Source organism: Neptunicella sp. (genome assembly GCF_048268085.1).
In the GTDB taxonomy this organism is placed as follows: Bacteria; Pseudomonadota; Gammaproteobacteria; order Enterobacterales; family Alteromonadaceae; genus Neptunicella.
Genome location: NZ_JBLWWF010000014.1, coordinates 1 through 57671, shown reverse-complemented (window position 1 = coordinate 57671; position 57671 = coordinate 1). Strand labels below are relative to the sequence as shown.

The following is a 57671-nucleotide window of genomic DNA, read 5'->3' as shown; positions in this document are numbered from 1 at the left end:
GGGAAATAAAACTCATATCATCGGTATATAAATCATAGGCGGAGGGATTATCCGCATGTTCGCCATCGGTTTTATCCAACTTGAGAATATAGCCGCCGGTTACATCTTCACCATCGTTTTCATCGTCCTTAAGTTTATTGATATCGACTCTGGCCGCATCCCGTTTAATTTTCTCCAGTAGAACGTACACACCGTTATACTGTTGATTGATATACAGTTCGACAAACTTGTAACGGGATGAATAGCGACCAAAAGCCTGAGCCATATCAAACATGAGCGCATTGCGGATTAGCGTCTTGTCACCATAGGGACCATTTAAAACCCAATCTTCTTCTTCCGGTAGACCTAAAATAGACGCATTCAAATCATTATTGTCACTGTCACGCAGTTCGATGCCATAACTTTTCTTATCGTAATAATATTGTGAGCTGGAACCTCGATATTCGACGCCAATCTGGCCGTCATAATCAACAATAGGTAATTCCCCGATTTGGTAATCAGTGATCTTCATACTGGCAATGATTTTAGGTTCGTTCTGAATTTCGCCTTGCAGATCGAAAAAATCAATGCGTGGTAGTGTTTGTTCGGTGACAGGGGTTGGTTCTGAGGGTTCTTGTTCAGCTGGAGTTGATGGAGATCCAGAGGTATCAGGTGCTTGTTGTGATGAACCACCGCAACCGAATAAAATTAACAGTAACCCAGCTAATAATACTTGCCTGAAATATTGTTTATTCATGATTATTCCTTCAATACTCACTATCGTTATGTCCTTCCACGTAGTTATGTTGCATTAAGGGCAAATAAAAAACACCAGTAACGCGCTTATCAGCGGGAATAGCAAAAACCACTTGGGACGGATTAGTATGCCAGCCAAACTGCTGATGTAAAAGACGCACCATAATGCCCATTGTCCAGTGCCAAACAAGGATAAATAAGCCAGTAATAGTAGGGCCGGAATGGCTTTACTCATCACATAGACAAGACTATAAACCTGCTGTTTATGTTTAGACTGTGGCAAGCTGGTTAAATATAACTGGTAACGTTGCCGCAAAGCCTGCACATCAAACAGACTGCTGGCAATCAAGATAGCACTCAAAAAACTCAGCAAGTTAGCAATATAGGGACGGACAGGCTCGTTGACCCCGTCAACGCAAATACCGGCCAGAATGACCAGTAATAACAACGCCACCCAGCGCAATCCTTCGTTTCTGGGATTATCCACATCGGCCTGTACCAACAATAGGTAAAATCCGCGTGGCCAGTTTGCTAATGGTAGCGGCACCGCAGGCAGTTGACGTTCAAGCACGATAGCCACCAACCAGATAACCAGCCATTGCCCTTTGACTAATTCATCTGCCCAGGGAACGACGATTAAAGGCAATAATAACAAGCTTAGCCACGGACGTTGCCCCTGAACCGCACTGACACTGTAATAACCGCTAAGAAAGAGTAATCCGCTAATCGGAATCAACGGGTGTAGTAATGCTCTTATCGGTGCACCGGCAAAATGATTAAGCTGATGAATAAACATCACCACCACCAGTATTAGTGGTCCCAAAACAAATACATTGGCTCCATACAATATGATTCCCAGCTCACACCAACTACGCTTGGCAGCACTGATGGGCAAACTATTGATATACAGCTGATATTGTCTGGCTTGTATCCCGTCCCGTTGCAGCGCTACCCAACTGTATAGCAATAACAGATAGCCCCACAGGGTATTCAGATAGAGGGAATTATCACTGGCAGAATCTGCCAAAACCCCTAACGCTAACAACGGAATCAACAATAATGCCGGTAACGCTAAAGGAAACAACGCCACCAATCCCAGGCTAATTTGGCGCAGGCTATCCAGCCACTGTTGTAATGATTGGTGATAAATACGGATACGGAATTGCCAGTAGCCGATCACTTAAGCGCCTAATTGTCGCTGCAATTGAATATGGCGAACCTGCTGGTCGTCGGCTGCCAGCGCTTCATGACTGGCAATGATCACTTGTCCGGGGTACTCGCTAATCAATAAATTCAAACTCAGGCGAGCCTGTTCATCCAGCCCATTGGTAGGCTCATCGAGCAACAATAACTCGGGCTGGTGCATAATGGCGGTCATCAGACTAAGTTTTTTCACATTACCCAAGGATAAATCCGCCACTTTGGTGGTTAAGTATTGGTTAAGACCAAATTGTTCAAGCCATTTATCCGCGGGATCACAGCTAAATTGTTGGCGGTGGAATGTCAGTATTTCGGTCACCGTCATAAAGGCCGGTAATACTACTTTGCTGGCACTAATGCCGATTTTCGGCTTGGTTGTGGCAAGCAGTACGTCCTGATCCTGAAAGGTCACGTTACCGCTTTGCGGTTTGATTAATCCTGCGGCCATCAGTAACAAGGTCGTTTTGCCACTGCCATTGGCGCCACTAATCAATACACGGGGTTCATCAATTGATAATGAGAAATCATCAAACAGGCAACGCTGCTGGTAATACTGGGAAATGTGCTTGAACACTAACAACGGAAGCGATCCCTGACAGTAAGATAAGAGGAGTAGAGTTGGTCATTATCTTTACTGATAAGGTGAGCTAAATCAAGTTGCGGTATTGTTTGTTAATTGAGCTTATCGCGACAGTATTAGCATCACCACGATCAAAAAAGGCGCCACAGCGCCTTTATCGACATTTGACTCAACCGTTTATTGAGCTATTACCTGATAAATCGTCACCGTACCGCTGACTTCATTACCAATAATCAGTAACGGATTACCATTGGGGCTATCGGCGGCAGAAACAAATTTAATGCTTTCAGGCCCTAAATCTCCGGATTGAGCAACTTCGCTGCAATCCATCCCTTCGGCTTCATCACAAGGATTGGCTAAATCATCATCCAGTTCAAAATCAGTATCAAAATCACGGTTATTGTAGTGATTGATAAAGCTGACATTAAACGGGCTGGTCACATCGTAGACAAATAAATCACCGGAACGCTCCAGACCAATAAAGGCATAGTGACGGCCGTCGATTTCACCTACGGCAATGGCCTCCGGCTCCCCGCCTTTATCATCAGAGCGGTTATCGCCTTTATTCTCGGTATGCGCACTGTTGAAATCATTGCCTAGAACGGCAGCCGAGATTTTCTCGAAATCATCGCCCGAGTCATACACCCGATTAACGTTTTGATCCCAGATCGAGAATGAACGCCCACCAAAGGCATACAGCGCCTCATAAACACCATCATTATCTGCATCACCCAAGGCCGTGGTGACTTTTAAACGACCCAGGCCATCTTTGCCACCACTGGCATCGTATTGCATCATTAACTCGTCGGATAACAACTTGTTCAATTCGTCAGGGTCGATAATATCTTCCACACGCACTTCTTCTGAATAGGCATCCCAGTCACGTGAATCGCCTTCATTGGCTGACAATATAAAGGTGGCGCCATTCCATTGATAAGATGCAATAGTATCTGGCTGATACATACCGTATAAACCTTTTACACTGCGAAACAATGGCACTTCATCTTTATTGGTAAAATCCAGTTCGTACTGGCTCCAGTCTTTAAAGCCCAGCGCTTTGACTTCAATAGTCATTTTGCTCAGGTCGATAATCCCGATAGCATTACTTTCCTGTAAGGACACATAGGCTTTTTGGCTATCGGCAGTCACGGCGATATATTCCGGCTCCAGCTCTTGCGCCACTGTGGTACCCGCTGGACTGGCAAATTTGACCCCAGCCTGTTTAAGTAGCGCCATTCGTTTAGCATCGGTGTCATAATCTTGATCATCCAGCAAGTCGCTACTGAAAGTCATATCGGTCGTGAAGTTAATCGTTTCTGCCATATCAGCCGGCATATTGTCATTGATCGCAATAACCGAAATACTGCCTTGCGGATCAACGATATAATCAGTATCCGGTTCACCTTCGTTAGCCACTAGCACTTTGCTACCGTCAGGGCTAAAGGTCAGCATATCCGGCAGCGCACCGGCAGCAACGGCTTTAACAAAAGTGCCTTGCCCCATTGCATCAAGACGGTAAAACAACACGGCACCCATATCGGTTTTCACTGCCGCTTCAACTGCAATAGCTAACATATCGTCATGAATCGCAATAGAATTGGCCACACCTAATGCCACTTGCTGATCCAGGCCATTGCTATCTTTTACTGTGACGGTGTCAGGAAAGGTGAAGGATTCTGAACTCAAACTGGTATCGGTAACCGGATTAGCCACTTCGGTCGTCGGTAAATTTGCCAAATTAATCACTTCGATATGATTAACCGCAGCGTTAACCGCAAACGCAGAGCCAGATGTTTTATGGAACTGCACAATTTCAGCGGCGCTCTTACCATAAATCTCAATACCACCAGCGGCAAAACGCCCAACAACCTGTAACGCAAGATCACGAGTGGCATTTTGACCATCCGTACCATCTTGCCCATTAGTACCCGGAGCTCCTTGCTGTCCCGCAGCACCAGGTTGGCCATCTTTGCCATCATCGCCTTCCAGCACACAACCGGATAGGCCGGCTATCAAGGCCAGTGTAAGTAAACTTAATTTTAAGGTTTGTTGCAGGTTCGTCATCCATTATTCCTAAATTTTTATAATAAAAACAACAATCTAGGCTAAGGATTAAAAATGAATTTTTTACTACATTGAGATGAATAAACAATGACAATTAAATGACAATATTCGATCGTGTGAACTTATTCAGTTCTGCATTGTTCCAATTCAGGATTTAACCGGTTAAATATATCCGGATGCTTTTGCACGTAACCAGGGGATAAAAAAAGACGCAACTTAACCGACTCCAACGGCTGCTTATGCCAATCAAATTGATAGTTACCATTTTTAGCTGCCAGTTCAAAGCCTTTATCATTGGCGATAACCGCATCAGCACGTTTTTTGATTAATAACTCAATTGCCTGATTAAAACTGGAGGTTTTAACAACAGGCAGTTGATGACGTTCGATAAACTTTTCCGGCCCCATAGCCAACCTCACAGCAGCAACCAAGGGAGCAGGTCGTGAATAAACATCTACCGGTTTTAGGGAAAATATTGCAATCTCACTTTCCAGTAACACGATGCTAGTCTGTTCGGGTGAAGTGTCATCTTCATAGGGGCTAGCAGGAAAATAACCATCAGCCTGATCATTTTCCACCGCCCATACATGGCGCCCAATGGGAGCAGATATGAAACGGGTAACAATACCTAGTGCCGCAAAAGCACAGCGTATCTGTTCCGGCATTGTGCCCATCACTTGATCATTTTCAACATATAGAACCGGAGCAAAATTACCCACTCCAGCGCCTAAGGTTGCCAATCGAATCTCGTTACTATTAGACTGACCTTCAGCGAATACGCCAAAACTGACGTATGTAAATAACCCACAAAATAAACCAATCCGCAACACCGACTTTTTCAACTACACTACACTCCCATCGAATTTAAACGACATCTATCCCTGTTGTTCCTTGCTATCGGTTAACAAGGTACTCAAACTATAGAACATAAATTAAGCAGTTAATATATTTAACTTTATTGGTCCGTGCACTAATCCATACAAGCCTAATCACAAACTAATTTGCCGATGTCCTGTCACAATAAGGTAAGATAGGAACCGATGATTAAACCCTCGCAGAAGGAATCCTAATGTTAAATAAATTTACCGGGTTGGTTATAGTTGGCCTTACCCTGCTAAGTGGCTGTAGCGACAATAATGTTAAGCCCACCACCACAAAACCTGTTACAGAAACCACTAGCCAAACCAACCAGATTCAGGTTGGCAAAGATTATCACTCACAGTCCAATCCCGAACAGGTCAAAGTGACACACATTGATCTGGATCTGACGGTTGATTTTGATCACAAGGTGATGAGCGGCTATGCCGAACTGACCTTCGACAAAAAAGATCCAAAAGCCACCAGCTTGATCGTGGATACCCGTGATTTAACCATTAATAGCGTCACCGCTAATGGTCAGAAAATTGATTTTGATTTACATGATGCTGATGACTTTCTCGGTGCCGCTCTGGAAATCCCGCTGCCTGACTCCGGCAACAAAGTTAAAATCAATTATGCGACCTCACCGCAGGCCAGTGGCGTGCAGTGGTTAACACCGGCACAAACCGCCGGTAAAAAGTACCCCTTCCTGTTTACTCAAGCACAAGCCATTCACGCTCGCAGCTTTATCCCCTTGCAGGATTCCCCGCAAGTTCGGGTGACTTATAAAGCCACAATCCGCACGCCTAAAGAATTACTGGCGGTAATGAGTGCCTCTAACGATCCGAATACTGAACGCGATGGAGTATATGAATTCAATATGCCTCAGCCTATTCCATCCTATTTGATTGCCCTAGGTGTCGGTGATTTGCATTTTAAAGCCATGGGTGAGCGCACTGGCGTGTATGCCGAACCATCCATATTAGATGCCGCAGCAGCGGAGTTTGAAGATACCGAATCCATGCTGATTGCCACCGAAAAGCTCTACGGCCCTTATCGCTGGGATCGTTACGACTTATTGATTTTGCCTCCGTCTTTCCCCTTTGGCGGCATGGAAAATCCACGTTTATCTTTTATCACTCCTACGGTGATCGCTGGCGATAAAAGTCTGGTCTCACTCATTGCTCACGAACTGGCACATTCCTGGTCAGGTAATACTGTGACTAACGCGACTTGGCGAGATCTGTGGTTAAACGAAGGTTTTACCACTTATTTAACCTATCGCATCATGGAAAATGTTTACGGCAAAGATCGTTACAAGCAGGAAGCCGTGCTGGGCTATCAAAGTCTGGAAGCGGATGTCACCAATTTGACCGACAAAGACCAAATACTGGCTATCGATCTGCGTGGCCGCGATCCTGATGACGTGTTCTCTGACATCCCTTATGAAAAAGGCGCACTGTTTTTACGTGAAGTAGAACAAAAAATTGGCCGTGACAATATGGATGCCTTCCTGATGGAATATTTCCAGCATTTCAAATTTCAGAGCATTACCACGGACGAATTTCTGGCTTACTTCAAAAAACATGTGGTAGCTAATTATCCTGATAAACTGGATATGGATCGCATCAATCAGTGGATCTTCGAACCTGGCGTGCCACAAGGTGCTCCGATGCCCGAATCGAATGCATTCAGTATTGTCGATAATGCTCGCAATAACTGGCTTAATGGCGAAGTGAATGCCAACCAGATTGATACCCAAAACTGGACCGTCCATCAGTGGTTATATTTCTTAAATAATATGCCGGACGAACTAAGTCTGGAGCAATTACATGATCTGGATCGGGCATTTAATCTGACCGAATCACATAACAATGAAATTGCCCATAGTTGGTTATTGATTGCAGTGAAAAACTGGTATCAACCGGCCTTCCCACGTTTACATGACTATCTGGTACATATTGGTCGCAATAAACTAGTGAAACCTTTATACAAAGCGTTATCTAAGACGGTTGAAGGCAAGGCTATCGCCAAGAAAGCCTTTGATGAAGCCAAAGCGGGCTACCATCCTCTGACGGTTAAAGCCAATCAAGGTTTTGTTGAATAAGCAACTTGCTAACTGCGCTTTAAATAAAAAACGGGAAGGGTGATTAGCCTTTCCCGTTTTTTTATGGATCAATATCCTAAACTCTGAATAAAACAGCAGAAAGTGGGAAACCTTATGCACGATCACCACCATCATCATGATCACAGCCATGCTTCATCCGAGCGCATTGGCTGGGCATTTTTACTTAATGTCACCTTTACCATTATCGAATTTATTGGTGGCTGGCTAACCAACAGTACTGCCATTATGGCCGATGCCGTACATGACTTGGGGGATAGTCTATCCATCGGCACAGCTTGGTTCCTTAATAAAATTAGTCATAAACAGGCCAATCAACACTTTAGTTATGGCTACAAACGTTTTTCATTATTAGGGGCGTTAGTGAATGGCGTGGTGTTAACTATCGGTTCCATTTGGGTTCTGTATGAAGCTATTCCCAGACTCTTTAATCCCGAAATGCCGGTCACTGAAGGTATGTTTGTACTGGCTATTTTCGGTATCGCGGTGAATGGTTTTGCGGCTTACAAGCTTAGTTCAGGAAAAACCATGAATGAGCGAATACTTAACTGGCATTTAATCGAAGATGTTCTGGGCTGGGTTGCAGTGTTAATCGTGTCTATTGTGCTGATGTTTGTGGATTTGCCCATTCTTGATCCGATTTTATCCATTGCTTTTACCCTGTTTATATTGTTTAACGTGATAAAAAATTTACGCTCTACGTTGCGCTTATTTATGCAGGGCGCGCCCAGTGAATCGTTACGTACAGAAATACGCGAAGTACTCTTAAGGCACGAGTTAGTCAACGACTTGCATCACTTACATTTCTGGTCACTGGATGGTGAGCAACACGTACTCACCGCCCATCTGGTGCTGGCATCGGATGTATCAGTGCCGCAAATGGCCGAGATTAAAGCCACCATTGCAGATAATCTGGCAAGTTATGAATTAGCCCATACCACTATCGAACTGGAATTTGACGACGAAGCCTGTCGCGATGCAGTTTTGACAGGCGATTAACCAGAAGGTGTATTGAGTAAACTATCCAGTGCTTGGGTTAATTCAGCCTGTTTAAAGCTAAATCCGTTGTCTAGCAATTTTTGCGGATAAACCTGCTGACTGCCCAGCAATAGGCTGGATGATTCGCCCATCAATAATTTTAATACTGATGCTGGAACGGGCAAAAAGGCGGGCTTGTTTAAGCACGTTGCCAAGCTGCGTGTAAACTCGATATTACTAACCGCATTGGGCGAAGTCATATTAATCGCCCCACTTATCTCATTGTGAGTTAATAAAAAATCAATTGCCTTTACCATATCGTCAATATGTATCCATGACATATATTGTTTGCCATTACCTATACGTCCCCCTAAACCTAATTTAAACGGTAATAACATTTTTTTCAGCGCACCACCTTGTGTACTTAATACGACACCGGTCCGCATCGTGACGGTACGGGTGAGCTCTGCAACGCTATTGGCAATATTTTCCCACTCGCTACACAGATCTGAGGCAAAATCCGGTTGGGACGCAGAATCCTTTTCTGTTACCACCTTGCCATCTGTATCACCATAGAATCCAATGGCTGAACCTGACAAAAATATTTTCGGTGGAGCATCACTGGCTCTAATTAATGTCACCAACTGACGAGTGATCTGCCAACGACTTTCGCAGATCCTTTGTTTTTGCTGCTCGGTCCAGCGTTTGTCAGCAATAGGTTCACCAGCCAAATTAATGACTGCATCAATATCATTTAATTGCCCAACAGAATTCAAATCATCAATATAGTGCGTTTTTCCATCGGAAGATGCTTGCCACTTAGATGCTTGGCGAGTAAGCACGGTGTATTGGTAATGAGGATAAGCACGGATAAATTGACGGCCAATCAATCCTGTACCACCGGTTATTAATATATGCATACCCAACCTCATGACGTAATCTGTGCGATATAAATGAGTGTAATAACATACGCTCAAAACCTCGAATCAGATCACTTCCAATAACACTGCATGAGACTTATTTTACAATGGTAATAGTGACCATTACCCCACTGTTATCATGTAAATTATTGATACTGATTTTACCCTGATGATATTCGGCAATCATTTTGGCGATATATAAACCCAGTCCCAAATGAGGTTGTTGACTCTCCCCCTGAGGCCGGACCGACACCATTGAATCAAGTAATTGAGTTTGCATTTTTTCTGGTAGCAGGCCGCCCTGATTGCTGATACTCAGCTGCAATTTTCCTGCTTTTTCGGTGCATTCAAAACGGATAACCGATTGCTCAGCGCTAAACTCCACCGCATTGGTAACAATTTTATCCAACATCTGGGCAAACAATTCCGGTGACCCCATCATACTGGTGTCAGTAATACTCATATCTAACTTGAACTGGCGAAGGGGATAAGCCATTCGATACCCTTCAATACAACCACTGAGCAATTCGGTCAGGTTAAACTTTTCCTGTTCGCTGACCATCATCGCCTGTTCCAGGCGAGTCGCTTCACTCATATTATTCAATATTTTACTTAAGCGTTTGATACCCTGCTGAGCACGATCAATATATTGCTTGCTATCGTCAGTTTGATCTTCCAATGCCATATTTTCCAGAGAAGAATTAACTACCGCTACTGGCGTGCGTAGTTCATGGGATAAGCGCGAGGCCATGTTTTCCAGATACAAGTTATATTGACTGAGTTTGCCCAACACACTGTGAAAAGTACGGGATAGATCACCAATTTCATCACCGGTATGTGAGGCGGGAATGGTGCCGATGATTTTTCCGTGTTGATCGATCGCCGATTCGGTTTGATCGCGTAACTTGCGGATCCGGGATGAAATCCGTGAGGCAAATAAAAACAGCGCCAACGTGCCCAAGGTCATGACCGCCAAGATGACATGAAACAATCCTTCCAACGCTTTGTTGCGCAATGTACGAATACCATGGGTTGTTTGCTCGACCACCACGGCCCCCATCACCTTGTCATCCAGAAAAATGGGATGGGCGGCAGATAAAATAACCGCTTTGTTATCAGAACTCAGTCGCCACAATGAATCTGGTTTACCGGCTAAAGCGTGAGCGATATCCTGACCTTGCAAGGCATAGGCATCCTGTAATTCATCGACAAAGTCAGCTGGAGGTTTGGTTAATATTTGATAATACAAAGGTAATAACCAGCGTTGTTCAAAACGTTGCCACCACGATTTATTTTTTGCATAAGCATCATCGGTGTTGACCCCGGTAGAACTATGAATACTGCCAGAGCGAGCTAATACTCGCATATGGTTGTCTACCACCCATACGCGGGCATTGGAATATTTCAGTCCTTTTAGAATTTTTTCAATCTCGGGAGACGGCACTAATACGGTACCTAATGAGTCAGACTGGGACGGATTGGCAGTACCAACTGAATAGCGTTTAAGTCGGGTTTTCTGATCGTCTACATCGGCAATGGCGAACGCAATCTTGCTAGACATCATCTCCAGTGGGAAACGCAACTCAATATTGTAGCCCTTGGGTGTTATACGCCAATCACCCTGAATACGAGTTTCCAGTCTTAATGGTTTGACAGAATTGATGTCAGGGTCCAGTTGGTAGGCATTCACCCACCCCGGTTTAAACGGGGCGACAATATAACGTTGAAATTCACCTTGTGGATCGATCAAGGCGATTTGCAAATAATCGTTACGATCAATACGTAAACTGTTTTGGGGTCTCAGCAGTACCTTGTCATCGGTAACATCAAACATGGCATACAAATAGGGGCCAAACTGACCCACCATATGGGTGAAATGCAAACTGTCCGGATGGTAGTCCACTACCGGTTCAATTAAATTCTGTTCACCATATTCCAGTGCCAAATGGCGGTATTCCTGCCAGTCACTTAAATCACCATCCAGTTGAATGGGCTGCATAATTTTATGAGCGTATAGATCCGTTCCCGGTTTGACATCTTTTAGATAAGCCGCCTGATTATCGAATAGTGTCGGGCGTTCATGTAACGCCGTGGCAACGGCCCGGGCGGTGCCCACCATGGTTTGCTCTTGGCCTAGCCGCAAATAACTTTCCAACTCCCATACATATTGGTAACCCAGCCAGGGGATCGCAAATAAAAACAGTGACAGTAATAACAGCTTCAGGCGAATGCCGATACGTAAACGACTCATGCACTATTTTTCCAGCGGTAGCCCATGCCATATACGGTTTCTATCCGGTCAAAGCCGTCATCAAGCTGCACAAACTTTTTGCGAATCCGTTTGATGTGCGAAGTAATGGTGGTGTCATCAACGACCATGCGAGATTCATCCATTAACTGTTGACGACTTTTGACATGACCGGCAAATTTGGCAATGGCATGTAACATCCAAAATTCGGTCACGGTTAACTCAATGGGCTGATTTTGCCAACTCACTGTCATGCGATTACTGTCCATTAACAAATCACCGCACTGGATTAAATCAGATTGTAATTGGGGCTGATTAAGTAATTCAGTGCGCCGAAATAAAGCCGCAATCCGCGCCAGTAAATGGGGCAAACTAATATCTTTGGTCAAATAATCATCGGCGCCCATGCGTAATCCGCAAATGGTGTCGTAATCATTATCTCGCGCGGTAAAAAAGATGATAGGCAGGGTTTTGGACAACGAGCGTAATTGCTGACACAAAGCAAAACCACCATCGATTTCATCCTGTAAACCTATATCAATAATCGCCAAATCCGGTAAACGCTGATTAAAACCGGCCTCTGCCGAGGCCCGATTGGCATAGGTAATCACGTCATAGCCTTGCTTTTTTAATGCCGCCGCATAATTTTCGCGAATATCCGGCTCATCTTCTACTAGCGCAATGCGTTTACTCATGGTGTTAATTAACTCTTAATAAATTGTCAGTTCTGCTGTTATGCACTATATCGCAAAAAATGCCGCAATTTACCGGTTGACGGCAAATTCCATTTTTTCGCCACAATTGCTCGTCACATTGCCATGATTCATCCCCGGATTGGTCACTAAGTCGTTGTTTACTATATGGGAACTCAGCACAACGCTGACAAAATTTGATTTAACCCAATCCCAGGAGAAACAAGATGAAACGTTCACTTAATATTATTGCTATCAGCCTCGCTTTGACGTCCACAACCTTTGCCGCCACCAATAAACAGGAGCAGCAAAAAAATGAGCTAATTGGTTTTGGTTCTGGTGCTGTCGCTGGCACCCTAATCGCTGGCCCATTAGGCGGTATGGTTGCCGGCATCTTTGGCATTATGATTGCCGATGACGTCAACGATGAAGCCAAACTCAAAGATGCCACCGCACAATTACACGACAAAGATCAGCAACTCGCCGCATTACAACACAATTATGAGCAGGCCCAACATCAGGCTCAGGTTGAACTGGTATCACTCAATCGCGAAATAGAAGTGGTTAATCAGGAAGTGGAGTCGAGCATTCAGTTCCGCACCGCCTCCTATGTGATTGAAGATCACTACAAACCGCAATTGAATTTAATCGCTAAAAGTTTACGTGATAATCCCAAACTGCAAGTCAACCTGTCCGGTTACGCTGACCGTCGCGGCGATGACAGCTATAACCAGTCGCTATCCGAACAGCGCGTTAAAAGTATTCGTAGTTACTTAATCGACAATGGCGCCCATGACAATCAGATCAACAGTAATGCCTTTGGTGAGTCAGCACCGGTCACTGCTGGTACCAGTAATGAAGATAACTTTTTTGACCGTCGCGTCATTCTCAAATTGTCTGATGCCCATTCGGTGATGACTGCCGCTAACTAAGAGGAAATACCAATGACGACAGTCATTCACAGGATTGCTGTCTGGTGTGTTTCTATCTGGTTTATCTCTGGAGTGGCGTTGCTTGTTGCAGCGCCCGTTTCAGCCAATGACGATAGCATGCCAATTGTAAATGACATTCAGCAACTACAGCAGGGCAGCTTGGTGCTGCGAAGTGCCGCTAACCAACAACAACCATTACTGAGTCCATTACTGCATACCGATGTACACATTAACGTGACCGGATTGGTAGCTCGTACCACGGTAACCCAAACCTTTCGTAATCCGGATCCGCAGTGGATGAACGGAATTTATGTTTTTCCGTTACCGGAAAATGCCGCTGTTGATCATCTATCCATGCAAGTGGGTCAACGACATATTGTGGGTGAAATTCAGCCTAAAAAACAGGCTCGTAAAACCTATGAGCACGCCAAAAAACAAGGTAAAAAAGCCAGCTTAATTGAACAACAACGACCAAACTTATTTACTAATTCTATCGCTAATATCGGCCCCGGTGAGGCAGTTAAAGTCACTATTGAATATCAACAGTCACTTGATTATCGAGATGGCAAATTCAGTTTGCGCTTTCCCATGACAATAACCCCTCGCTACATGCCCGGGCAACCAATTGACGTCAATTTTAGTGCAACCGGCTGGGCACTTAATACCGATCAAGTGCCCGATGCGAGCCGAATAAGTCCGCCCATCAAAGCGAAAGAGGAAACGGAGAATAAGCTGGATTTGCAGGTTAATATCAACAGTGGTTTTGCCCTTGTCAATATCACCAGTGAATTTCATCCCATCAGGATTGTTAAACAAGATGATCAACAGGTACAACTCACCTTACAAAAAAGCGTCATCGCCAATCGGGATTTTGTCTTACACTGGCAACCTGAACTGACTGATTCACCACAGGCAGCCCTGTTTACTCAACAACATAATGGTGAAGAATACAGTTTACTGATGTTAATGCCGCCTCAGGCAGAGCACGCCGCACCACCTCCCCGGGAAGTCATTTTTATTCTGGACACCTCAGGTTCAATGGCCGGCGAGTCAATCAGGCAAGCGAAAATGGCCTTACAAATCGCCATTGAACAACTCAATCCACAAGACAGTTTTAATCTGATCGAATTTAACTCGCAAGCCAGAGCATTGTGGTGGGATCCCATGAACGCCAGTGCGGCTAACAAACTCAGCGCTATGAGTTTTATTAGTGAGTTAACAGCCGATGGTGGCACCGAAATGGCCAAGGCCTTGAATCTGGCTCTGGATAAACAATATCCCTCTCATGAATTGCGGCAGGTCATTTTTATCACCGATGGCAGCGTGGGCAACGAAGTGGCGTTAATGCAATTGATTGAACAAAAACTTGGTCACAGCCGCTTATTTACTGTCGGTATCGGTTCGGCCCCTAACAGTTACTTTATGACCGGTGCCGCTAAAGCAGGACGAGGAACCTTTAGTTATATCGGCGATGTCAGTCAGGTACGCAATAAAATGCAGTTGCTATTGGATAAACTGCGCTTTCCTGCGCTCACCGATATCACACTGGATTTTTCGGCCGATAGCGAGTTTTACCCTAACCCGATTAGCGACTTGTATTTAGGCGAACCGGTGATTGTCAGCTTTCGTCATCCAATCGGACTAAATCAACTAACGATTGCGGGCAACCGACAGACAACCCCCTGGTCTATTACCTTACCGGTTAACCAAGGTGCAAACGCAGCCGGTCTGGATGTGGTATGGGCGCGGAATAAAATAGGTCAGTTAACTCGGGATCGACGGCACAGTGAAAACCGCGAGGCGCTCAATCAACAGATTGAACAAACCGCCATGCAACATCATTTGGTTAGTGAATTTACCAGTCTGGTGGCAGTAGATAAAACACCCAGTGCAATCGGCCAAAATGATGCTCAGGATAAAGCGGTGCCCAATCACCTGCCACAGGGCTTGGATGCCGCTAAGATGATGGGACAATTACCCCAAACTGCCACACCGGCATTACTCCAAATAATCACAGGACTGTTATTAATAATATTGATTGGTAGTTGGCATTTACTGACACGGCGAAAAACGTGGTAATGGGTCGGCAATATCAGTACAAGCTAATTCTTTTTTTGCTATTAGGATTCGCTTTTTATTTAGTCAGCCATGGGGGGTACATCTATGCCAAAGCTACCGTTGCCCAATGGCTTATCAAAGATGCATGGCAGCAAACGCTCACCACAGGAAACTGGCATCCCCCCTGGTCATGGGCCGATACCTGGCCAGTCGCTAAACTCAGCATTAAGAGTAACGATTTATATGTACTGGAAGGCGCATCGGGACGGGTATTAGCCTTTGGTCCGGGTCATCTTAGTCAAACTGCGTTGCCGGGCGAATCCGGCAATATCGTCATTGCGGGTCATCGGGATACTCACTTTAGGCTATTAGCTGACATTCACACTGGAGAAATATTGGAGTTACATACGCCAAAAGGCAACTATCGATACCGTGTGAGTCAAATACAGATTGTGGATCAAAACCGTATGGATTTGCTCCAGTCGAATAATGTAGCAATGCTGACATTAATTACCTGCTATCCATTTAATGCCATTCAGGCCGGCACATCGTTACGTTATGTGGTGCAAGCCAACCAAATTAGCCGTTAGTTATCTTCGGCCAGATGAGTAACAGCGGCCATCATCTCATGTGTGCTGGAATCGATTTCATCAATTGCCACGCCGGTTTCTTTCACCAGCTCCATGCTACTTTCAGATAATTTAAGCATTTCACGCATAGCCTTTACCGCTTCGGTGGCAAAGGTGTTGTTTTTTCTTACCACATCATCAATTTCAGCCGTGGAACTGCTGGTACGTGCGGCTAACTGGCGAACTTCATCGGCCACAACGGCAAAACCACGGCCTTGATCTCCGGCTCTTGCTGCCTCGATTGCAGCATTTAATGCTAACAGGTTGGTTTGATCGGCAATGGCAGTAATGGTACTGACAATATTGGTAATTTTTTCCGATTGCTCGCTTAACGCATCAATACTATTGGAGGTCGTTTTCAGCTCATCTGACATTCTATTCATAGCTGCAATGGCCTGATTAACCACTTCATTACCTTTGCTGGAAATATCTTCAGTTTTACGGGTCGCCTCAGTGACCATTTGGGTTGTCTGTCTGGCACTTTCTACCGTAGCAGTAATATCAGTAGCGAACTTCATCACTTTGTAGAGCTTACCCTTTGAGTTAAATATTGGATTGTAAGTGGCTTCGAGCCAAATCACATTACCCTGCTTATCTACCCGTTGGAACTTACCTCCGGTAAATTCGCCCTGATTCAGTTTCTCCCAAAATTGGCGATATTCATTACTGGCCGCATATTGTTTATCGCAAAAAAGACTATGATGCTTACCCAAAATTTCATCCAGTTGATATCCCGTCGTGCGTAAAAAATTATCATTCGCCTTTAAAACATTGCCATCCAAATCAAATTCGATCACCGCCATGGAACGATTAACCGCACAATCTTGACTTTTAAGTTCATGAGACTGCAGGACCGAATCAGTAATATCCGAGGCGATTTTGACAACTTTACTAACTTGCCCATCCGCATTAATCACCGGGCAATAACTGGCTTCTAGCCAGATTTCCTTACCCGATTGGGTCACCCGTAAAAACTGCCCTTTAGCTCCTTCGCCGGCGGCCAGTTTTTTCCAGAATGCTTTATAGTCCGGGCTATTTATGGTTTCTGCATTACAAAAAATCTTATGATGCTGACCGACTATTTGTTCCAGACTGTATCCCATCACCGCCAAAAAATTATCATTAGCCGTTAAAATTTTACCGTCAGGAGTAAACTCGATATTGGCGACAGATTTAGACAATGCTGTTAATACATTATTTAACCCGTTACACTCCTGCTGACAGGCTTTCAACTGCATCTCCATTTGAGTCTCTTTACCGAAAAGGTTCACTTCTCACTCCTTTAATAGTCATTAACCTCAACTAACTGTAGTCAAAACGCTGTACTAGTTAAAATTTTGAGCCCGGTTGTTTAAGAAATTCGATTTCTTCCTCGGTCGATTGCCGACCCAATATGCTATTGCGGTGGGGGTAACGCCCAAAGCGATCGATGATGGCTTTATGACGCAATTCAAAATCAAGATTATTTTCAATCCCATTCTGTCTATATAAGGTTTCGGCAATATGGTGCATGACTTTAGATTCGCTATGCATAAACGGCATAAAAAGAAAGCTATTTTGCACCGCACTTAGTTCATTATCGGCACCACAAGCAATGGCCTCCTGTGCCAAAATTAAGGCTGCCGCATCTTGACTAAAGGCCTGTGCCTGATCACGAAACATGTTACGAGAAAATTGATCCAGAATGATAATTTCTGCCAGTCGCCCTTCGGCTTGAGTTCGCCACTGAAATAGTTCACCTTTAATGGCCTGGTTATACACACCAATAAATCGGGCGCGTATCAGGCGATCAAATTCTTGATCTTTTTTCCACCATTGGGTTGGGGTTATTTCTTTAAACCAGAAATCGATGATTTGATCGAACATAATTTATCCTTTATTAGAGCGCGCTCTAGGGCATTTCGCTTAAACGCCATCTGTAATCCATACATAAAGTTCACTTAGTGCTGTAGATGATAATAGATAAAACTGTTTTATTTTCAATGCATTATGTTGAATTTCTGCTAATAAATGTGAATTGGTCCACTCCGGCATCTGTTGCTTAACTGTTGGATCAACCGTCGAAACATAGCCCCACATATGTTGTAGCGCATTATAAATACCGCCCTGCTTAGGTGATAAATTAAGCTGTTGAGCCAACAATAATGCCAAATCGTGATAACTGTCGCCTGGCTTCAGCAATGCCACTTGTTTGCCGATTTTTTTATACAAATTCACATCACGCGCCATCACCGAATATTTATGCTGACTCCATAGTTGCTGGGCATTTTTAGGCAATGGTATGCGCCCGCCTAGACGATGTTGATATCGGTGTCGCAGCTGCTCAAATTGGGTATACGGATCGCCAGTCTCCACCATTAAACTGGCTAGTTGAGCGCTGTTCAGCGGATGCATTGAAATATCGGCCAGTCGCCGTAAGCGTATTTCTGCTGCCAAGAGGTTATGTCGAAATAATGACTCCGGCGGGGAAAACATCGGGTCAATGGCTGTGCGTAAGTGATCTATTTGCGACAGCAAATCACCATCAGACAAATAGCCTGGATGAACATGAACAAATTCTTGAATTAAAACCGGCATAAGCAGGTGAGTCCGAAGATAAATCCGTCCTCACCTTAGACAACTTTAACCAGGTTTAAAAGTCATAGCGTCATGCCGACTATCATTTATTCTTTTGGAATTAATACTTTTTTAGCGGATTCACGTTGCTGTATGCGTTGTAAATATGGAATTAGATTTGAATCCGGTGCTATCAGCGCATATTTTTCAGGCAGACTGGCGGCGTAGTATAAACAGGGCACGGTAATCAAATCAGCCAGGGTTAATTGACCGGCAAATAAATAGTCCTGATCCTGTAATTGTGCACTGATTAGTTGAATAGCCTGCTCGGCGGCGGGACGATTGGCTTTAAGCACATCATACCGAGGCTTGCCATCTTCTCCCTTCGACGACACCAATTCCAGTAAATAATCGCGCACAATAGCGAAGTTGATATAAGTCGTCATTAACTCACACCATTCATCTACTTTAGCCTGCAGCCAAGGATCATCTGGTACCAGACTGGGGCCAGCAAAATTAGCGGCCAAATAACGACAGATACTGTTTGTTTCGGCCAATATTTTCCCATTGTGCTCCACTACCGGTATTTTTCGGTAAGGATGAAGTAATCCGTGAGCGTCACTTTTAAATTCCACTGACCGGCCTTGTATTTCAAAACTAATCTCGTAAGGGATATTTTTTTCCTCACAGACCATTTGTACACTGCGCACAAACGGACTGAACTGCACACCATAGATATGAACCTGATTCATATTTTTGCTCCGTTAGTAAAATCCACTTTAGCCTAATTGGTGTTACAATATGTTCAACAACATATTTTATTTAATCGCGGGAGTCTGTTTTGGCCTGGAGCGCAGAACATAAACACAATACACGGCAGCGGATTTTGCATAGTGCCGCCAACCTGTTTACTCGGCACGGCTTTGAGAATATCAGTATTGATCAAGTCATGGCCGATGCCGGATTGACCCGTGGAGCCTTTTACGCCCACTTTAAAACCAAATCAGAATTGTATGCTCAGGCCATTATTGCCGGCGCCAGACACAAAGCTGCCCAGTATCAGCAGGTGCCCAATATCGACCAGATGACCCGCGAATATTTATCCACCAATCATTTGGAAGGGGAACAATTACGCTGTCCTTTGGCCTTTTTAACCACTGATATTGGCCAACGGGATGCTCAGGTACGCAATGCTTATACTGCGGTATTTAAAGGATTAATTGGCATGTTGGAAAATGCCGGACTGGATCGAAACGAAGCGCTACAACACGCCGTCATGATGATTGGCGGTGTTGCCATAGCAAAAGCACTTAATCAGCCTGAACTGGTCAGTGAATTACTCGATGCTTGCCAAGTGAACGTTGCTGAGAAGGGAAATCAATGACCACTTAACGCCAAATTGAATCACTTCATCGTGTTACGCATAGGATGTGCAGGCAAGTCGTAGTATGGTAATTGGGTTACACTATCACCAAACACTTTTAAACCCACCATTTTTCAATGATATAAGGATAATTATATGAATAACAAAACCTTATCAAGGTTCATTGGATTGTTTTGCTGGCTGGCTCTGGCCAGTTTCGCACAAGCCGCAGACCAGCAAGAACCCGATAAAAGAGCCGAATATATCCGCTCACATTATGCCAAGTATGAATATCAGATCCCGATGCGCGATGGCAAAAAACTGTTTACCTCAGTGTATATTCCTTACGATAAATCCACTAAATACCCGATGATGATGCAACGCACTCCTTATCGTGTTGCCCCCTACGGTACAGATAAATATAAAACCAAATTAGGGCCAAGCGAGATTTTTGAAAAAGAAGGATTTATTTTTGTTTTCCAGGATGTGCGTGGCAAATTTATGTCCGAAGGTGAGTATGTCAACATGCGTCCGCAGGATGCGAATGACAAAGGTGGAAAAGCGGTCGATGATGCCACTGATACCTACGACACCATCGACTGGTTAGTAAAACACATTCCCAATAACAACGGAAAAGTGGGAATGTGGGGTACCTCATATCCCGGTTATTATACCTCGGTAGCGGCGATCAATAGCCATAAAGCCCTTAAAGCCATCTCACCTCAGGCACCTATTGCTGACTGGTTTTTTGACGACTTTCATCGCAATGGTGCATTTTCGACCCCGATGGCGTTTATATTCTTCGACAAGTTCGATAAACAACGTGAGGGGCAATTCCCTTACTGGCCAGAAGGGATGAAGTCGACCACGCCTGATGGCTATGATTTTTTCCGTAACTTGGGACCATTAAGCAACGTTAATAAAAACTACTTTCATGGGGAGCGTCCGTTCTGGAATGAACTCACTGAGCACCCTAATTATGATGAATATTGGCAAGCACGTAATTTGTTGCCACATCTTAATGATGTAAAACCGGCAACCCTGATCGTCGGTGGCTGGTATGACACCGAAGACTTGTACGGTCCGTTAGCCACTTATCAAAAAATGTCCAAAGGCAACAAAAAGGACAATATCCATATCATTATGGGTCCTTGGTACCACGGCCAATGGAATGCCGCTGACGGCAGTCATATGGGCGAAGCACAATTTGGCTTTAATACCAGTGAATGGTTTCAGGAACATATCTTACTGCCATTTTTTAAACATAATTTGAAAGATGCCAAAACCGATGAACTGGCAAAAGCGACTATATTCGAAACCGGCGCTAACCGCTGGCGCGAATTTGACACTTGGCCACCTAAGCAAGGTAAAGACGTAACGTTATATATGGGCGCAAATGAAAAACTGCTAGACCATAAAGAGTCCAAAGGCGGCTTTAGCGACTACATTAGTGATCCCAATAAACCGGTACCACATTCGGCTAACACTAGTCGTGGTTGGGATCGCCCGTATATGGCAGAAGATCAACGCTTCACCGCTCGTCGTCCTGATGTCTTGGTGTTTAACAGTGAAGTCGCCAGTGAAGATCAAACCATTGCTGGAGCAATTGATCTGAATTTATGGGTATCCACCAGCCAAAGTGCGGCAGATTTTGTGGTTAAACTGGTTGATGTATTCCCCGGTATGGACGAATCCAGCAATGAAGTGGACAAGGAAACCGGTAACCGTCATGAGCTAGTGCGCTGGGGCATTATGCGTGGTCGTTTTAGAAACAGTATGTCAACACCAGAGCCTTTTGAACCAAACAAACCTACTCTGGTTAAATTTGAGTTATTGGATGTACTGCACACCATCAAACGTGGACATAAACTGCAAATTCAAGTGCAAAGTAGCATGTTTCCGTTTATGGATATTAATCCGCAAAAATACATCGATAATATCTTTAACGCCAAGCCAGAAGACTTTGTTAAAGCCGAGCACAAGCTTTATCACAGTAAAGAGTATCCCAGTTCCATTGCATTTAAAGTCATTGGACACTAAACCACGTTACTCTCCTTCAGTTTAGTGAGTATAAAATCCCCGCCATTAACGCGGGGATTTTTTTAATCTGAAAAGACCGTTTACCCGCCCCTTAATCCATTAACCAGCAACAACAACAGTATCGACAAGTTCCATTAACAATCTATTAATTTGATTAGCATGCTAAGTATATGTTATATTAGTTAGCATGCTAACTAAATGAGAAAAGATGATGGAAAGTAACATTGGCTGGTTACTCAGTCGCGCCGCATTCAGCTGGCGCAACGCAGTGGATCATTACATGTCCGGCTTAGGCCTGACTCAAACCCGTTGGATTGCATTACTGCACCTTGATCGTATGGGAGAAGGTTGTAGTCAGAAAGAACTGGCTGACAATATTGGCATTGAGCAACCCTCATTGCTACGTACCTTAAATCAACTTGAACAAAGCGGATTAATTATTCGCAAAGCCTGTGCCGAAGATGCCCGTCGCAAAAATCTATGGTTCACCGCTGAAGGACGTGAGCTGTTAGAACAGGTGGAAAGTATGGCGAAAGCGGGACGTCAAAAAATGCTTACCGGATTAGATCCACAGCAACGCCAACTACTGCACGAGTTGTTACAAACCATCATTAACAATGGTGACCAATTTATTACGGAGAAATCATGACCTCAGATAAACAATTTAATCGCTGGATGCGTGGTGCTTTTGTGTTGTTCATCGTAGTTTTTGCCTATGTATTGATCACCGATGTGACCATTCCAATGACCCCGCATTCAATGGTACAACGCCCGGTAATCACGGTAGCTCCCCGAGTCGCAGGTGAAGTGACGGAGGTGTATGTGAGCAATAACCAACGGGTTGCTGCCGGAGACCTGCTGTTTAAGATTGATCCTAGCGATTATCAACTGGCCGTGGAAAAAGCACTGTTAGCTTTAAGTGCCGCCAAACAAACCAATGCAACATTACAAGCGCAACTTGCACAGGCTCAAGCCACTGTCACCGAAGCTTCCGTTACATTGCAGGAAAGCCAACGTGAATATGCGCGGCTGCAAACCTTAATGCAACAGGATGTGGTCAGTCAGCAACTCGTTGACCAACACGCTGCCGAAGTTAATTCAGCGCAGGCACGTTTAGTTGCCGCACAACAGAATCAACGAGCGGTAGAAACAGAACTAGGTGACCAAGGCGACCAAAATTTACGCTTACGTCAGGCCCGTAATCAACTCGAGTTAGCCCAACTGAACCTCAAACGCACTCAAGTAGTTGCACCTGAGGATGGCGTGGTTTCTAACCTGCAACTGGTCGCCGGTATTCAAGCTCAGGCCAATCAGTCCTTACTGAGTCTGGTGGTGATGGGCCAAGAACGAATTGCTGCTGACTTTCGTGAAAAAAGTCTGAGTCATATCCCGCAAAATGCAACGGCATTAGTGGTATTTGACGCACTGCCTGGACAAGTATTTAATGCCTCACTGAGTAGTCGTGATCTGGGTATAGCTCAAGGGCAAAATACAGCCAACGGTCAACTGGCTGCCCCCGATAACAGTGATCGATGGGTACGTGATGCACAGCGCATACGTGTCTATGTAGAGTTACAGCAACAATCACTGCCCATTTCCCTAGCCACCGGCTCACGAGCCACTGTCATGCTGGAAAACGATACCCATGGTGTGATGCATCTGCTAGCGCGGATACAAATGGCCGTAATCAGTTATCTGCACTATGTCTACTAATATTCATACTGATAATACAACGGGTCTGACTCAGGCAGAACAACGACGCCTACTGCGCATCGCGTTAGGTAGCTGTACCGGTTTTCTGCTGTGTAAATTGATGAATTGGCCTTATGGTGTATTTTTTACCGTTTTTCCAATGCTGTTGCTTGGCATGTTACCGGTATTTAATCGTCTTATCGCTTGGCAGTTTGTCCTTGGCACCGTGGTCAATATTGTCGAACTGTATGTATTGCATCGCTTTTTTCTACCCTATGCCTTGCCAATGACATTGGCGACCTTCGCTATTTTCGCTGTACATTTTTACTTTATGGCCAAAGGAAAACATTATTTGTTATGGGCTTCCGGGCTAGTGACGTTATCAACATTACTGCATTTTGGCAGTTACCCGGATACCAATATCAGCGATATGGTCGCTGCGACCTTATTGGCCTCAGTCTTGTCTGTGGTGGGTGCCTGTGTGTTTTACTGGCTTATTCCTGATGTAGACAAGCCGTTACCCCCACCACCTAATACAGCCACCCAGATTCAGATACGCCACCGCACTTTGTTAGGCGCTACACTGGTAACAATATCATTTATGGTATTTCAGATTCTCGACTTGCGTGATTCCTTATCTGCCCAAGTTGCCACCGTACTGGTTCTGTTTCCGTTAACCTTTCAGGGATCGCTAACCAGTGCCTTCAAGCGGGCTAAAGGAGTCAGTATCGGCTGTGTTCTGGCGATTCTGGTACAGGTATTGATGTATAACCTAATCGCCCATCTGGCATTGGTAGTATTAGCCTTGTTTATCACTATTTTACTTACTGCACGACTGCATTTAATCGAACGCGCAGGTTCTGGAACCGGTTTTGGAGCCCTAACCACAATCGGAATTTTATTTGGTCAATACATGAATCCAACTGCCGATATTTTTTATAGCAGTCTATACCGGTTTTCCTCTGTTGTGATCGCTCTGAGTGTACTGATCCTGTGCGCTCATGGTTTGCATCGCTTACTCAATTGCTTTGAGGCAACCCGGGATATAACGACTTAACCTAAGCTCGATTAAGTAAGATTTAATCCCCCATCAGCCAATATGATTTCACCGGTAATATAACTACTCGCAACTAGCATTGATGCAATATAAGCAATTTCAGAGGGTTTGGCTCCACGTCTCATTGGGGATTTATCTTTCCACAATCGATGAGCATCAACCCATTTCTCAGTCATCGGGGTATCAACTAAACCGGGGGCAATTGCATTAACACGAATATCTGGTGATAAATTCAACGCTAATAATGTAGTGACATGATTTAGTGCCGCCTTTGTTGCCGCATAAGGAACCGATGCACCTTTAGGACGAACTCCAGCATGTGAACTAATATTCACGATACAACTGGGACATGCTTGGGTTGATGATTGTCTAAGAGCTGATTCAGCTTCAGCAATTAACGTCCATGGGGCTATCACATTAACCTCGTAAAGCTCGCGCCATACCTCAGCTGAGGCCTGTTTAAGATCGTTGTGGGGGATCATTGCATTAATACCCGCATTATTAACTAACACATCCAACCTACCATGGTGAGACAGCACATCTAAAATTAACCGCTTTACTTGAACTTGATCCGATAAGTCGGCTTGAATATAAATAGCGTTGGGAATTTGGCTAGCGAAACGTTGCCCTTCGGCTACCGACGTTCTTGAATGCAACACAACTGTAAATCCATCCTTATTAAGCTGTAGGGCAATCGCTTTTCCAATCCCGGATGTTGAACCTGTAATTAGGGCAACTCTGCCTCTATTGTTATTTTGATCTGAACTCATGCGTATTCCATTTACTTCGTGAGTTTACTCTCAAAGATAAATACCGTAGTACCCGGCGAGAGAAATCATTAAGCCAAACGAGCTCCATTTGGCAAAGGTTGATCTGGTGATACCAATACCACAGCACCATCTTCCCGATGAACACCGGTAACCAAACACTCAGACATAATGGGCCCGATTTGTTTAGGCGGAAAGTTAACCACTGCCATAACCTGTTTACCTAATAGATCTGATTTACTATAGAGCTTGGTTATTTGAGCGCTAGATTTTTTAATCCCGATATTGCCACCGAAATCAACACGCAACTTGTAGGCAGGGTTTCTTGCTTCAGGAAAATCCTGAACCTCCACAATGGTGCCTATTCTAAGTTCCACTCTCTGGAAATCATGCCAATTAATATGTTCCATAACTATCTCGAATTAATTCCCCAAAATCCAATCCGTTTTATCGGTTATTCCCATAAACTACAGCGGAAAGAAACAGAGAAAATAAAGTAACGTCAAATAATCTAAATAACAATAAGTTAGCCTGAAAATGAATGACATTTATATAGCGGATTGTAGAGGCTCAACTATGGATTGCGCGTCAAAAACGAATGGGATAAAACCAATGATGCGCCATTTGCCCTACCACTGAACAAGGGTGGTATTATTGGAATTAATAAAAATCCCACTGACCATGATCAGGTTAATAACCATGGCAGTGGGAGAAAATGCGGTATCGAAACCGCCACGCTAGTAAAGGGAGAAGTTCACTAAAGACGTATTATTTAAGACTCGTCAGACTGTATAAAGTTTCTTTCAAAACAATAAATTACGTTTTCTTTACACTATTATTAATGCTCTGCGACCGGTCCGGCGGCACTCTCTGGCTTGCGCATAAATATCATCAAAGGCACGGCACACAAATACAACACACCCAAAATCAAAAACAGGTCATTGAACGACAATACCCTCGCTTGCAACATCACTCGTTGGGCCATTTGTTTAATTGCAGCGGCAGCGGGATCGCTCACCATACCGGTTAACTGCATTTGCGACTGATACAATTGCTGGACCACCACATCCCGAGTGGTATCAACGGCATGAATAAGCTGAGTCCAATGATAATCAAAACGAAAATCACGAATGGTATCCATCGTGGCTAATCCCACCGCGCCGCCGAGGTTACGCATCACATTAAATAAGCCTGCAGCATTACTAATTTCATGGTCTGGCAACGTTCCCATTGCCAAGCGCGTCGCGGTAAGAATACACACCAATAATCCCACTCCACGCACAATCTGAGGCCAGAAAAAGTGCTCATAGCCTGATTCGGTGGTCAGGGTTGAATTCATAATCGCCCCCAATCCGACTAAAAACAGGCCAAAGGTCAGCATATAGCGGGCATCGATTTTATCCGATAATTTACCAAAGACGGGGGCGGTAAAGAACATCGTGGCACCGGTAACAAACATGATTTCACCAATCTGCAAGCTATTAAACTGTCGTACGGTGCCAAAAAACAATGGCATTAAATACACCAAACCATATAACGCAATACCGATGATAAAGCCGAGGACAGTGCCCAATGCAAAGTTACGATCCTTAAACACTTTTAGATCCACAATTGGAAAATCTACCGTTAATGCTCGCCAGAAAAACGCCACGGCACTGCACATACTAATCAATGAAAAAATAATGATTTCGGTACTGGCAAACCAGTCTTCACCGGGCCCTTCTTCCAGTACAAATTCCAGTGGGCCAAGAAACAAGGCTAAAAATAACAAACCGGTAAAATCGATTTTTTTGAAAAGACTAAAATCGGGTTCATCAATATGTAAATTAAACCACACCACGACACTGGCAAGAATTCCTGGAATAACATTCATCAAAAACAGCCAGTGCCAACTCAACGATAATGTAATGTAGCCGCCTAACGTCGGACCAATCGAAGGAGCGGTGGTGGCGATCATACCAATGACAGCCTGAATGATGCCCATCATCCGTGGCGGGAATAACCGAAATCCCAGCGCATAAGCAATAGGGATCATTGCACCGCCAACAAACCCCTGAATGGCACGCAATACAATAAGCTGATCGATCGTTTGTGCCATTGCACAACCCACGCTAGCCAGCGTAAAAGCCGAGCAGCTAAGCACAAAAGTCAAGCGTGTCGATAACCAACGAATTAGCATGCCTGAAAGGGGGATCATGATCACTTCAGCAATTAAATATGCTGTTTGTACCCATGAAATTTCATCTGGAGTGGCCGACACACCGGCTTGAATTTCATTTAACGAACTGGCGACAATCTGGATATCCAGAATGGCCATAAACATCCCCACCATCGCAGCGATAAAACCAATTCGCTGCTGGATGCTAGGCATATCATTTTTGTTCGGCATTATGGTGCTTCCACGTTATCCAGATATGATTTTTGCTGACTAAAATGCTGAGTATCCACTGAAGGGACTACCGATAATCCGGGGCGAAGCAGATATAAGGAATTTTTAGGCCCGGTGATCTGAATGCGCACTGGCACTCGTTGCACAATCTTATTAAAGTTGCCGGTTGCATTGTCTGCCGGCAATAAACTGAATTCGGTTCCTGTAGACGGTGCGAGTGACTCAACGACACCGGTAAATTGAATATCCGGTTGTGCATCCACATTCAGCGTTACCGGCTGACCAATGCTCATATGGGTAATTTGGGTTTCTTTGTAATTGGCAATCACATAAATTTTGGATAACGGTACTAAATACAATAACGTCATATTCGGTTGCGCAGCACTACCGACCCGAGCTCCTAAATTACCAATAACTCCGTCACTAGGCGCCACAATAGCAGCTTTGGTTAGCTGGTTTTTGGCAAAATCCAGCTCGGATTGAACAACACTAATTTGTGCTTCAGCACTACTACGTTTGGTCTCCAGCACCGCTACCATTTGCGTAGCAGCCGCTTTAGCCGCAGTCGCCTGAGCAACTTTAGCTTTAGCCACCTGTACTGCGGCTTCCGCATTTTGCAATTGCTGTTTAGAGTCATATGACTGACTCTCCAGCACTTTAAAGCGCTTTAACTCTAATTCGGCACGATGCAATTCCGCACGGGCAGCATCAATATTCGCCGACGCTTCATCCAACTTTTTATCTTGTAAGGCAAATTGCGCGTCGGCGTCTGCCAATGCAGCCTGGCTAACCGCCAACTGTGCCTGAGCTTGCTTAACTTTAGCCTGATAGTCTGCAGGATCAATTTGAATCAATAACTGGCCTTTTGCGACTCGCTGATTTTCCTGCACTGCCACCGCTGCTATTCGTCCAGTAATCTCGGGGCGGATTGCTATCGTATCAGCCTTAATATAAGCATTGTCAGTTTCTTCGGTAAAACGCCCATGTTGGTACCATTGCATAGCGGCCCGAGCAGCAAAGAACAGTAAAGTGAGTGCGACCAAGGTAAATATCACTTTTTTAATGGTGAATTTCATAGGTAAAAGGATCCATACAAGAGAATAGCAATTGAACAATGTGTAATGTATATTACACTACACAAAAATTCAAGTCCTGTTATAGAATCAATTATTTGATAACATCACAGTTCAGATAATAGGTAGTCATATTGATGAATAATGAAAATCCCACCTTAAGTTGCGCTGATGAAAATTATACTCCGAGAGAAAAGGGGCTATTAAGGCGTGATAAAATACTCGATGCTGCTACGGAAGTATTTTGTCGCAACGGATTTGACGCTGCCAGCCTACAGGAAATTATGGCTGAAGCAGGTGGATCACTGGCAACCTTGTATCGGTTATTTGGGAACAAAGAAGGTCTGTTTCAGGCTGTGATTGAGCGCACCTCCGGACAAATGGTGGATAAGTTGAGTTCCACATTTGCCCGGGAGCAGGACCCGGTTGATGTATTACATGCCATGGGAATCAGCTTTCTCGATCTACTGTCCTCTCCCCAGGTCGGAGCCATCCATCGCCTTCTTATTTCCGAATCAGGGCGCTACCCGCAACTGCGTGAAATTTTTATCAAAACCGCTCCAGAGAGAAACCTCAGAGCAGTGGCGGATTATTTACAATCGCTGGTCGATGCCGGTTATTTGCAATTAAATGATTGTTATATGGCCGCTCAACAGTTACTTAGCATGTTTAAAGGTAACTACCATATGCGTTGTGTATTAGGTGACACTGTGGTGTTATCCGATGACGAGAAGAAACGCTATGTCGAAAATGCCGTGTCAATTTTTCTGAATGGTTGTGCGAAAAAGTACACATAAAATTACTCCCGGACACCGGCAGAAAAAGTGCATCCACCAAAGAAGTAATCTTCTACCGGGGTGATACTCGTCACCTTTATGCGGCCAATTGAGTCAGCACGCGTCTGTTGCTCCACAACTAAATAGAACCACCACTGTCGATCCTGACTGCGCAATTCAATATAGGGATATTCAGTCACCCGCCAAATCCCGGTCAGGGAAGCTTGTTGCTCGGCGCTCAATGGTTGGTCAAAAGACATCTGATAGTGCTGATCGGCGGTTAACTTAATACTGCCCGTTGGCGTGCAGTCGTCGGTATGAAACTGGCGTAGCAAGCTTGAGACTTGATCCCGTTGCTGTCGATTGATGTTGTCCGGTATTAAAAACAACCCCAGGCTATTATTGCTAAACCATTGATTGCCCGTAACCAGTGGCTGAACTGAATTTATATTCCAGCCCAGTGTCGCCAGCCGCAATTGTACTTCATCAATTGTATTGGGATCGTTGAGTACCAGTGCATACATCAACGTTGATTGCTGAATAGCAGCCGGAAATTCATAGTCATTAGTTAACACATCAAAGCCCGCCTCGTTTAGCGTACTAACGATTTGACTGGTTTGGTCGTCGCTTAAATAGCGCTGATTGACTATCACTCTGGTCGCACTGCATGCACTCAATAGACACAAACTAAAACACAGCGATAGCCATTTCATAACAACACCAAAAATGAAATTGATCAGAAATTCAGTCGACATCGCCCCAGCAATAAAAATGTTGAGGCAATAAAAGCCAGAAAAAACAGACCGTTTTAATTAACTATCTTAATCCCTTCAACCAGCGAGTTACGTGGCGAGCTAGTTTGATCCAGCAAATAGTCCAGTTGTACCAGCAAGTTGGTTTGCTTTTGCGCCTGCCCACCAACAATACGCGGCTTATATCGCCATTGTTGCAACGCCTTGATTGATTCCTTTTCAAATACTTGCTCCGGTATGGCCTTGATCACTTTAATATTCGACGTGGTACCATCTACATCAATATCAAATTGCAATACAACTGACCCTTCTATTTTTTGCTCAGCGGCTTCCAGCGGATAGAGCGGTTCCACTCGCTGCACCGGTGAGGCTAAATTCACTTGCGTTTTATCAATCGTGGCTGGCTGTTGATTAGCCATCGCGATCCCGGTTAAAAGCCCGCCTGACAACATTAATACCGTTGCAACCAAACTAACTTTTGCCGAACCACTGTGTTGAATTAACTTAATGCGCTTTTTCATACTGTGTTTATCTCCGTACTGTGAATAAATCGTCATGGGTTGTAGTGACACTTCCGCACAGCGCAATAATGCTTTGCTATACAGAATTTTTTCTTGTTGATTTTTATTGATTAATACCACCTCATCACAAGCTAACTCCTGACACCGGCGAAAAGCTTTATACCCAATCCACACCAATGGGTTAAACCAGAACAGCGCAACAACAACCAACCCACACAAATTAAAAACGTTATCCCGGCGGCGGTAGTGCACTAACTCGTGTTGCAAGATCATCTGCTGTTGGGCCGCAGTAAAGTCGGCTTGGAATGAGCTAGGAACAATTAATCTGGGTCTAAATATTCCTGTTAACACTGGCCCGGCGACGTAACGGGAGGTACTAATAATGAGTTGTTGAGGAAAATGCGTTGGTAACTCAATATTCTTCAGCGGCGTTAATGATAATTGGCTAAATCGCCATTGTTGCCACCAAGCAACTGCCATGACAGCTAACGCCCCAATCATCCAAATGAACTGCCAACTAAATAACGAACCCACTTTCTGACTCTGGCTGGAAAAGCCCACTACATAACGATTAATGCTGTGGTTATTCAGACTCACCAAATCCACCGGTAGATTGTTAACTAGCAGTGCCAGCGGCACCAATAACCACAATAGGTAAACCGTTCTGGCTCCCAAATCTTCCACCGCTTTTCGTTCTAGCAGAAGCATGAGCAATAGAATCACGCTCAATACCAGTTGTTGTGACAGAATCCAGCTAGCCATTGTCTTTCTCCCACTGTTCAATCAATGCCTTTAGCTCATCCACATCCTGTTTAGACAAGGAATCCGCTTCCGCAAAACCAGCAACTAACGGGGCAACGCGGCCTTCAAATAAACGCCGCACCAAGCTTTTACTTTCATTCACTACATAGGATTCCCGTTCTAGCAACGGAAAATAAAGGTAACTACGCTGTTGCTTGTCAAAATCGATGGCACCTTTTTTAACCAAACGGCTTAATAAGGTTTTAACCGTTTTATCATGCCAATCCTTGTGGCGATTAAGCCGCTCAATAATGTCATTGGCTGATGCTGGATATTGCTCCCATAACGCATCTAATACTTCAAATTCAGTTTTGCTTATTTCAGTCATGATTTTCTCGATTACAAATGTAGTCAATAAATTAAGATTACACTTGTAATCAAGAAGCGCAAGTGAAATAACAACTATTTTACAAATAATGAATTGATTAAGTTCATCAGAGGTTGGACAAAAACCAAGCAACAGCGGTATAACAGAAATAAAAAAGGATAATAATCATGAAAACCGTACTGAAGATCGTTCTATTGCTACTCAGCCCCAGTCTATTCGCGGCGCCCAAGCTAGAAGAGCTCACCATTAACCAGACCCAGCAATTATTTACGTCTGGTGAACTGACCAGTGAACAACTGGTCAATTATTATCTGGAGCGAATTAGCCATATTGATCAAAATGGTATCAAGCTCAATTCAGTGGTGCAGATCAACGAGGAAGCATTAGCTGAGGCCAAACAACTGGATCAAGAAAGACAACACCATATTATTCGTGGTCCATTGCACGGTATTCCAGTGTTACTCAAAGACAATATTGATACCGCAGACGGAATGGCCAATACAGCGGGCTCATGGGCATTAAAAAGTAATTTTCCTGAAGATGATGCGTTTTTGGTCAAACAATTACGTACCGCGGGGGCAATTATTTTAGGTAAAACCAATTTAAGTGAATGGGCTAATTTTCGTTCCAGCCATTCTTCCAGTGGCTGGAGCGGCTTATACGGGCAAACCAAAAATCCCTACGATCCTACTCGCAGCCCCTGTGGTTCAAGCTCCGGCTCCGGTGTCGCTGTCGCAGCAAACCTGACCCTGTTAGCCGTGGGTACCGAAACCGATGGTTCGGTGACTTGCCCTTCATCATTAAACGGTATTGTCGGTATCAAACCCAGCCTGGGAACGGTCAGTCGCGATGGCATCATTCCTATCGCCCACAGTCAGGATACCGCCGGCCCCATGGCACGCACAGTAACGGATGCCGTTTATCTGCTCGATAGTATGGTCGCCTTTGATTCCACTGATAAACAAGCGCAAAAAAGTGAAACAGATTTTGCCAGCCATTTAAAAGCCGATGGGTTAAAAGGTAAACGAATTGGCATAGTTCGCCAGCTAATGGGTTACCAACCCGATGTAGATGAACTGTTTGAACAGGCTGTTAACGTATTAAAAAAACAAGGCGCGGTGATTGTTGATGATGTAACGCTAGGCGACAGTGGTGAATGGGGTAAAGCCGAATACGAAGTACTGCTATATGAATTTAAAACTGATTTAAACCAATATTTATCTACCACCGCTGAAGGGTTACCTAAATCCTTACAAGACTTGATTGATTTTAATAATCAGCATCAACAACAGGAAATGCCCTACTTCAGACAGGAAATTTTTCAGCAAGCCCAGCAGAAAGGTCCATTAACTGACAAGTTGTATCAGGATGCGTTAAAAAAGGCTAAATCATTAACCGGTAAACAGGGCATTGATGCGGCATTACAACAACATGATCTGGATTTACTGATTGCCCCCAGTAATCAACCTGCCTGGAAAACTGACTGGATCAATGGCGACCACTATACTGGCGCCGCGTCATCACCCGCAGCGATTTCCGGTTATCCACATATTACCGTGCCAATGGGCCAAGTACATGGTTTACCGGTGGGGTTATCCTTTTTCTCGGGAATGTTATCGGAAGGAACCTTAATTGAAGCGGCTTATGGATTTGAGCAGGCAACTCAACACCGTAAACCACCTGAGCTATAGTAAACAAAGTCGACTGCCGTTGGCCACGGCAGTCGGGCATTTAGATCAATTCATCCTCGTCAATCTCGATCCCCATTTGCTGCATAATTTTACGTGCTTCAGAGGGAATACGATGCTCATTGTCTTTACGCAAATCGTCATCATTAGGCAAAGGTTGATCGGTAAACGCATGCAAAAAGGCTTCACATAACAATTCTGAATTAGTCGCATGACGCAAGTTGTTAATTTGCCGACGAGTGCGCTCATCAGTGAGTACTTTCAACACTTTGAGGGGAATAGAAACAGTGACTTTTTTTACCAGTTCACTTTTTTTACCGTGCTCTGCATAGGGATGAATATAATTGCCATTCCATTTAGCCATATCAGGTCTACTCTTGGTTATTAATAAATAACTGTGTTGATTTATAGCCCAATCAGCTATCAGCACAATTATTAGATTATTGTAAGGGTCTGTTTATCTTTCATATTCCTCACTGTTAAGAAATGAAAGATAAACAGACCCTACTCTGCAACGAAATTCTAACGGTTAGCGGTATTTAGTCAACTTTAGATGTCTAAACATCTTGACGGCTTGACTATCTTTCTTTACATTTGGACGTCTAAACGTCCAAACAAGGATAATTATGTCAAAACTCAACAGCCAGACGATAGCGGTACGCAGCGGAATTGAAACCGATCCGGTCTATGGTGCGGTAGTACCTCCGGTTTATATGACCAGTAACTTTGCCTTCGAAGATTTTCGTGAGCCGGGTCAGTTCGATTACGCCCGTTCCGGCAATCCAACCACCAAACTGTTAGAGAAAACCTTGGCAGATATGGAACAAGGCGCCGGTGCCGTGGTAACCAATTGTGGCTTGGCTGCAATAACCTTGGTTATGCAGTTGTTGGAGCAAGGCGATACGTTAGTTGTGCCCCATGACAGCTATGGTGGCAGCTTGCGGTTATTTAAAGCGTTAGCCAATAAAGGACATTTTATCTTAGACGTGGTGGATCAAACTGATCCCGAAGCGCTTAAACAGGCCTTAGCTAAAAAACCGGCAATGATATGGTTAGAAACACCGAGCAATCCATTGTTAAGACTCGTGGATATTCAGGCGATTTGTGAAGTAGCCAAAAAGCAGGGAACCAAGGTCACCGTAGATAACACTTTTCTGTCACCAATATTGCAGCAACCATTAACCTTGGGCGCCGATTTTGTAGTGCATTCCTGCACTAAATATATTAACGGCCATAGTGATGCACTAGGTGGTGTGGTGGTATGTGCCGATGCTGAAATCGCTGAAAACTTAGGCTGGTGGGCCAATTGCCTTGGTTTAACCGATTGTTCTGCCTTAAATAATTATATGATTTTACGTGGGGTTCGTACCTTATCAGCGCGTATGGCGGTGCATCTGCAAAATGCTGAAAAATTGGTCAATGCCCTTATCTCTCATCCAGCAGTGGATAAAGTGTACTACCCCGGTCTGGCCTCGCATCCCGGCTATGAGATTGCCAAAAAGCAACAGAAAGGGTTTGGCGGCATGCTCAGTTTTGAATTAAAAGGCGGCGAAGCCGAAGTCGAAACCTTGCTTAACAATATTAATCTGTTCTCAATTGCCGAATCTTTAGGGGGCACCGAGAGTTTAATTTGTTATCCGTCTACCATGACCCATCGAGCAATGGATGAACAATCCCAATTAACCGCAGGGATCAGTAAGACCTTGTTAAGAATATCCGCCGGCGTAGAGTATGGTGACGATCTTGTCGCTGATCTGGTTGCCGCATTGAATAAAATTAAGGAAGCATAAATGGTGTCTTACGCACGGGGTATCGATGCCCTGAACCAATCTTTATCACAATTAAAAGACATCAATGTGTCCTTTGAGTTTTTCCCGCCCAACAGCGAACAAATGGAACAGACCTTGTGGAAATCTGTCGAGCGATTAGCTCCGCTTAAGCCCGCCTATATGTCGGTTACTTATGGAGCAAATAGTGGTGAGCGTGACAGAACACATGAGGTGGTCAAACGGATCCAGACTCAAACCGGAATTAGTGCGGCACCGCATTTAACTTGTGTAGACGCCAGCCGCGATGAACTTAAAAGTATTGCCCAGGATTACTGGAATAACGGAATACGCCGCATAGTCGCTTTGCGTGGTGATTTGCCAGCTGGCATGGAAAAGACCGAAATGTACGCCAGTGATCTGGTGAGTCTGTTAAAAGAGGTGGCGGACTTTGATATTGCTGTTGCTGCCTATCCCGAAGTCCACCCGGATGCACCGAATAGCCAGTTTGATTTGCTTAACCTGAAACGCAAAGCCGAAGCGGGTGCGAATCAGGCAATCACCCAGTTCTTTTTTGATGCTGAAGTGTATTTGCGCTTTAGAGATCGCGCTGCGGCCGCTGGAATTGATGTGGACATCGTGCCAGGCATTTTACCTGTAACCAACTACAAAACGCTGGTTAAGTTTGCCGGCATGACAAATGTTCACGTGCCTGACTGGTTGCACAAAATGTATGACGGCTTAGCCGATGACGATCAAACCACCCGTAACTTGCTGGGTGCCAGTATATCGATGGATATGGTAAAAATTCTAGCCAAAGAAGGGGTCAGGGATTTCCATTTTTATACCTTGAACCGTAGTGAATTAAGTTACGCTATTTGCCATATGTTAGGCTTAAGGTCAGAATAACACTGTCGGTATAATGTCACCGGCTATTTGGCTGGAGTAAAAGTTTTGACTGATAACAAATTGCTGGATTGGTGGCGGCAAACCAGTCCGCAAGCCGGTTCATTTTTGAAAGCGTTTGTCTTGGGCTGTAAAGATGATCGCATTACGGTATCGGCTGGTCATCTTGCCTATGTGTCACTGTTATCACTAGTGCCATTTATTATGGTGTTTTTTACCATTCTGCAGGCCTTCCCCGCCTTTGACGATGCTCGAGGCGAATTAGAATCTTTTATATTCAGTAACTTCGTCCCACATGCCGGAGGCGTGGTGCAAAAATATGTCAGTCAGTTTGCCGGCAATGCCTCTCAAATGGGTGCGGTTGGTATCTTATCCTTGGTCGTTGTGGCGTTATTGCTTATTTCCAACGTGGATAAAACACTCAATCATATCTGGCGCACTCCAAGTGAACGTCGTCCAATATTCACCTTTGCCATTTATTGGATGGTACTCACTCTCGGTCCAATGCTGATGGGAACCGGAATTGCCATTAGCTCATACTTAATGGGGCTGGCAACCTTTGCTGAAGGCTATACCCCGGGAATTACCACGTTATTATTAAAACTGATCCCTTATGTCACCTCAATAGGGGCCTTTTTCATCTTGTATATGGTGGTGCCTAATAAACGAGTTAGGGCCAAACATGCCTTGGCGGGGGCCGCTGTAGCAGCTGTATTATTCGAGCTATCTAAAAAAGGTTTTGCTTTTTATATCAGCAGTTTTCCATCTTATCAGGTCATCTATGGTGCCATGGCGACCATACCTATCCTATTTTTATGGGTGTATTTAAGTTGGATAGTGGTACTAGTGGGAGCAGAATTCACGGTCCAAGTGGAAAAGTTTGCTGATACGGATTGAGTTAACTTAGGTATACATGTAACCCATTACACCTAACACAAAACCTAAGACCGCGCCCATTGGTGGCGCACGGTGTTTCTCCAGACGGGCTTGTGGCGCAATATCCTGAAAAACCGAATATAAAATCCCGCCCGCGGCAATCAACATAACAATCCCGGTAACAGCCGGATAATCGGATAACCATAAATAGCCACTGACACCAGCCAGTGGTCCCAATAACGACATGATAGTAAAAATAATCACAATGCGTTGTCCGGAAAGATTACTGCTCTGGTTGATTTCGCGATAAGCATTAAAGCCTTCAGGTATATTTTGCAGCGCAATTAATCCCGCCAATAAATACGCACTATCGTTACCCATGGCGATGGCGGCACCTAATGCCATTGATTCAGGGATAAAATCACTTAGCATTGCAGCTAACTGACTACCAGCCGTTTTAAGCCGGGCAAGCAGCATATCCAAGCCCATAAAGGTCGCGCCACCAAAGATTAAACAAGTCGCTGCAACGATAGGCGATAAATGTTCAATGCCTTCTGGCACCAGCACCAATGCCACTGCCGATAGCAAAGCCCCCCCACCAAAAGCCACCACACTATGTCTAAATTCCTGTTCCAGCCAGTCCGAGTGGATATTTTCAAATTTGGCTAATAATGCCCCTACAGGCATCGCCAATCCGGCTCCTAAGGTCAATAACACAACAATGAATAATGGATGCATTCAAGCCCCTAATATTAAAGGTTAAGCAATTGATAGGTTTCCCAGCCGGCAAACATCGCTAATAGAAGAAATAACACTCCACTGAACCGATGAATCAAATCCATTGGAATTTTTTGCAATAAGGTGCGCCCTGCCCACACTCCCAATGATGAGGTCGAGATTAACGCTAGCGTGGCGCCAATCCATACTGCAAGCGGTATATAGGTCGCACTTAATGCGACTACCGCTAACTGGGTTTTATCACCAAACTCAGCCAGCGTAATAAGCAAAAAAGTGGTAACCAGCACATTACGATTACTCCGTTCAATACTTTCCACTTCCTCATCTTCACTATTACGTAATGCCTGAATGCCAAAGACGGCAAACAATAAGGCCACAATAGCAGTCATGACTGATTGAGGGATCCAACTGGCAATCGCGACACCAAACAATACCGCTAAGCTATTAAGCACAATAAAGGCCAGTGCGGCACCCAGTATCACCGGAGTGGCACGATATTTAGCCGCGAGAGCCATACACACCAATTGACTTTTATCGCCTATTTCAGCGGCAAACACCAATAAATAACTTGAGCCCGAGGCACTGGCCATATCCAACCAGCTTGAATGCGCGGGAAATAGAGTAAACGACTGCATACTGTTCAACTATGCTGTGAAAGGCGATTAACCGCCTTTCATATTGTTAATGAATTCATTGGACTGAGCGATTGCACTATTCATTTCCTTGATTAGCTGATCTACATCCTTTTTAATATTATTCAATTCGCCTTGCAACGCGCCTACCGCGGCGGCATTAAGATTATGTTTTAAATACAACATGTTATCTTGTAATGCCGATAATACTGGTGCCATTTTACTTTCTGCCTTGCGCATGGATTTAACCAGACTTAAATAACGGCGCTGAGTTTCTTTAAGTTTACGTTGACTATCACGACGTAAATTCTCGTTACTGTACTGATCCAGCTCATCTTGCCATTCATCAAATAGCGCCTCGGCGACACTTTCGACTTTATCAATTTGGGCACTGACTCTGGATGCAGATTCCTCACTCACTTCATATTGATCTTTAAGATTCTGGTAAACTTCTTGTAATTCACCACCATCAAACTGAATCAGTTCACTAAGCTGTTCCAGGGCAGAACTAAATTGCTGCTGGGCATCCTGCTGCGCATCTTTGGCGTCTTCGACTCTATCGACTAAAATATCTCGCTTCTCGATACCGACCTTTTCCATCGCAGCATAGTAGGCAGATTGACATCCCGTTAATAAAATAAATAACGGGATGAGTAACTTTTTCATCACGCTCCGCCTCGGTATTTAGCGGCATCGATAATAGCCCACAAGTGAAAAATCGCGCCAATAATCCACATGAAAAACAAGATAACCGTAGCCGTCAGCGCATAACATACGGCAGTAACCACAAAAAACATTAACGCGGCCAGAATTCGACCTTGAACTAACTGACCTAAACCTGGAATAAAAATATTACATAATGCAGCAATCACATTGCCGCCCGATCCTTGTCCTGCCATGACTCTCTCCTCATTCGCGATCAAATTGCATTCATTAGTTCTACAAGTTAATGGAATTTAGCATTTTACTCAAGAACATCACTCAATACCCTATCAAAACCAATAACCACTCCACTATCCACAGCTTGGATGATAAATTAGATAACACAAAGAAATTAAGGTGCAGCAATGATTGGATTATTACAGCGAGTAAAACAAGCCAGTGTCGTGGTTGAAGGTGAGTGCGTAGGCAGAATTGGTCAAGGAATATTACTGCTGTTGGGGATTGAAAAAGAAGACGATGAAAATAAAGCCCAACGTCTGTGCCAACGGGTATTAAACTATCGGATTTTTAGCGATGCGGCAGATAGAATGAATCTTAATTTGCAGCAAATAAAAGGTGAACTGTTAGTAGTATCACAGTTTACGCTCGTGGCGGATACCCGCAAAGGAAACCGCCCCAGCTTTTCCAGTGCGGCCGATCCCCAATTGAGTGAAAAGTTATATGAGTATTTTATTCAGCAAGCTCGAGATAGTGGTATTCAATGTCAAACCGGTCAGTTTGGTGCGGATATGCAAGTAGAATTAATTAATGATGGTCCTGTTACCTTTCAGTTATCCATATAGTTAGGGATCTAATACGAATAAATTTAAATTAATCGCCATTTTATTCACAAAGGAAAAAAAATCCTGATCAAATCTAATTCTGGGAATGTCCCGATCTGCCACCATCAGGATCCGGTTAATATAACCGGGGAGCGAGAAGCACATGGGTAAGCGGCCAAATTGCTGTTGTAAAAGTTGCATCACTTGGTCCACCTGATGCTCTCCTGCCGGAAGTAAATTCAGCACTAGAAGACTATTTGCTGACAAACATTCCTGACAACACCGATAGAAATCAGCTGTGAATAAAAACTCAGGACAATGCTGTTCAGCAAATAAATCGATAAACAATAAATCTATATCTTTAGCTTGGGCTAAATAGTCCAAGGCGTCCGCCTGAATAATATTGCCGTGTATTTGATTAGGATTAAAATAGTGATCAAAACATGCGATAACGTCCGGGCTAATATCGACGCTGGTCAGGGTTATCGGATTAAAATGGGCTAAATAACGTTGGATTGAGCCGCCGCCCAGCCCAAGCTCTAATGCACTGCTTGCCTGAGGAACAAAATATTGAGCCAGCATCATCGCATGCAAATGCGGTAAAATAAGTTGCTCCGGTTGTTTGACACTCATTACACTGTGCACAGTAGAATTAATTTTTAGCCAGCAATAATGTTCGTTTCGCTCTACGGATAAGGCCTGTGAGCCGCCTAAATTACGCATGTATAGCAATGATTGTTGCTCAAGATCTTGTTTTAAATTGAATATCACTGTTATAAATCATCTTCCTAAACTGTGCAGAACACTATAAGGTTATCCGTTCTGGATCGAAACTGTAACCTTTTCTAACTAAGAGAATAAGTGAATATATGTATAGAGTCGTAACACCGGAAACCGATGAAGACTTTGAAAAGTATTTTACTTTTCGCTGGCAAATGTTGCGTAAACCATGGAATTACCCTCCCGGTTCAGAAAAGGATGAATACGAACAAGTTAGTCATCATAGGATGATTGTTGGTCCAAACAAAGAAGTATTGGCCATAGGTCGACTGCATTTCAACACCTCAGAAGAAGCGCAAATGCGCCATATTGCCGTTGCCAATGATCAACAAGGCAAAGGGTTGGGGAAATTGATTGTCTCTGCTATTGAAGGTGTCGCTCGCCACGAAGGTGTCGAGCGGATTGTAACCAACAGCCGCGAACTTTCTATGCCATTTTTTAAAAGTTGTGGCTATGTTGTCGCCGGAGAAAGCCCTACCGAATTAGGGAGTTTAAGCCGCCAGCTAATGATTAAACAACTGACTGAAATGAATGCCATCATGATCCACCCCAAATGGTGTCAAGCGTTACAGGAAGTTTGGCATGACTCAATTCCGATTAGCGAACAGATGGGTATAAAACTATTTCAATACAGTGGTCGTACATTGGAAACCCGCTCATCCTTAGTAAAAAATATGAATCCGCATAACACCATGTTTGCTGGCAGCATCTATTCACAAGCGGTTTTAACCGGTTGGGGAATGATTCATTTACATTTAAAAGAAAAAGATCTGAGCGGTGATATTGTACTGGCCGAAGGCGAGATTAAATATAATAAACCTATCACCGTTCGGCCAAGAGCCGTATGCAATATTGAGTCGATGGTCGAAAAATTCGATTTGTTAAGAAAAAATAAGCGCTGTCCAGTTAAGCTACAAGTAGACATTTTTGACGATGAAACACCAGTAGGAGTGTTTAAAGGTGAATATTGGGTTATGCCAAGCAAACCTGAAAACGAATAATTAAACTTGAGGCACAAAAAAGCCTTCCGAAGAAGGCTTAGTTAATTTGTTGGCTAGCGATTAGGCCATTGCAGATTGCAATTTTTTCATCGCATTCTTTTCAATTTGACGTACACGCTCAGCGGACACCTGATATTTATCTGCCAGTTCCTGCAAAGTCGTTTTATCATCGGTCAACCAGCGCGTTTGAATAATATGCTGACTGCGCTCATCCAAGGTCTTAATCGCTGAATAAAGACGGTCGCTGGAATTACTGTCCCAATCATCAGAAATAATCTGTGATTCAACACTTTCAGACTTATCTTCAAGATATTGTACGGGTGCAAAATTGCCGCTTTCGTCATCATCAGCTGACAAATCAAAAGTCTGATCTTGGCTGCTCATACGGGCTTCCATTTGCAGAACTTCTTTGGTGCTCACACCTAATTCTTCGGCAACGGTTTCAACTTCAGCATGTGTAAACCAGCCAAGACGCTTTTTGGCCTTACGCAAATTAAAGAACAGTTTACGTTGTGCTTTAGTGGTAGCGACTTTTACGATACGCCAGTTGCGCAAGACAAATTCATGAATTTCAGCTTTTATCCAATGCACTGCGAAAGACACTAGTCGAACACCAACAGTGGGATCAAAACGCTTGACGGCTTTCATCAAACCAATATTGCCTTCCTGAATTAAGTCAGCCTGAGGCAAACCATAACCAGAATATGATTTTGCAATATGCACAACAAAGCGCAAATGAGACATGATCAGCTTACGTGCTGACTCCAGGTCACCATCTTGTTGTAACTTTTCAGCTAACTCGCGCTCTTCTTCGGCACTCAACATGGCAATACTGCCAGCGGCCTGAATATAGGCTTCAATACTACCGGAGCTGCGAGGAACGCTTAATGCCATTTGTAGGCTTGTGCTCATTGTGAACTCCTAAAATTACTTATTGCACTCAGTCTATCATCGCGCCAAATGCTTCGCCATTACTTTTGCATTTGCTTACATTTGCGCAGGACTTGTTGGTTATTTCATTAGTGTCTATTTCACTTAATAAGTTCCAATGGTGACAAATCAATAAAATTTCAATATGGTGACAACAAAAAAATTTAATTCTCTATTTTTCAAGTTTGATACATGTAACCGTTCAACATAACGTTTTCACTGCGTAATCAGACTGGAGTGGTAATTAAGGTAGTTGTATTTTTCTGAAATATTCTACTTTCATAAAGGAAGATTAGCGTTATGTATAACTATGTGGCACGACAAGCCATTTTTGACCGAAAAAAACGAGTGCATGCCTATGAGCTATTATTCCGTGATGGTACCAGTAATTGTTATCCCGATATTGCCCCCGACGAAGCCACCTCTAAATTATTGACTAATAGTCATTTAAGTCTGGGTCTGGATGAAATCACCAATGGTAAACCTGCCTTTATCAACTTTTTTCAAGACACCTTATTATACCGTTTTCCAACCTTTCTTGATCCTGACGCTGTCGTGGTGGAGATACTCGAAAACATTGAAATTAATCAACCCATTCTGGATGCCTGTGCTCAAATTAAGGCATTAGGTTACAAGCTCGCATTAGATGATTATGACTTCGATCCTAAATGGGACATATTTATTCCTCTTGTGAGCATCATTAAAGTCGATGTCAGGGAAAGCAGTCGCGCTACCATTGAAGACAATATGGCGAAATTAAAAGCCTACAATGTCAAATTAGTTGCCGAAAAAATCGAAACTCACGATGAGTTTCAGTTTTTTCATGAACTGGGCTTTGATTATTTTCAAGGCTACTTTTTTACCCGCCCTGAGGTCATCAAAAATAAGGGTCTGCCTTCATCGAAAATCAATATTATCGAGTTACTATCGGTTTCGTCTTCAATCGAATTCGACTTTGCTCATATCAATAATATTATTGAACGAGATGTTGCCTTAACCTATCGATTATTGCGTTTTATTAATAATCCGTTAGTCAACAAACGGCACAAAATTACATCATTACGACATGCCCTGAATTTTATGGGCCAAATCGAAATCAAAAAGTTTATTGCCTTGCTGGCATTGGCTAATTTAAATGACAACAAACCACCAGAACTCGTCCACACATCGCTGATCCGTGCCAAATTTTGTGAACTCATTGCCGACAATAAGGGCGAATACAATAACCCTCCAATGGGCTTTTTAGTGGGCTTGTTATCGATGTTAGACGCCCTTCTCGATCAAGAAATGACTGTATTGGTGAATAAATTACCCATTTCAGATGAACTCAAACAGGCGCTTTGTGGCATTGAAGGACGACTGAATAATTACCTTTTATTAGCAAAAGCTCTTGAATCAGGTAACTGGGAAACCGCAACCACAGCTGCAGATTGTCTACAAATTGGTACCGATGATGTGCATCAATTTCATCAGCAAGCGCTCATTTGGGGAGCGGCAATGCGCACCGTAGCAAAAGACGATTAATGCTCTGTACAATATTCAGTTAACTCGGCTCTATATCTCGCACATGTCGATGCACGCTGATCACGGAACCGACTAAACCAAGAAAAATAGACAGGCCTAACATGGTCAATAATTCTGACCCGGCTAAACCGGTTAATTCAAAGTTTTTCTGATATAAGGCAGTCACATTGGCAATACTGGATCCCATCCACCACGTAATCAATATCACCGCAAACCAGGCTAATATTCCCCCGGTTAGACCAAACCAGAAGCCGGTATACAGGAAGGGCCGCTGAATAAAAGCATCCGTCGCGCCAACTAATTTCATCACCAGAATTTCACTTCGCTTATTCAGTATATTTAATCGGATAGTGTTACCAATTATCAATACCACTGCCATAAACAGTAAAATTGCGATTAGCAGTACTAATTCTCGAGCCAATCCCAGTACGCCATGCAAACGAGTTAGCCATTCAATATCCAGCTTGCCGGTTTCGACTTCTCTTTCATCACGTAATTTTTCCAATAATCGTGCTGCCGACTGGGGTCCTGCATGCTTGACCGTTGGTGTCACCAATATCACTTCAGGCAGCGGATTGCTGTCCAAATACTGTAGGGCATCACCAAAACCGGATAATTGTTTAAATTCATTCAACGCTTGATCAGCAGGGATATGCACCAGTTTTTCAACTTCAGGCCATAAGCTAACCCGTTTAATCATTTGCTGAATATCTCCTTGAGAGACATCCCTGCGCAAAAACAATGATATTTCTGCCGCCTGCTCCCAGCCAGCACTAACCTGCTCGGTATTTTTAACCAACACATACAAGGTTGTCGGCAAGGTTATACTCAATCCCAAAACACCAATTGTCATCAATGATGCCGCTGGAGTACGCCATAATTCACCTAAACTAGCTAACGCCTGACGTAAATGATCAACAAAAAACATCAGCACTTTTTGTGGGGCTGAAATTTTGCTTTGTTCTGCTCCGTGCTGGCGTTCTTTAAACAATAAGCTCATCATCACCCTCCTGCCAATCTTCTGCTAATCCGTCAGTTATCATTTGACCATTCTTAAGAGTCAGGGTGCGATAACGCATACGAGCAATTAACCCAAGATCATGGGTTGCGATCAATACAGAAACCCCCGCCTGATTGAAGTTCTCAAATAGTTGAATAATTTCCATGGATAATTTGGGATCGAGGTTACCTGTCGGCTCATCGGCGAGTAACAGAGGGGGTTTATTTACCACGGCACGGGCGATCCCCACACGTTGTTGCTCACCACCTGATAGGGTAATAGGGGAATTTTTCGCTTTATTTAATAAGCCGACCATATCCAGCGCGGCATGGACTCTGCGGGTAATTTCACGTCGGGCGTAGCCCTCAATAATTAACGGCAACGCCACATTATCAAATACACTTTTATCCATTAACAATTGATGGCTTTGAAAAATCATCCCAATGTCGCGGCGGATATAGGGAATTTGTCGTGCTTTGATTTGCATTAAATCATGACCATTAATCAGTACTTTTCCCACTGTGGGACGTTCCATAATACTAATTAATTTCAGCAAGGTACTTTTACCTGCACCGGAATGTCCGGTTAAAAACGCCATTTCTCCAGGTTTAATATGAAAACTCACCTGACGTAATGCCTGATGTCCCCCCGGGTAAGTTTTACTCACTTGCTGAAACTTAATCATAATCTATTTGGGTTTCCGTTTATTCTTCTGACTGACTAAAAAGGGCATCAATAAATTGTGAACCTTCGAAAGGTCTTAAATCATCGATCCCTTCACCCACTCCAATATAACGGATCGGAATACTGAACTGATCAGCAATGGCAAAAATTACCCCGCCTTTGGCGGTACCATCCAGTTTAGTTAAGGTAATGCCAGTTAAACCAACCGCTTCACTAAATAATTTTGCTTGGCTAATGGCATTCTGTCCGGTACCGGCATCCAAGGTTAACATCACTTCGTGAGGGGCATCAGGATTGATTTTTTTCATCACCCGCACGACTTTTTTTAATTCTTCCATCAGATGATCTTTGTTCTGTAAACGGCCTGCCGTATCGGCAATCAGAATATCGACTTTACGAGCCTGGGCAGCCTGCAATGCATCAAATAATACCGAGGCACTATCCGATCCGGTTTGTTGGGCAATCACCGGAATATTATTGCGCTCGCCCCACACTTGTAGTTGCTCCACCGCTGCGGCTCTAAAGGTATCACCTGCGGCCAGCATGACTTTTTTACCCTGCTGCTGGTATTGTTTGGCGAGTTTACCAATAGTAGTGGTTTTACCAACACCATTGACACCCACCATCAAAATTACAAATGGCCCATCGGTTTGACTAAAATCCAATGGCTGACTCACCGGTTTAAGTAACTCGGCCATTTGTTGCTTGAGCAATGTATATAATGCCTCAGCGTCTTTTAACTGGGCTAATTTAGCCTTTTCCGTTAATTGGCGAATAATTTTTTGGGTGGTATCCATCCCCAAGTCTGCCAATAACAGTTGGGTTTCCAATTCTTCAAATAGCTCATCATCAATTTTTTTGCCGGTAAATAAACTGATAAACCCCGTACCAATATTGATTCGGGTTTTCGATAAACTTTGCTTGAGTTTACTAAAAAAGCCACCGGAACCCGGTTTATCCTGGATTTCAGATGGCGCTTTTTCTGGGGGAGTCGTTGCCTCTGTGACGTCCGGCTCGACATGCGTAGCAGGAATATCATGGTCTGCTTCTAGCGGCTTTTCAATGTCCTCAGCGGGTAACGATTCTGTTGGTGATTCTACTGCCTGTTCGGGCTCAGAGGGCGCCTGATTTTGTTTATCTTTTTTAAACCAGGGGAATAGCTTCGACATAAAAACCAAGTTCCTTAACAATAATTAGGTATGTAACAGCAACCATGAAGCTGTACACTATGTGTTAATCCGAATAATCATATCATTTCAATGAAGTCTCAGGCCAAAAAAAAATCTCTAACTTCAGGAAGCATTCGTATTATTGCCGGACAATGGCGAGGACGAAAATTACCAGTCTTAAATGTACAAGGGTTACGCCCTACCACAGACAGAACGAAAGAAACCCTATTTAACTGGTTAGCGCCTTATATAGTAGGTCGCCATTGTCTCGATGCTTTTGCTGGCAGTGGTGGGCTGGGATTCGAGGCATTATCCCGTCATGCTGCTAGCTGTGTGTTTGTTGAGTTGGATAAATCAGCTTGCCAGATCATTCACCAAAACTGTCAAACTTTGCAGTTAACAACAGCGCAAGTAACGGTCTTGAATGATAATATTAACGTTATCACTGCAACACTTAATCGCTCATTTGATTTGATTTTTGTCGATCCCCCTTTTAATCAAGGGTTAGTTGAACCGCTGACAAAACAGATTAGCGAACACAACCTATTGGCCAACGATGGGTTAATTTATATAGAATCCGAGTTGGCAAACTCCAATTATGCTGTTCCCTCCGATTGGCGGTTATTAAAACAGCGTCAAACCAAGCAAGTTTGTTATCGCTTATATCAACGAGATGAATAAAAATATGACAATGGAAAAACCTAATGGCACCGGCCTTGGACGAGTATTCAAAGCCGCACAATGTTCGCTAGACGGAATAGGTTACGCCTTTCGTCATGAGGCGGCTTTTCGTCAGGAACTATTATTGTGTCTGATTATGATCCCGCTGGCTTTTTGGATCACACATAAGCCATTGGAGTTGGTCGTATTGATTGTACCGCTACTGATGCTGTTGGTTGTAGAGTGTATCAATAGTGCTATTGAAGCGGCCATTGACCGGATAAGTACAGAAATTCATCCATTATCCAAGCAAGCTAAAGATCTCGGCTCGGCAGCGGTGTTTTTTACCATGCTGATCATTCTAGTCTGCTGGCTGGCAGTGATTATTCCTTTATTTATTAGTGAATAAACAATTTATTCCAATCCGGATTAGGGTCTGTTGATCTTTGCTGTATACTTTTGCAACGAATTGCGCGGTATTTAAACAACGAAGCACGATTGTGGTGTAGTTGTTCTACATGAATGAGTGCTGAAGCAGTAGAAATGCCGCGCAAACGTTGCCCGAAGGGTTCGTCCTAAACGCTTTTTACTCATTGTTGCTTATTTTTGACTTAATCCATTAGGCCTGCAAATAAGCGTCGCGATTAAAAAGCGTTTAGTTAGAACAAAATTCATACAGCAAAGATCAACAGACCCTAGTCCTGCAAATCAATACCGATATTTGACATCCCTTCTTCTGTCGCCATCGCTTTAAGCTGTTTAAACACATCAGCCGATGGCTTGGCCTTAGCGATCACATCGAGTAACTCGGTTTGAAAACTGATTTCCCACTGCATTAGTGGATGTTGTTTAATTTGCTGATCATCCACATCACCTTCAGTTGCCGCTTCAATAAAAGCTTCAACTGAACCTTGGGATAACTTACTGACCACTACGGCCCCTTGCGGATCATCATCCATAATTAACAATATTAATGCTGTCATAGACATGCAAACGTCAATAGCGGGATAAACCCCATACACATCAAAATCAGCCGCATCCGGGATCGCGACTTCGATTTTTTCCAACTGAGCCGCAAAATTAATTTTGCTTTTAGGACTGGCCAAAGACTCCCAAATGGAATTGAGTGTCTTACGATATTGTTCAGGATCCCCAAACTCACTCGCCTCACAAAACAGCTGATAATTGGGTAACATCCTTTCCACCAATGTGGCCGCGAAGGCAATAGCCTGCCAACCGGATAATTCTCTTACCCGAGCAAAGGTATTTAATTTGTTTTTCATGCAGCGTGTCCCCAATATGCAACGATACCATCAAGAAACATTTGAATAGAAATCATCACCAAAATCATGCCCATCAACCTTTCCACGGCCGTTAACCCCCGCTCACCCAAAATCCGATGGATAAGGCTGGAAAACATTAAAATTGCGGCACTCACCAGCCAAGCGCAAAACAGTGCAATACTCCAATCGGTCATCCGCGTAGGGTCTTGATTAGCCAGTAAAATTAGCGCGGCAAGAATAGATGGCCCTGCCACTAAAGGAATCGCTAGCGGCACCAGAAAAGGTTCTTCGCCAACAGTATGGCCGATAGCGCCGCCCGGTTGGGGAAAGATCATGCGTAATGCAATCAGAAACAAAATAATTCCGCCGGCAATACTGACGGTTTCCTGCCGAACATTTAAAAAATCCAGCATCGATTGGCCACTAAATAAAAATAGCCCCATGATGAGTAACGAAAAAATCAGTTCTCTAGCTAATACGATACGACGGCGTTTGGGTTCAATCACTTTTAGTACCGACATAAAAATCGGTAAATTGCCCAATGGATCCATAATCAGAAACAACATCACGGCAGCCGACCAAGTATCCATTTTTATTTCTCAGTATGTCACAGACGAATAATGCTGCTATTCTAGTAAAAAAATATCTAACTTTCAGTTATTTAATTAAGTTGTTTATACTGAGGTAAAATTTTAGTCTGTAACAATATTTATTAAACGATGGATGGGGAACAAATGAGTTTAATGACCGTAAGTGAAGTAGCGACATTTTTAGGGGTACAAGATATTCGGGTTGAACGCCTTGAGCGAGAGAGCCTGTTAATCGCCAAACAAAAAGATGATGAAGGGCGTCCCCTTTTTGACTCTGATGATGTAGAACGTTACAAAACCTTCGCAGAACGCATCGGCGGTATTTAATCGATATCACCAAGACGCGGAGGTTGATGTCACAATCATGCTTTCCTCAGCGCCTTAGCGATAACCCATTCTTGTTTACAGACCTAATTCAACGTCAATATCCATTAGTCTGCATTTAATAATGTTCTGGCAATAGTTCTAATTCCAGCTCCCGAAGCACCCGCAGGCAAATAACTGGTTGCATTATTATTAAATGCTGAAGCCAAATCAAAATGTATCCATCCCTGACCTTGATTACTCACAAACCGCGACAAAAAACCTGCTGCATTTGAAGCACCACCAGCGCCTCCGCCTTTTTGGGCTCGACTATTCGCCGTATCGGCATAAGCCGATGGACAATTTTCCTGATGCCATAACTCCAGCGGTAATGGCCACGCCGGTTCATTTTCCTGTTCAGCAATCGCCAGTACGGTTTGCAGTAACTTTTTATCCAAACCAAACAGGGCATTATAGTCATTGCCCACCGCAACCATTGCCGCTCCGGTTAAGGTCGCCGCATCAATAATCAATGGAGCTCCCGTTGCACTGGCGGCCAATAAACCGTCTGCCAGAACTAATCGCCCCTCAGCATCGGTATTGACTATTTCCACCGTTGTCCCATTTTTGTAAGTCAGAATATCACCAAGCTTAAAGGCATTTCCGTTAATCAAATTTTCAGCACAGCATAAAAATAATTTCACCCGTTTCTGCAAGCCTTGCATCATGGCTAATCCCAGTGCTCCACTAACGGTGGCTGCACCGCCCATATCGCATTTCATGGTGAGCATCCCTTCACTGGATTTAATGCTATAACCGCCACTATCAAACGTAATACCTTTGCCTACCAATGCGGCACTGACCGGTTCATCAGCCTGACCTGATGGGTTAAAATCAACTTCCAATAATAAAGGGGGGCGATCACTGCCCCGTCCCACATTATAAATGCCGGTCCAACCCTGCTTTTGCAAATCCTCACCACTGATCACTTTACTACTAATCGCCTCGCCACCAATTTGGCTTAGCCAATTAATGACTTCACTAGCCAGAGTTTGAGGATGAATATCGTTAGGCCCGCGATTAATAATATCGCGGGTAAATAACAAGGCTTTAAAGCGTTTTTCCAATTCGGCTTTATCCGTATTTTCCAGCCAAATAATCCCGCCCGGTTTTTTCACTGAACTGTAGCTATAAGCAAATGCCCATTGTTGTTCAATGTGCCAATCGCCTTGAAATTCCACTTCTTTATTGCCCAACCCTTCAAGAATACGCGCGGCTTTTTTAATAATACGTAAATAATTAGTTGGCTCATCGCCAAGATGAATGGTCGCACTGTTGTCGGTGAAAGATAAAATCGCATTGGCGCCCCAATGGGCTGCGGCTGGCTTGGTAGAAAGAGCCAAAGTAAGGTGAGCCATAAATAAACTCCAATATCGGTAAGTGAGTAAGGTAAGAACTGATAGAATAGGCAGCTAGTCTAAATTATCCAAGGGTGCTATCTCAAGCGATGAAATTTGTTAGTCCGCTGATCAAAGGAAAGTTAATTAAACGCTACAAACGTTTTTTTGCCGATGTGGAGTTGGCTCATGGTCAACTGGTGACGGCTCACTGCCCGAATACCGGTTCCATGACCAATTGTGGGGAAGTCGGCTGGACGGCTTATTTATCGGAACACAATAATCCCAAACGAAAACTCGCCTATACGTGGGAACTGGTAAAAAACCAGCAACAACAGATTATTGGTATTAACACCCACAATGCCAATAAATTAGTCGCAGAAGCGCTGCACAATCAAGTCATCCAAGAATTAGCCGACTATGAGCATATTGCTAGCGAAGTAAAATACGGTAGCGAAAATAGCCGTATTGATTTCTTGCTCACGCAAACCGATTTGCCCGACTGCTACGTAGAGGTGAAATCCGTGACATTGTTACAAGAGGGATGGGGGTATTTCCCCGACGCCGTTACTAAGCGAGGTCAAAAGCATCTGCGTGAGTTGGTCAATATGATCGAGCAAGGCCATCGTGCAGTATTATTATTTGCAGTACAGCATAGTGGTATCGAAAAAGTTCGGGTAGCCGCACATATTGATCCGGATTACGCCAAAGAACTCCAACTGGCAGTGGAGGCAGGAGTACAAATTTTGGCCTATCGCAGCCAGTTGCAACAAGAAAATTACTTTTTACATCAACCGGTCCCGTTTTATTTACAATAAAATAGTTGATTTTTTAAATTTCATCTCCATATTTGCGTGTCTGATTTGAGCCGGGTTATTTGTTATTGGAAGTGAACAACCCATATCATTGTCAAGGGCCAGGCTTTCTGCTATAGATAGCCGCTTATTTTAAATCCTTGCGATTTTGTTTAGGAGATTTGGCAAATGCCAACAGAAAAAACAAACAAAACCATTGGTCTGCTAGCGCTGGCAGGCGTATCGCCGTATCAGGTGAAGGACGGCGAAGAATACATGAATGATGCTCAAATGGAGCATTTTCGTAAATTATTACAAGCCTGGCGTAATCAACTGCGTGAAGAAGTAGACCGTACGGTACATCACATGCAGGATGAAGCCGCCAACTTCCCCGATCCCGTTGACCGGGCAGCACAGGAAGAAGAGTTCAGTATTGAATTACGTACACGAGATCGTGAACGTAAATTAATTAAAAAGATCGAAAAAACCCTTAAGCGTATCGAAGAAGACGACTTTGGCTTTTGTGATCAATGCGGTATTGAAATCGGTATCCGCCGTTTAGAAGCCAGACCGACAGCTGATCTGTGTATCGATTGTAAAACGATGGCAGAAATCAAAGAGAAACAGATGCAGGGTTAATCACCCTACGCTGTTGTATAGAAGCTGTATAAAGCCCGTCTTTATGCAGCTTTTGTCGTTTCTAGGGCAATGAGTTCTCCATCATGATGCTGATTAACACACCCTATCGAGGACGCTTTGCGCCATCGCCTTCCGGTCCACTGCATTTAGGGTCACTCGTAGCAGCAGTCGGGAGTTATCTGCAAGCACGCGCTGAATCCGGGCAATGGTTAGTACGCATTGAAGACATTGATCCACCGCGCGAAGTGGCGGGTGCAGCAGACCGTATTTTAACCAGTCTCGAAGCGCATGGATTGCTTTGGGATGAGGGTGTGGAATACCAGAGTCACAATAGCGCGCATTATGATCACCACCTGAATTGGCTGGCACAACAGCGACTTAGCTATTATTGCGACTGCACTCGCAAAATGATCCAGCAAGCTGGCGGTCATTACCAAGGCCACTGTCGGGAACGTCAACTTGCCGCCCCATATTGCGCATTGCGGATCCGCAATGATCAGCCGGTGGAACAGTTTACCGATTTACTCCAAGGCAATATTCAAAGTGACATGAATTTTGCTGGAGAAGACTTCATTATTAGACGCAAAGATGGTCTGTACGCGTACCATTTAGCGGTGGTCGTCGATGATATTCGTCAAGGTATCAACCATATAGTCCGAGGCGTCGATTTATTACAACCGACCGCCTGTCAGATGCTCCTGTATAAATTGTTTAATCAGCCAATTCCCCAGTATCTGCATTTGCCCGTGGTCGTCACACAGCCTGGAATGAAACTAAGTAAACAGAACCATGCCCCGGCTTTAAACGATAAACAAGCCAGTCAAAATATCACTCAGGTCTTAACCTGGTTAAATCATTCTCCACCCGCCGTATTGCAAGGTGCTCCCTGCCAGGAAATATTGCATTGGGCAGTCAACCACTGGCAGATTGAACGTTTACCCAAGACCATTGAAATTCAAACTTGATGATGAATAAGCCATAACCGAATCGCAAGTAACAGATAAAAACACCTAATAATTCTCTTTTACACCTAGCTGCGCTAGAATTAGCGGCCATTTTTCCGGCATAAATCGATCAAAATATTTCTAGGAGTCAGCGTTATAATTACCCGCATCATCAATAAGGTTAAACAAGCACTGAACAGTGGTGTTGTAGCCGAGAAAACCCGATTAGAGCCACGTATATTAAGCCGCAGTGAGCATGGCATTTCTCGTAATGACATTAGTGATAGTGCACTAAAAGTACTTTATCGCCTGCATAATGCTGGATTCAAAGCGTATCTGGTTGGAGGTTGTGTACGAGACTTATTACTGGGTCTTAAACCTAAAGATTTTGATGTGGTCACCGATGCTGAACCCGAACAGGTAAAAGCCCTATTCCGTAATTGTCGCCTGATTGGCCGTCGTTTTCGTTTGGCTCATGTGATGTTTGGTCGCGAGATCATTGAAGTCGCCACTTTTCGTGGTCATCACCAATCCGATGAAGACTTGGGCAAACAAAGTGACCATGGACAAATTCTGCGTGACAATGTCTTTGGTGATATTTTTGAAGATGCTGAACGTCGTGATTTCACCGTCAATGCGATGTATTACAACATCGCTGATTTTTCCATTAGTGATTTTGCCAACGGCATTGGCGCGATAGAACAACGAAAAATCAGTCTGATTGGCGATCCGGAAACCCGTTATCGCGAAGATCCAGTGCGTATGTTACGTGCCGTGCGTTTTGCAGCGAAACTGAATATGCAAATAGAGGATAGCGCTGCGCTGCCTATCAAGACGTTGGCGCCACTGTTAACCAATATTCCGCCAGCTCGCCTATTTGAAGAAGTGCTTAAACTATTTTTGTCCGGTAATGCCTTACAAATTTTTCATTTGTTGCAGCAATATCATTTGATGGAACCCCTATTTCCAATTCTGGCCCCGCTACTCAATGATGCCAATAGCCGTGAAATTAGTTTTATTGAAAAAGTCATGGCTAATACCGATGAACGTATCAACAACGAACAACGCGTGACCCCGGCCTTTATTTATGCCGCGCTTCTTTGGTATCCACTGGAAGATCGTTGTCAAAACCTGATTGTTGATGGAGGATTTAGTCAATTTGACGCGTTCAATCTGGCTATGGGTGACGTACTGGACAGACAAACCAAACGCATCATGATCCCCAAACGTTTTACTACCGTGATGCGTGAAATTTGGCAATTACAGAACCGTCTGCCACGTCGCTTTGGTCGTCGAGCCTTTCAGCTATTAGAACATCCAAGATTTCGGGCAGCTTACGATTTCTTGCTGGTTCGTGCTGAAATTGAAGGCGGGCAATTGGCGGAATTAGCCGAATGGTGGACCGAATTCCAGCATGCCAATCCTGAGCAACGTAAAAAAATATTGGATAAACTTCGCGATACGGAAAAACCACCAGCCCGCCGCAAGCGCAAATTTAAGCCTAAAAAAGCCGCCAAGTGAAACAGGTATTTATCGGATTGGGCAGCAACTTAAGCGAGCCCGTCAAACAGATCAAGATGGCCTTGAAAGCATTGAACAGTTTGCCAACAAGTCAAATCGGGCGTGTGTCCAGCCTATATGCTAGCCAACCTATGGGCCCTCAAGATCAGCCCGAATATGTTAACGCGGTGGCAGAACTTACAACCGACTTGTCTCCTTTAGCCTTACTCGATGGCTTACAACGCATTGAACTGGAGCAAGGCCGAGTGCGCAAAGATCAACGTTGGGGGGCACGCACACTGGACTTGGATATACTCCTGTATGCTAATCAACAGATTAAGAATGACCGCTTAACCGTGCCCCATTACGGCATGCGCGAACGGGAGTTTGTGTTATACCCATTGGCCGAGATTGCGCCGGATTTGGTCTTGCCCGATGGACAACCTTTAATTGAGCTGCTTGAAACCTGCCCTCTCAATGGATTAAACCAACTGACAATTTAATATCATTGCAAAAAAACGTATAGTGCAACCTTTCAACAACAGTGGGGTAGTAAAAATGAAAAAAGTCACAACTGCCAGTCTGTTGGCAATGAAACAAAACGGTGAAAAAATCACAGTCATCACAGCTTATGATGCCAGTTTTGCCAAATTATTTGATGAACAAGGTATTGATGCCATCCTGATTGGTGATTCTTTGGGCATGGTATTACAAGGCCAAGACGATACGTTGCCAGTCAGTGTCGATGATATTGTTTATCACACCAAGTCGGTACGTAAAGGCACTCAACGGGCATTTGTCATCGCTGATATGCCATTTATGAGTTATGCCAGCGCAGAACAAACCTATCACAATGCCGGTAAGCTAATGGCCGCCGGGGCCAGTATGGTCAAAATGGAAGGAGGGAGTTGGCTGGCCGATACCATTCGTGGATTGAATGAGCGAGGTGTTCCGGTCTGCGGTCATTTAGGTCTAACGCCCCAATCAGTTCATGTTTTCGGTGGATTTAAAGTTCAAGGTCGTTCAGAACTACAGGCCGAAAAAATGCTGGAAGAAGCCCTGCAATTAGAGCAAGCCGGTATGCAGTTATTGGTGCTTGAATGTGTCCCCACCGCATTAGCGCAAAAAATCAGTCGGGCGCTCAGCATCCCGGTGATTGGCATTGGTGCTGGCGCAGATACTGACGGTCAGGTACTGGTGATGCACGATATGTTAGGTATTAGTGCTAATTATATGCCCAAGTTTTCAAAAAATTATCTAGCTCAGTGCGGTGACATTCGCAGCGCCGTTACACAATATATTAAAGAAGTTCGTGAAGGTCACTTCCCGGACGTTGAACACAGTTTTAATTAAGGATAGCTATGCAAGTTATCAGTGATATTTTGCCATTACGGGCAATACGTCGCGAATGGCAATTAGCCGGTAAAGTGATTGCGTTTGTCCCTACCATGGGTAATTTACACCAAGGGCATCTGCAATTAGTTGAACAGGCGCGGAAGGCCGCAGACATCGTAGTGGTCTCCATTTTCGTTAATCCAATGCAATTTGGTGCCAATGAAGACCTGGAATCCTATCCCCGCACACTGGAACAAGATTGTACCGCCTTAGAAGCGTTAGGTGTCGACGTGGTATTTACCCCAAAAGCGAGTGATATATACCCACGAGGACTGGAACAGCAGACTTTTGTAGAAGTGCCCGGTATCTCCTACATGATTTGTGGCGCCAGCCGTCCTGGCCATTTTCGTGGAGTGGCGACCATTGTTTGCAAACTATTTAATATGGTTCAGCCTAATCATGCTTTTTTTGGAGAAAAAGACTTTCAGCAATTGCAGGTGATTAAGGCAATGGTTAGCGACTTATCCATGAATCTGCAAGTGCATGGTGTGGCCACTGCCCGGGATAAAGATGGTTTGGCACTGAGTTCTCGTAACGGTTATTTATCTGCGGAACAACGTCAGATTGCGCCCAACTTATACCGGGTGATGATGGAAATTGCCGATCATATCGAGTTAGGCCGACGGGATTTTTCCAAATTAATCCAAGGCTATACAGAAGAATTAAACTCACTCGGTTTTAAAACTGACTATATCGACATCCGTTGCGCCGATACCCTGTTGCCACCAGGGCATGAAGATTCAAATTTAGTCATCCTGATGGCCGCATTTCTAGGTAAAACCCGTCTGATTGATAATGTGAGTGTATCCCTGCAGTCAGAGTAAAAGGTTCAGGCGAACTTCGATTGTCGGATA

The 57671-nt window shown here is 44.1% G+C and carries 61 protein-coding genes (1 of these 61 running past the window's edge); 29 read left to right on the top strand and 32 right to left on the bottom strand.

What is annotated here, in order from left to right; all coding sequences use genetic code 11:
• From ACTD55_RS12300 to ACTD55_RS12280, 5 genes are all read right to left on the bottom strand, one after another.
• Nucleotides 1–736, bottom strand: the 5' portion of a protein-coding gene (locus tag ACTD55_RS12300; protein WP_438864631.1) for a CotH kinase family protein. The gene continues 23 nt to the left of window position 1, outside the view; only the first 736 of its 759 coding nucleotides appear in the window; the start codon lies at nt 734–736; its stop codon lies off the left edge, out of view.
• Nucleotides 737–790: 54 nt separating this feature from the next.
• A complete protein-coding gene (locus tag ACTD55_RS12295) occupies nt 791–1915 on the bottom strand; it encodes a DUF6136 family protein (RefSeq protein WP_438864630.1) in 1125 nt (374 codons plus the stop codon).
• Entirely contained in the window at nt 1916–2509 is a 594-nt protein-coding gene (locus ACTD55_RS12290) for an ATP-binding cassette domain-containing protein (protein WP_438864694.1), read from the bottom strand. It abuts the gene before it with no gap.
• 183 nt (nt 2510–2692) lie between these two features.
• Nucleotides 2693–4579, bottom strand: coding sequence for a choice-of-anchor I family protein (locus ACTD55_RS12285; RefSeq protein WP_438864629.1), 1887 nt, complete (start codon nt 4577–4579; stop codon nt 2693–2695).
• Between the two features lie 122 nt (nt 4580–4701).
• A complete protein-coding gene (locus ACTD55_RS12280; RefSeq protein WP_438864628.1) occupies nt 4702–5421 on the bottom strand; it encodes a hypothetical protein in 720 nt (239 codons plus the stop codon).
• A gap of 227 nt (nt 5422–5648) precedes the next feature.
• Between ACTD55_RS12280 and ACTD55_RS12275 the strand changes: the two genes are divergently transcribed.
• Entirely contained in the window at nt 5649–7544 is a 1896-nt protein-coding gene (locus tag ACTD55_RS12275) for a M1 family metallopeptidase (protein WP_438864627.1), read from the top strand.
• A gap of 114 nt (nt 7545–7658) precedes the next feature.
• Nucleotides 7659–8561, top strand: coding sequence for a cation diffusion facilitator family transporter (locus ACTD55_RS12270; RefSeq protein WP_438864626.1), 903 nt, complete (start codon nt 7659–7661; stop codon nt 8559–8561).
• Here ACTD55_RS12270 and ACTD55_RS12265 read toward each other — a convergent pair.
• The 3 genes from ACTD55_RS12265 to pdsR all read right to left on the bottom strand — a co-directional run bounded on the left by ACTD55_RS12265 (nt 8558) and on the right by pdsR (nt 12403).
• The gene (locus ACTD55_RS12265; protein WP_438864625.1) at nt 8558–9460 is read right to left on the bottom strand and encodes a TIGR01777 family oxidoreductase; all 903 of its coding nucleotides are present in this window, start codon (nt 9458–9460) and stop codon (nt 8558–8560) included. The two genes, ACTD55_RS12270 and ACTD55_RS12265, sit on opposite strands and share 4 nt — an antisense overlap.
• 97 nt (nt 9461–9557) lie before the next feature.
• On the bottom strand, nt 9558–11711 hold the full coding sequence (gene pdsS / locus ACTD55_RS12260; protein ID WP_438864624.1) for a proteobacterial dedicated sortase system histidine kinase: 2154 nt from the start codon (nt 11709–11711) through the stop codon (nt 9558–9560).
• Nucleotides 11708–12403, bottom strand: a complete 696-nt coding sequence (pdsR, locus tag ACTD55_RS12255; RefSeq protein WP_438864623.1) for a proteobacterial dedicated sortase system response regulator — start codon at nt 12401–12403, stop codon at nt 11708–11710. The genes pdsS and pdsR overlap by 4 nt, the downstream gene beginning before the upstream one ends.
• Before the next feature lie 224 nt (nt 12404–12627).
• Between pdsR and pdsO the strand changes: the two genes are divergently transcribed.
• Genes pdsO through ACTD55_RS12240 form a run of 3 tightly spaced genes read left to right on the top strand, consistent with a single transcriptional unit; the run spans nt 12628 to nt 15980 of the window.
• Complete coding sequence (gene pdsO, locus ACTD55_RS12250; RefSeq protein ID WP_438864622.1) at nt 12628–13332, top strand: sortase-associated OmpA-like protein PdsO; 705 nt, start codon at nt 12628–12630, stop codon at nt 13330–13332.
• A gap of 12 nt (nt 13333–13344) precedes the next feature.
• Complete coding sequence (locus ACTD55_RS12245) at nt 13345–15411, top strand: marine proteobacterial sortase target protein (protein WP_438864621.1); 2067 nt, start codon at nt 13345–13347, stop codon at nt 15409–15411.
• Entirely contained in the window at nt 15378–15980 is a 603-nt protein-coding gene (locus tag ACTD55_RS12240; protein WP_438864620.1) for a class GN sortase, read from the top strand. Before ACTD55_RS12245 ends, ACTD55_RS12240 begins: the two co-directional genes overlap by 34 nt.
• Here the strand turns inward: ACTD55_RS12240 and ACTD55_RS12235 are convergent.
• The 4 genes from ACTD55_RS12235 to ACTD55_RS12220 form a co-directional block, all read right to left on the bottom strand.
• Nucleotides 15977–17263, bottom strand: a complete 1287-nt coding sequence (locus ACTD55_RS12235; RefSeq protein WP_438864619.1) for a methyl-accepting chemotaxis protein — start codon at nt 17261–17263, stop codon at nt 15977–15979. The genes ACTD55_RS12240 and ACTD55_RS12235 overlap by 4 nt on opposite strands.
• Before the next feature lie 85 nt (nt 17264–17348).
• Nucleotides 17349–17885 carry a DUF924 family protein gene (locus ACTD55_RS12230; protein ID WP_438864618.1) on the bottom strand — a complete coding sequence of 179 codons (537 nt, stop codon included), beginning with the start codon at nt 17883–17885 and terminating at the stop codon, nt 17349–17351.
• Between the two features lie 39 nt (nt 17886–17924).
• Nucleotides 17925–18596, bottom strand: coding sequence for a DUF1722 domain-containing protein (locus ACTD55_RS12225; RefSeq protein WP_438864617.1), 672 nt, complete (start codon nt 18594–18596; stop codon nt 17925–17927).
• A gap of 86 nt (nt 18597–18682) precedes the next feature.
• Nucleotides 18683–19327 carry a glutathione S-transferase family protein gene (locus tag ACTD55_RS12220; protein WP_438864616.1) on the bottom strand — a complete coding sequence of 215 codons (645 nt, stop codon included), beginning with the start codon at nt 19325–19327 and terminating at the stop codon, nt 18683–18685.
• An 89-nt stretch (nt 19328–19416) separates the two neighbouring features.
• Here ACTD55_RS12220 and ACTD55_RS12215 point away from each other — a divergent pair, with 89 nt between their 5' ends.
• The 5 genes from ACTD55_RS12215 (at nt 19417) to ACTD55_RS12195 (ending at nt 24727) form a co-directional block, all read left to right on the top strand.
• Nucleotides 19417–19959, top strand: coding sequence for a TetR/AcrR family transcriptional regulator (locus ACTD55_RS12215; protein WP_438864615.1), 543 nt, complete (start codon nt 19417–19419; stop codon nt 19957–19959).
• Nucleotides 19960–20094: 135 nt separating this feature from the next.
• Nucleotides 20095–21978: a CocE/NonD family hydrolase gene (locus ACTD55_RS12210; protein WP_438864614.1), complete on the top strand. Its 1884-nt coding sequence runs from the start codon at nt 20095–20097 to the stop codon at nt 21976–21978.
• A 208-nt stretch (nt 21979–22186) separates the two neighbouring features.
• On the top strand, nt 22187–22627 hold the full coding sequence (gene slyA, locus ACTD55_RS12205; protein WP_438864613.1) for a transcriptional regulator SlyA: 441 nt from the start codon (nt 22187–22189) through the stop codon (nt 22625–22627).
• Nucleotides 22624–23691 (top strand): HlyD family secretion protein, encoded by a 1068-nt coding sequence (locus tag ACTD55_RS12200; protein WP_438864612.1) that lies wholly within the window; start codon nt 22624–22626, stop codon nt 23689–23691. Before slyA ends, ACTD55_RS12200 begins: the two co-directional genes overlap by 4 nt.
• A complete protein-coding gene (locus ACTD55_RS12195) occupies nt 23681–24727 on the top strand; it encodes a DUF2955 domain-containing protein (RefSeq protein ID WP_438864611.1) in 1047 nt (348 codons plus the stop codon). The genes ACTD55_RS12200 and ACTD55_RS12195 overlap by 11 nt, the downstream gene beginning before the upstream one ends.
• Before the next feature lie 11 nt (nt 24728–24738).
• Here the strand turns inward: ACTD55_RS12195 and ACTD55_RS12190 are convergent, their stop codons facing one another.
• Entirely contained in the window at nt 24739–25497 is a 759-nt protein-coding gene (locus tag ACTD55_RS12190; RefSeq protein WP_438864610.1) for an SDR family NAD(P)-dependent oxidoreductase, read from the bottom strand.
• 68 nt (nt 25498–25565) lie between these two features.
• Nucleotides 25566–25904, bottom strand: coding sequence for a tRNA-binding protein (locus tag ACTD55_RS12185; RefSeq protein ID WP_438864609.1), 339 nt, complete (start codon nt 25902–25904; stop codon nt 25566–25568).
• A gap of 171 nt (nt 25905–26075) precedes the next feature.
• On the opposite strand from ACTD55_RS12185, the gene ACTD55_RS12180 reads away from it, so the two are divergent.
• Nucleotides 26076–26255, top strand: coding sequence for a hypothetical protein (locus ACTD55_RS12180; RefSeq protein ID WP_438864608.1), 180 nt, complete (start codon nt 26076–26078; stop codon nt 26253–26255).
• A 77-nt stretch (nt 26256–26332) separates the two neighbouring features.
• Here the strand turns inward: ACTD55_RS12180 and ACTD55_RS12175 are convergent, their stop codons facing one another.
• Nucleotides 26333–27883, bottom strand: coding sequence for a DHA2 family efflux MFS transporter permease subunit (locus ACTD55_RS12175; RefSeq protein WP_438864607.1), 1551 nt, complete (start codon nt 27881–27883; stop codon nt 26333–26335).
• The gene (locus ACTD55_RS12170; protein WP_438864606.1) at nt 27883–28959 is read right to left on the bottom strand and encodes an HlyD family secretion protein; all 1077 of its coding nucleotides are present in this window, start codon (nt 28957–28959) and stop codon (nt 27883–27885) included. The genes ACTD55_RS12175 and ACTD55_RS12170 overlap by 1 nt, the downstream gene beginning before the upstream one ends.
• Before the next feature lie 134 nt (nt 28960–29093).
• Here ACTD55_RS12170 and ACTD55_RS12165 point away from each other — a divergent pair, with 134 nt between their 5' ends.
• Complete coding sequence (locus ACTD55_RS12165) at nt 29094–29753, top strand: TetR/AcrR family transcriptional regulator C-terminal domain-containing protein (RefSeq protein ID WP_438864605.1); 660 nt, start codon at nt 29094–29096, stop codon at nt 29751–29753.
• A gap of 2 nt (nt 29754–29755) precedes the next feature.
• Here ACTD55_RS12165 and ACTD55_RS12160 read toward each other — a convergent pair whose 3' ends face one another.
• The 3 genes from ACTD55_RS12160 to ACTD55_RS12150 form a co-directional block, all read right to left on the bottom strand.
• Nucleotides 29756–30445, bottom strand: a complete 690-nt coding sequence (locus ACTD55_RS12160; protein WP_438864604.1) for a hypothetical protein — start codon at nt 30443–30445, stop codon at nt 29756–29758.
• Nucleotides 30446–30540: 95 nt separating this feature from the next.
• A complete protein-coding gene (locus ACTD55_RS12155; protein WP_438864603.1) occupies nt 30541–31767 on the bottom strand; it encodes a M56 family metallopeptidase in 1227 nt (408 codons plus the stop codon).
• Nucleotides 31760–32134: a BlaI/MecI/CopY family transcriptional regulator gene (locus ACTD55_RS12150; RefSeq protein ID WP_438864602.1), complete on the bottom strand. Its 375-nt coding sequence runs from the start codon at nt 32132–32134 to the stop codon at nt 31760–31762. The genes ACTD55_RS12155 and ACTD55_RS12150 overlap by 8 nt, the downstream gene beginning before the upstream one ends.
• Nucleotides 32135–32301: 167 nt before the next feature.
• Between ACTD55_RS12150 and ACTD55_RS12145 the strand changes: the two genes are divergently transcribed.
• On the top strand, nt 32302–33825 hold the full coding sequence (locus ACTD55_RS12145; RefSeq protein WP_438864601.1) for an amidase: 1524 nt from the start codon (nt 32302–32304) through the stop codon (nt 33823–33825).
• A 40-nt stretch (nt 33826–33865) separates the two neighbouring features.
• Here the strand turns inward: ACTD55_RS12145 and metJ are convergent, their stop codons facing one another.
• Complete coding sequence (metJ, locus tag ACTD55_RS12140) at nt 33866–34186, bottom strand: met regulon transcriptional regulator MetJ (RefSeq protein ID WP_438864600.1); 321 nt, start codon at nt 34184–34186, stop codon at nt 33866–33868.
• A gap of 262 nt (nt 34187–34448) precedes the next feature.
• On the opposite strand from metJ, the gene metB reads away from it, so the two are divergent.
• From metB to ACTD55_RS12125, 3 genes are read left to right on the top strand one after another with little or no spacing between them, the layout of a single operon-like run.
• Nucleotides 34449–35612 (top strand): cystathionine gamma-synthase, encoded by a 1164-nt coding sequence (metB, locus tag ACTD55_RS12135; protein ID WP_438864599.1) that lies wholly within the window; start codon nt 34449–34451, stop codon nt 35610–35612.
• Nucleotides 35613–36497, top strand: a complete 885-nt coding sequence (gene metF, locus ACTD55_RS12130; protein WP_438864598.1) for a methylenetetrahydrofolate reductase — start codon at nt 35613–35615, stop codon at nt 36495–36497.
• A gap of 60 nt (nt 36498–36557) precedes the next feature.
• Entirely contained in the window at nt 36558–37391 is an 834-nt protein-coding gene (locus ACTD55_RS12125) for a virulence factor BrkB family protein (RefSeq protein ID WP_438864693.1), read from the top strand.
• Between the two features lie 6 nt (nt 37392–37397).
• Here the strand turns inward: ACTD55_RS12125 and ACTD55_RS12120 are convergent, their stop codons facing one another.
• From ACTD55_RS12120 to ACTD55_RS12105, 4 genes are read right to left on the bottom strand one after another with little or no spacing between them, the layout of a single operon-like run.
• Nucleotides 37398–38108, bottom strand: coding sequence for a ZIP family metal transporter (locus ACTD55_RS12120; RefSeq protein ID WP_438864597.1), 711 nt, complete (start codon nt 38106–38108; stop codon nt 37398–37400).
• Between the two features lie 14 nt (nt 38109–38122).
• Nucleotides 38123–38743, bottom strand: a complete 621-nt coding sequence (locus ACTD55_RS12115) for a TMEM165/GDT1 family protein (RefSeq protein WP_438864596.1) — start codon at nt 38741–38743, stop codon at nt 38123–38125.
• A gap of 27 nt (nt 38744–38770) precedes the next feature.
• Nucleotides 38771–39406 (bottom strand): DUF2959 domain-containing protein, encoded by a 636-nt coding sequence (locus tag ACTD55_RS12110; RefSeq protein ID WP_438864595.1) that lies wholly within the window; start codon nt 39404–39406, stop codon nt 38771–38773.
• Complete coding sequence (locus ACTD55_RS12105; RefSeq protein ID WP_438864594.1) at nt 39406–39639, bottom strand: hypothetical protein; 234 nt, start codon at nt 39637–39639, stop codon at nt 39406–39408. The genes ACTD55_RS12110 and ACTD55_RS12105 overlap by 1 nt, the downstream gene beginning before the upstream one ends.
• Before the next feature lie 168 nt (nt 39640–39807).
• Between ACTD55_RS12105 and dtd the strand changes: the two genes are divergently transcribed.
• Nucleotides 39808–40245, top strand: a complete 438-nt coding sequence (gene dtd / locus ACTD55_RS12100; protein ID WP_438864593.1) for a D-aminoacyl-tRNA deacylase — start codon at nt 39808–39810, stop codon at nt 40243–40245.
• Here the strand turns inward: dtd and ACTD55_RS12095 are convergent, their stop codons facing one another.
• Nucleotides 40246–40995 carry a methyltransferase domain-containing protein gene (locus ACTD55_RS12095; protein WP_438864592.1) on the bottom strand — a complete coding sequence of 250 codons (750 nt, stop codon included), beginning with the start codon at nt 40993–40995 and terminating at the stop codon, nt 40246–40248.
• Nucleotides 40996–41093: 98 nt separating this feature from the next.
• Here ACTD55_RS12095 and ACTD55_RS12090 point away from each other — a divergent pair, with 98 nt between their 5' ends.
• Nucleotides 41094–42005 (top strand): YiiD C-terminal domain-containing protein, encoded by a 912-nt coding sequence (locus ACTD55_RS12090; protein WP_438864591.1) that lies wholly within the window; start codon nt 41094–41096, stop codon nt 42003–42005.
• A 60-nt stretch (nt 42006–42065) separates the two neighbouring features.
• Here ACTD55_RS12090 and rpoH read toward each other — a convergent pair whose 3' ends face one another.
• A complete protein-coding gene (gene rpoH, locus ACTD55_RS12085; protein WP_438864590.1) occupies nt 42066–42917 on the bottom strand; it encodes an RNA polymerase sigma factor RpoH in 852 nt (283 codons plus the stop codon).
• A 318-nt stretch (nt 42918–43235) separates the two neighbouring features.
• Here rpoH and ACTD55_RS12080 point away from each other — a divergent pair, with 318 nt between their 5' ends.
• A complete protein-coding gene (locus tag ACTD55_RS12080) occupies nt 43236–44459 on the top strand; it encodes an EAL and HDOD domain-containing protein (protein ID WP_438864589.1) in 1224 nt (407 codons plus the stop codon).
• Between the two features lie 19 nt (nt 44460–44478).
• Here the strand turns inward: ACTD55_RS12080 and ftsX are convergent, their stop codons facing one another.
• Genes ftsX through ftsY form a run of 3 tightly spaced genes read right to left on the bottom strand, consistent with a single transcriptional unit; the run spans nt 44479 to nt 47312 of the window.
• Nucleotides 44479–45459: a permease-like cell division protein FtsX gene (gene ftsX / locus ACTD55_RS12075; protein WP_438864692.1), complete on the bottom strand. Its 981-nt coding sequence runs from the start codon at nt 45457–45459 to the stop codon at nt 44479–44481.
• Nucleotides 45443–46144: a cell division ATP-binding protein FtsE gene (ftsE, locus tag ACTD55_RS12070; protein WP_438864588.1), complete on the bottom strand. Its 702-nt coding sequence runs from the start codon at nt 46142–46144 to the stop codon at nt 45443–45445. Before ftsE ends, ftsX begins: the two co-directional genes overlap by 17 nt.
• A 19-nt stretch (nt 46145–46163) precedes the next feature.
• The gene (gene ftsY / locus ACTD55_RS12065) at nt 46164–47312 is read right to left on the bottom strand and encodes a signal recognition particle-docking protein FtsY (RefSeq protein WP_438864587.1); all 1149 of its coding nucleotides are present in this window, start codon (nt 47310–47312) and stop codon (nt 46164–46166) included.
• Between the two features lie 90 nt (nt 47313–47402).
• On the opposite strand from ftsY, the gene rsmD reads away from it, so the two are divergent.
• Together rsmD and ACTD55_RS12055 are read left to right on the top strand one after the other, a co-directional pair.
• Nucleotides 47403–47993 (top strand): 16S rRNA (guanine(966)-N(2))-methyltransferase RsmD, encoded by a 591-nt coding sequence (gene rsmD / locus ACTD55_RS12060; RefSeq protein WP_438864586.1) that lies wholly within the window; start codon nt 47403–47405, stop codon nt 47991–47993.
• A 4-nt stretch (nt 47994–47997) separates the two neighbouring features.
• A complete protein-coding gene (locus tag ACTD55_RS12055) occupies nt 47998–48381 on the top strand; it encodes a diacylglycerol kinase (RefSeq protein ID WP_438864585.1) in 384 nt (127 codons plus the stop codon).
• Nucleotides 48382–48667: 286 nt separating this feature from the next.
• Here the strand turns inward: ACTD55_RS12055 and ACTD55_RS12050 are convergent, their stop codons facing one another.
• Entirely contained in the window at nt 48668–49255 is a 588-nt protein-coding gene (locus tag ACTD55_RS12050; RefSeq protein ID WP_438864584.1) for a YjaG family protein, read from the bottom strand.
• Nucleotides 49252–49845, bottom strand: coding sequence for a YhgN family NAAT transporter (locus tag ACTD55_RS12045; RefSeq protein ID WP_438864583.1), 594 nt, complete (start codon nt 49843–49845; stop codon nt 49252–49254). Before ACTD55_RS12045 ends, ACTD55_RS12050 begins: the two co-directional genes overlap by 4 nt.
• Nucleotides 49846–49989: 144 nt before the next feature.
• Between ACTD55_RS12045 and ACTD55_RS12040 the strand changes: the two genes are divergently transcribed.
• On the top strand, nt 49990–50172 hold the full coding sequence (locus ACTD55_RS12040; RefSeq protein ID WP_438864582.1) for a helix-turn-helix domain-containing protein: 183 nt from the start codon (nt 49990–49992) through the stop codon (nt 50170–50172).
• A 104-nt stretch (nt 50173–50276) separates the two neighbouring features.
• Here the strand turns inward: ACTD55_RS12040 and pepB are convergent, their stop codons facing one another.
• Nucleotides 50277–51566, bottom strand: a complete 1290-nt coding sequence (gene pepB / locus ACTD55_RS12035; protein ID WP_438864581.1) for an aminopeptidase PepB — start codon at nt 51564–51566, stop codon at nt 50277–50279.
• Between the two features lie 89 nt (nt 51567–51655).
• On the opposite strand from pepB, the gene sfsA reads away from it, so the two are divergent.
• The 7 genes from sfsA to panC all read left to right on the top strand — a co-directional run bounded on the left by sfsA (nt 51656) and on the right by panC (nt 57641).
• Nucleotides 51656–52363: a DNA/RNA nuclease SfsA gene (gene sfsA, locus ACTD55_RS12030; protein ID WP_438864580.1), complete on the top strand. Its 708-nt coding sequence runs from the start codon at nt 51656–51658 to the stop codon at nt 52361–52363.
• 165 nt (nt 52364–52528) lie between these two features.
• Entirely contained in the window at nt 52529–52978 is a 450-nt protein-coding gene (gene dksA / locus ACTD55_RS12025; RefSeq protein WP_416306407.1) for an RNA polymerase-binding protein DksA, read from the top strand.
• Between the two features lie 83 nt (nt 52979–53061).
• Nucleotides 53062–53943: a tRNA glutamyl-Q(34) synthetase GluQRS gene (gluQRS, locus tag ACTD55_RS12020; RefSeq protein WP_438864579.1), complete on the top strand. Its 882-nt coding sequence runs from the start codon at nt 53062–53064 to the stop codon at nt 53941–53943.
• Nucleotides 53944–54114: 171 nt separating this feature from the next.
• Nucleotides 54115–55443 (top strand): polynucleotide adenylyltransferase PcnB, encoded by a 1329-nt coding sequence (gene pcnB / locus ACTD55_RS12015; protein WP_438864691.1) that lies wholly within the window; start codon nt 54115–54117, stop codon nt 55441–55443.
• Nucleotides 55440–55925, top strand: a complete 486-nt coding sequence (gene folK, locus ACTD55_RS12010; RefSeq protein WP_438864578.1) for a 2-amino-4-hydroxy-6-hydroxymethyldihydropteridine diphosphokinase — start codon at nt 55440–55442, stop codon at nt 55923–55925. The genes pcnB and folK overlap by 4 nt, the downstream gene beginning before the upstream one ends.
• A gap of 55 nt (nt 55926–55980) precedes the next feature.
• A complete protein-coding gene (gene panB, locus ACTD55_RS12005; protein WP_438864577.1) occupies nt 55981–56775 on the top strand; it encodes a 3-methyl-2-oxobutanoate hydroxymethyltransferase in 795 nt (264 codons plus the stop codon).
• A gap of 8 nt (nt 56776–56783) precedes the next feature.
• The gene (gene panC / locus ACTD55_RS12000) at nt 56784–57641 is read left to right on the top strand and encodes a pantoate--beta-alanine ligase (RefSeq protein WP_438864576.1); all 858 of its coding nucleotides are present in this window, start codon (nt 56784–56786) and stop codon (nt 57639–57641) included.
• Nucleotides 57642–57671: the final 30 nt, after the last annotated feature.

Excerpts from the sequence above, each read along its gene's own strand:
- ACTD55_RS12285 (WP_438864629.1), bottom strand. The coding sequence starts at position 4,579 with ATGACGAACCTGCAACAAACCTTAAAATTAAGTTTACTTACACTGGCC.
- ACTD55_RS12275 (WP_438864627.1), top strand. The coding sequence starts at position 5,649 with ATGTTAAATAAATTTACCGGGTTGGTTATAGTTGGCCTTACCCTGCTA.
- ACTD55_RS12270 (WP_438864626.1), top strand. The coding sequence starts at position 7,659 with ATGCACGATCACCACCATCATCATGATCACAGCCATGCTTCATCCGAG.
- ACTD55_RS12265 (WP_438864625.1), bottom strand. The coding sequence starts at position 9,460 with ATGCATATATTAATAACCGGTGGTACAGGATTGATTGGCCGTCAATTT.
- pdsS (WP_438864624.1), bottom strand. The coding sequence starts at position 11,711 with ATGAGTCGTTTACGTATCGGCATTCGCCTGAAGCTGTTATTACTGTCA.
- pdsR (WP_438864623.1), bottom strand. The coding sequence starts at position 12,403 with ATGAGTAAACGCATTGCGCTAGTAGAAGATGAGCCGGATATTCGCGAA.
- pdsO (WP_438864622.1), top strand. The coding sequence starts at position 12,628 with ATGAAACGTTCACTTAATATTATTGCTATCAGCCTCGCTTTGACGTCC.
- ACTD55_RS12245 (WP_438864621.1), top strand. The coding sequence starts at position 13,345 with ATGACGACAGTCATTCACAGGATTGCTGTCTGGTGTGTTTCTATCTGG.
- ACTD55_RS12235 (WP_438864619.1), bottom strand. The coding sequence starts at position 17,263 with ATGGAGATGCAGTTGAAAGCCTGTCAGCAGGAGTGTAACGGGTTAAAT.
- ACTD55_RS12230 (WP_438864618.1), bottom strand. The coding sequence starts at position 17,885 with ATGTTCGATCAAATCATCGATTTCTGGTTTAAAGAAATAACCCCAACC.
- ACTD55_RS12225 (WP_438864617.1), bottom strand. The coding sequence starts at position 18,596 with ATGCCGGTTTTAATTCAAGAATTTGTTCATGTTCATCCAGGCTATTTG.
- ACTD55_RS12220 (WP_438864616.1), bottom strand. The coding sequence starts at position 19,327 with ATGAATCAGGTTCATATCTATGGTGTGCAGTTCAGTCCGTTTGTGCGC.
- ACTD55_RS12210 (WP_438864614.1), top strand. The coding sequence starts at position 20,095 with ATGAATAACAAAACCTTATCAAGGTTCATTGGATTGTTTTGCTGGCTG.
- slyA (WP_438864613.1), top strand. The coding sequence starts at position 22,187 with ATGATGGAAAGTAACATTGGCTGGTTACTCAGTCGCGCCGCATTCAGC.
- ACTD55_RS12200 (WP_438864612.1), top strand. The coding sequence starts at position 22,624 with ATGACCTCAGATAAACAATTTAATCGCTGGATGCGTGGTGCTTTTGTG.
- ACTD55_RS12195 (WP_438864611.1), top strand. The coding sequence starts at position 23,681 with ATGTCTACTAATATTCATACTGATAATACAACGGGTCTGACTCAGGCA.
- ACTD55_RS12190 (WP_438864610.1), bottom strand. The coding sequence starts at position 25,497 with ATGAGTTCAGATCAAAATAACAATAGAGGCAGAGTTGCCCTAATTACA.
- ACTD55_RS12185 (WP_438864609.1), bottom strand. The coding sequence starts at position 25,904 with ATGGAACATATTAATTGGCATGATTTCCAGAGAGTGGAACTTAGAATA.
- ACTD55_RS12175 (WP_438864607.1), bottom strand. The coding sequence starts at position 27,883 with ATGCCGAACAAAAATGATATGCCTAGCATCCAGCAGCGAATTGGTTTT.
- ACTD55_RS12170 (WP_438864606.1), bottom strand. The coding sequence starts at position 28,959 with ATGAAATTCACCATTAAAAAAGTGATATTTACCTTGGTCGCACTCACT.
- ACTD55_RS12165 (WP_438864605.1), top strand. The coding sequence starts at position 29,094 with ATGAATAATGAAAATCCCACCTTAAGTTGCGCTGATGAAAATTATACT.
- ACTD55_RS12160 (WP_438864604.1), bottom strand. The coding sequence starts at position 30,445 with ATGAAATGGCTATCGCTGTGTTTTAGTTTGTGTCTATTGAGTGCATGC.
- ACTD55_RS12155 (WP_438864603.1), bottom strand. The coding sequence starts at position 31,767 with ATGGCTAGCTGGATTCTGTCACAACAACTGGTATTGAGCGTGATTCTA.
- ACTD55_RS12150 (WP_438864602.1), bottom strand. The coding sequence starts at position 32,134 with ATGACTGAAATAAGCAAAACTGAATTTGAAGTATTAGATGCGTTATGG.
- ACTD55_RS12145 (WP_438864601.1), top strand. The coding sequence starts at position 32,302 with ATGAAAACCGTACTGAAGATCGTTCTATTGCTACTCAGCCCCAGTCTA.
- metJ (WP_438864600.1), bottom strand. The coding sequence starts at position 34,186 with ATGGCTAAATGGAATGGCAATTATATTCATCCCTATGCAGAGCACGGT.
- metB (WP_438864599.1), top strand. The coding sequence starts at position 34,449 with ATGTCAAAACTCAACAGCCAGACGATAGCGGTACGCAGCGGAATTGAA.
- metF (WP_438864598.1), top strand. The coding sequence starts at position 35,613 with ATGGTGTCTTACGCACGGGGTATCGATGCCCTGAACCAATCTTTATCA.
- ACTD55_RS12120 (WP_438864597.1), bottom strand. The coding sequence starts at position 38,108 with ATGCATCCATTATTCATTGTTGTGTTATTGACCTTAGGAGCCGGATTG.
- ACTD55_RS12115 (WP_438864596.1), bottom strand. The coding sequence starts at position 38,743 with ATGCAGTCGTTTACTCTATTTCCCGCGCATTCAAGCTGGTTGGATATG.
- ACTD55_RS12110 (WP_438864595.1), bottom strand. The coding sequence starts at position 39,406 with ATGAAAAAGTTACTCATCCCGTTATTTATTTTATTAACGGGATGTCAA.
- ACTD55_RS12105 (WP_438864594.1), bottom strand. The coding sequence starts at position 39,639 with ATGGCAGGACAAGGATCGGGCGGCAATGTGATTGCTGCATTATGTAAT.
- dtd (WP_438864593.1), top strand. The coding sequence starts at position 39,808 with ATGATTGGATTATTACAGCGAGTAAAACAAGCCAGTGTCGTGGTTGAA.
- ACTD55_RS12090 (WP_438864591.1), top strand. The coding sequence starts at position 41,094 with ATGTATAGAGTCGTAACACCGGAAACCGATGAAGACTTTGAAAAGTAT.
- rpoH (WP_438864590.1), bottom strand. The coding sequence starts at position 42,917 with ATGAGCACAAGCCTACAAATGGCATTAAGCGTTCCTCGCAGCTCCGGT.
- ACTD55_RS12080 (WP_438864589.1), top strand. The coding sequence starts at position 43,236 with ATGTATAACTATGTGGCACGACAAGCCATTTTTGACCGAAAAAAACGA.
- ftsX (WP_438864692.1), bottom strand. The coding sequence starts at position 45,459 with ATGAGCTTATTGTTTAAAGAACGCCAGCACGGAGCAGAACAAAGCAAA.
- ftsE (WP_438864588.1), bottom strand. The coding sequence starts at position 46,144 with ATGATTAAGTTTCAGCAAGTGAGTAAAACTTACCCGGGGGGACATCAG.
- ftsY (WP_438864587.1), bottom strand. The coding sequence starts at position 47,312 with ATGTCGAAGCTATTCCCCTGGTTTAAAAAAGATAAACAAAATCAGGCG.
- rsmD (WP_438864586.1), top strand. The coding sequence starts at position 47,403 with ATGAAGTCTCAGGCCAAAAAAAAATCTCTAACTTCAGGAAGCATTCGT.
- ACTD55_RS12055 (WP_438864585.1), top strand. The coding sequence starts at position 47,998 with ATGACAATGGAAAAACCTAATGGCACCGGCCTTGGACGAGTATTCAAA.
- ACTD55_RS12050 (WP_438864584.1), bottom strand. The coding sequence starts at position 49,255 with ATGAAAAACAAATTAAATACCTTTGCTCGGGTAAGAGAATTATCCGGT.
- ACTD55_RS12045 (WP_438864583.1), bottom strand. The coding sequence starts at position 49,845 with ATGGATACTTGGTCGGCTGCCGTGATGTTGTTTCTGATTATGGATCCA.
- ACTD55_RS12040 (WP_438864582.1), top strand. The coding sequence starts at position 49,990 with ATGAGTTTAATGACCGTAAGTGAAGTAGCGACATTTTTAGGGGTACAA.
- pepB (WP_438864581.1), bottom strand. The coding sequence starts at position 51,566 with ATGGCTCACCTTACTTTGGCTCTTTCTACCAAGCCAGCCGCAGCCCAT.
- sfsA (WP_438864580.1), top strand. The coding sequence starts at position 51,656 with ATGAAATTTGTTAGTCCGCTGATCAAAGGAAAGTTAATTAAACGCTAC.
- dksA (WP_416306407.1), top strand. The coding sequence starts at position 52,529 with ATGCCAACAGAAAAAACAAACAAAACCATTGGTCTGCTAGCGCTGGCA.
- gluQRS (WP_438864579.1), top strand. The coding sequence starts at position 53,062 with ATGATGCTGATTAACACACCCTATCGAGGACGCTTTGCGCCATCGCCT.
- panB (WP_438864577.1), top strand. The coding sequence starts at position 55,981 with ATGAAAAAAGTCACAACTGCCAGTCTGTTGGCAATGAAACAAAACGGT.
- panC (WP_438864576.1), top strand. The coding sequence starts at position 56,784 with ATGCAAGTTATCAGTGATATTTTGCCATTACGGGCAATACGTCGCGAA.